The organism is Flavihumibacter petaseus NBRC 106054 (assembly GCF_000974785.1).
Taxonomy (GTDB): domain Bacteria; phylum Bacteroidota; class Bacteroidia; order Chitinophagales; family Chitinophagaceae; genus Flavihumibacter; species Flavihumibacter petaseus.
Genome location: NZ_BBWV01000004.1, coordinates 461,371 through 519,041 on the forward strand (window position 1 = coordinate 461,371; position 57,671 = coordinate 519,041).

A 57,671-nucleotide genomic window follows, 5' to 3' on the forward strand; every position below is an offset into this window, starting at 1 on the left:
ATATCCCGCACCGATCCGTAAAACACCACTCCTTTTCCGGTCTTGCCATATACCGCATTACCCAGGCTGGAGCCGATCAGCGTACCGTCTTTCACCTTGCCATACCCATCCGCTACATAAATATCATTTTTGGTCAGGATATCGATCGGCCAGATATTGATGCCACCTTTTTGTGACCGTCCTTCCTCCTTACCTATGCGGCGGACGAGGCTATCGAGATCAGGCCGGGAGGGCATGAACTGGGCGGTAACGGCACGTCCGGTCATCACTTCACCGGGTTTCAGGATGATCCAGCTGGTCTCCACCTGGTTACGGTAACCCCGACGGTCCATATATCCCCACACCTGCTCAAGGGTGCAATGCTGTAAGCGATCAAGGATGATGTCCGGTACCTTGGGTCTACCGTCCGGAAAACGTTCCCCCGTCCACCCGGAAGTCAGTTGCTTCACCACATCTGGTGGCATGCCCACATGTTGGCCATAAGACCAGTTGTTAACGGACAAAAAAATCAGGAGAAAAGCCAGTAAAAATTTCATGGTGAGTTCTTTAACGGTGTTCAGCGGGCGGTTTGCGATGCCAATAGCTGGCCAGCAGCGATCCGGTAACATTCATCAACGGACCGAATACAGCCGGTGCGAGGCCGACCGTGGCCATCTTGCCCATCTCTTTCGCGAGTCCCGAGGCGAGTCCACCATTCTGCATGCCAACCTCAATAGCAATGGTGCGGCAGTCTTTTTCGCTCATCCGGAACAAACGCCCTGCCCAATAGCCCAGCGCATAGCCGAAACAGTTATGCAGCAACACCAGCACAATGAGCAGAGGTCCGATCGTCAGCAGGCTATCGCGCCCCGCAGCGGTGATAATGACGATAATAAATGCAATGCCGAACATGGACAGTTTGGGCATCAGTGCATCCAGCCAGCCTGCTCTTCCCTGCAGGAATTTGTTGAACAGCAGTCCCGCGCCGATGGGGAGGATGACCATTTTGACGATATCCCACATCATCTTCATCGCATCGATATGAACATATGCGCCTGCCAGCCATTTCATCAGCAGCGGCGTCATCAATGGCGCCAGCAAGGTCGAAATGGCCGTGATGGTAACGGAAAGCGCGAGGTTTGCTTTCGCCAGGTAACACATTACATTGGAAGCAAAGCCCGATGGGGCACAGCCGATTAGAATAATCCCTGCGGCAATCTCCGGCGGTAGTCCGCTGACACTGGCGAGGGTAAAGCCAAGCGCCGGCATGATGATATAATGACTGACCACCCCAAGGATGACACCCCTGGGCATGCTGATCACGCCTGCAAAATCACGGGCACTCATGGAAGTGCCCATTCCGAACATGATGACCTGGATGAGGGGTATGATCAGTCCGCTCAGTTTGAAACCAAACCAGGTATTGAACCAATGCGGAACTACCATAGCCACCCCAACGGCGGCAAAGATCATGAGGGGATAGGTAAGTCTTTTGATCAGCTCCATGTACGGTCGTGTGAACGTTTTTCATCCCATTCTTTCGTGGGAGCGAAATAGGATTTATCACGCGGGTCAAGATGTTGCTTCAGCACTTCCTCATTCAGCTCTATGCCCAGGCCTGGTGCGGTCAGCGGCACATTGGCATAACCCTTGGTGATCAGCTGCCGCCCATCGGTGGTTTTCACGAGGCTTTCCCACCAGGGAAGGTCAACAGAATGATGCTCCAGCGCCAGGAAATTCTGTGTAGCGGCAGCACAGTGCACATTCGCCATAAAAGAGACAGGTGTGCCAGCCTGGTGCATAGCCATGGCGATACCGTTTTCTTCGGCGTAATCGCCAATGCGTTTGGTTTCGAGCAATCCGCCCGAGGTGGCCAGATCGGGGTGCACAATATCAACGGCATGCTGATCGATCAGCGGTTTGAAGTTTTGCAACAGGTAAATATCTTCGCCGGTCAGTGTCGGCGTTTCAAGCGCTTGTGAAATGGTCTTATGTTGCTCGGTATACTGCCAGGGCACCATATCCTCCAGCCAGGCGAGTCGGTATTTTTCCAGTTTTTTGCCCAGCCGGATCATATTATTCATGTCGAAATGACCGTAATGGTCAGTAGAAAGTGGCACCTGGTCACCAATTACGGCCCGCACGTCTGCAACCCGCTGCGCGAGAAGATCCAGCCCCTTTTCGGTCACCTGGATGCCGGTAAACGGGTGCATGGTATTGGCATAAGACATATAGTCTCCATTCCATTGTGCAAGTTCCTTGCCCCAGAAATCGCTGTTGACCAGGGTTCCCGGTACACCTTTCAGGATGCCGATCGACACATCCATTTTCAACCAGGTGTAACCCTGGTCAAACATCCTGTAGTTCACTCTCTTTTTGAATTCAGCCAGGTCACTTGATTCGGGCGTGTCGGCATAGATCCGGATCTTATCGCGGTAACGGCCGCCCAGCAACTGCCACGCGGGAACATTGTAGGCCTTGCCGCATATATCCCATAGCGCCATCTCTACCGCACAAACGCCACCTCCCTGCCTTGCCTGCCCACCGAATTGTTTGAGTGATTTGAAGACCATTTCCACGTTACAGGGGTTCATCCCCAGGATCCGGCTTTTCAGCATTAGTGCATAGCGTACATCTGAAGCATCGCGCACTTCGCCCAGGCCATAAATGCCCTGGTTGGTATCTATCCTGATGATTGCTGTTCCGCCCATTACGGCGGTGAGGCAATAGCGCATATCCGTGATCTTCAGGTCTGCCGGTGCGGAATAGCGGCTCACTTTCTGGGTGCTTTGTGCAATCAGTTCTTCGATCGGGGAAAAAATTGTGGCAGCACCAAGTGCAATACCTCCAAGCGTGGATTGTTTGAAGAAATTCCTGCGGCTGTTTTCGCCGGCAGCAGGTACGGCGGAAGGGTTTTCATTCGTTGGCAGGCAATCGGGCTCCCTGAGCCCCAGGCCTGCCAGCAATCGTTGTGCGGGCGTCATGGGCTTTTATTTTTGTCGTTTAATGCTGGAAAAGCTTAGCCGTCGCGAATAAAATCCAGAAAACAATCTAAGATTTTTTTAGAAAGGAAATCTGTTCTTCCGGAAAACAGCCTTAATACCACCCTGTTGCCACGCTTTTGGTTATCCTTTGACTATCCTTTGGTAACCCGGAAGGCACCCCGATTTTACCCGGATTCTACCTGGTTTTCATAGGGAAAACGGGTCAATTCCGGGTAAAACCCGGAGAACCAAAGGGGTTCCAAAGGATTATCAACAGGGTTTCATCGGGGATTATGTAGAATAGGATCAAACTTCACCCCTCACCTACGCTAAGCTTCAGACTTCGTTATCGCTACGTCTGGCAATGTCGGCGGACGATGCCAAACACCAAACCACTCCCCCGCGGATCCCAACAAATAAACACCTAAACAACTAAACACCTAAACACTTATTCCTCCCTCTTACTCCCTTTCAGGTCCCTCGTATTTTTTTGCACGGCGATCGCCGCAAATATGCTCAGTACAAAAGACATCGCATAAAAGCCCTTTTCGCTCCTGGTCATTTCCGCATTCCACAATCCGACAGTCATGAGCACGACACAGAGGATGATCGCAAACCATGCGATTCCGTAATACAGGTTGGTGACAGGAATCCCCTCGAGCTGGTCGCGGACGGCCTTCTGAACCGATACGGCTGAAAAAAGACCGAACATCAGCACAGTAAAATAATAACCTTTCTCATTGAGCGCCATATCGGCATTATACAGACCGATTAGAAATGAAGTGATACCAATCAGGAGGGCGCACCAGGAAGCGCCGACGAAAGCGGATGAAGGTGCCTGGTAGTTCTTTTGTTCCATAGACATTTTGTTGCAACAAATCTATCTGATGGGAATCCATCATTTTTTGACGGATGTCAAAATCGCTGAAACGAGTTGTTAAGACTTTCCCCTGATCCGGCTTAAGGTCTCCTGGCTCATGCCCAGGTAAGAAGCGACCTGGCCGAGTGATGCGCGTTCTAAAACATGCGGGGAATCGAGGAGCAGTTCTTCATAACGTTCTGCCGCTGTTTTAAACTGCGCATTTACAAATCGCTCCTCCAGCCGGATATAATAGGATTCATATGCTTTGCGGAGCAAGCGCTCCATTTCCTGGAACCGATCGAGTAATTCCATTAACTTATCTTTCTGAATTCCCCAGAGCACACTTCCTTCAAGCAACTGGATATTCTCCACCGCTGGCTGTTCGGTGATAAAACTGTGGAAAGAAGTCACGAAATCATTTTCCCAGGAAAACCAGTGGGTGATCTCCCTTCCATCCAGGTGGTAAAATCCGCGAGCTGCGCCGCTGTCAATAAAATACAGGTCACGGCACACCCTGCCTTCCCTGGCCAGGTAGTCATTCCTGTTAAAGATCAGGCGGCTGAAAGATTGCTGCAGGGCAGCTTCCATTTCAGGGGTCAGTGCATACCAACGCCGCAACTGATCGGTTAGTTTTTCCATCTCCCAAATGTATTATAATACTGTATTTTTAGGGTAATGAAGAGTCTCCTCTGCCGTATGATTTTTCTGGCGTTATTATTCATTTTCAAAACCGCCCCTGCGCAGGAATGCGTCGTGCAAAACCGTGTACTCCCAGACGGCAGCCTATTGTATTATATAGAAGACCTTCGCTTTTACTGGACAGAAGAAAAAAGCCTTTATGGCGGCATCCGTACCGATGGCAACCAATATTACCTGAACCTGCGCCCTTATCCGGTAGTTCCCAGGGAAAAAAGAAAGCTGAAAGGGCCCGTGCTGCTGGAACTGGAAAATGATACGACCTACACCCTGAAACAATTTGATACAGAATGGCTGGGCGATACTGCCGTCAGCCTGTTCTACCAGATCTCCCGCGAACAGCTGGATGCCATGTTACATCATCGCGTTCGCAAGGCTGTTATCGACATGGAAGAAGGCAAGCCTAGAGAATACGCATTTGCCTTACACCGGGAAGCCATCATGAGTCAGCTGCAGTGTTTTATTGATTCGCGCCGGAAGAAGAAATTTTAACCGGCGGTTTGTCTTTGTGCAGCTTTTTGTAAATATTCCGGAACAGGTTATTGAAGGCAACATTGAACTGCAGTGCGTGGTACACTTCATTGGTTTCCCTTGGCAGAAATTCATTTACATAGGTAAGTTCCAGCTGCACATCATCGGTAACAGAATATCCACCCCCAATTGTCAGTCTCGATCTGTCGAAGAACTGATCCCCGGTAACCTGGCTGGGCGTCTTGAATAATAACTCCATCGACCCTATACCATACGCAACCTTTGCCCTGATCCGACGCTCATTGATCGGGTAGATCAGCTTAATCTGATCCCGGAACCGGTAAACGCCTTCATTATAACCATCGGTGTTTTTGATATGGCGATCTTCCATCCGCATCCTCGACAAGAGGGTATACCGGCCTTTTTTGATGTACCAGGTTGCCTGCAGGGCCAGCCTGCTTTCCGGATACTCCCGCTGATCAATATCAGGCACATACTTATTGTAATACCCGGCAAAAAAAATGGAGAACTTCCATTTCGCATTCATGTAATAATGCCCCCAGACCCGGGCATAGATCTGCGCACTGCTGGCGAAAACGCTGTGATTGGATGGCGTACTGGTATAAGTATCTCCGAGATTGAGTTCCAGGCTCCACTTCTGCCCGATGGTACCTGTGAAAGCGAATTCGTTCCAGAACTGGTGGTAAGTATTGACCTGGGCGGTTATGGAGCAACTGACAAGAATACAGCACATGATCAAACCTGACCGAATACCCGAAATTCCCCGGCTGATCGTCATGCGCTGCTTTTATCTTAAAGATAGGCATTCTAAGAAACGGAAAACCGGCGAATACCGGCGCTTGTTATCCTTTTGCTTTCCGTCTTTTTTCCTATGTTTAACCCATGCCGGAAAATCTCATCCCCCAGCTCGAATTTTTCTTCAGTATTATTCCACTCACCTATGTGGCACTGTTCCATGTAATCAATCCTATCGGCTCTGGCGTGCTGTTTTACAATATCACCCCCGGTATCAGTGGCAAAGAACGCCGCGTGCTGGCCAAAAAAATCGCTTTTAATACAGCCATCATGCTGGTGGTTATCCTGGCCTGTGGCATCTATATCATGAAACTTTTCGGGATAACTGTCCCCATCATCAAGATCTGCGGTGGCATGGTCATCCTGGCCATGGGCTGGCGTTCGCTTCAGCAGGATGACGATACCAATGAAAGCGACAAAAAGCTACCGCTGGCAAATACCATCCGTGGACTCGAAGCCTATCGGAGCAAGATCTTTTATCCCTTTACTTTTCCCTTTACTGTAGGTCCCGGCACCATTTCTGTAGCGCTTACGATCAGCGCCGAATCGCTGGTGCATCGCGGAAGCACTCACAGCGTGTTGCAGTATGCCGGTGCGGGAACGGCCGTATTGCTGGTGGCACTGACCATTTATGTATGCTATGGTTCCACCGACATGGTATTGGGCAGAATGTCACTTCATGTGCGACAGGTGGTAATGAAGATCTTTTCTTTCATCCTGCTTTGCATTGGCGGACAAATCGTATTCGGGGGGGTGGAGGAATTTGTGCGTCAGGTCGTTAACGGCCTGAAGGATACTACTCAATAAAATCACCGGTACCTGGAGCCGATGGTGAAATAAACGAGGTCGCTGATCCTGACCAGGTCGCCGCGACTGATGCGTTCCTTCACAGCAGGATGGGTTACAGGCTGGTTCAGAAATACGAGAATATAATATTTGTTCTCAACAAAGGGATGCACCGTTTTGGCAGAGCGGAACGACAGGTAGGTTACGGTCTCCCGCTTTTCCTCCACAAAAAATGAAGTTTTTGAGATCCACAGGCATTTGGTCTTTTCCATCAGTTGCGAAATCTTCCGGAGACTGGCTGTGTCGTAATTATAACGCATAATGGTACCATACAATCGCCATTCGTCATACTCTGTATCATAGATGTAACGCACAGTATCCGTGACCACCTCCATCACATAGTATCGGTAGGATTTGTCTGTGAAGCCCGCCGAAAACGGTTGATGCCGGTAAGACTGATCATATAACCGGATCATTTCTTCGATGTCTTCCCTGTTCTCGCGGTAATAATCGGCCGACTTCCGCGTCGTAGTTGCCGCGCACCCCCAACCGCCGGAAACGGCGGCAAACAACAGCAGGTATAAGCTCCATTGCCTCATTTGGGACTGGTTATGGTGGTGACGCCAAAGATCAGTTTCCTTAAGTTTTTGCGCGATATGGTTTGTTGCGTGCGAAGCCCATAATCCCAATACTGCATCTCCATCCGGTCGCCAGACCGGTAAATATCGTACAACACGATAAAATGCGTTGGTGCCCTCAACCGCAAAAAGAAAAACTTGTGGGGATACAGGAATTTACTGTTCACATAAAGGATGACCACTCCTATCCGCAATTGTTCACTGAGGTAGGTATAATAGTCATTTTTAAATGGTCGGATAAAATCCGACCCGACAGCCTTGATCTCATCTTCCGTGAAATGCCGAAGCATCCGGTTGAACTTGCCGTAATTGGTAGACGCCCAAAGCTTGTTCTCGTCCCCCCGTTTATAACTTTGATCAAAGAAGTTCATATAACCCCGGAACTGGTCTGCGAGCGTGAGGAACCATAGCTGATCGGCATGCAAGATGTCGAGCTCCCCTTTATTCTTCAGCGTGCCGGCTGCCATTTTCACCTTTTCGGAAGGATCAAGATTTCGTTTCTCCAGTTTGGCATTGCCCCTGCGGTAAAGAGACAAAATCTCCTGCAAGTAGATTTCCGGATGGTATTTCAACAGGAGATGGGTCATCGCCGCATAGCCGCAGAAATTGGTGGATGCACCCTGGTTGATCCTTGAAGGATATAAAATATTGTTGCGCACATTGGCGAAAAACAACGTAGGTTTCACATTCGGCCACTGATCAGAAGCAGTAAGGGTATCGGTCTGCAGAAAGGCTTTCATGGCCTGATCCCGTTTTTCCGCAATATAGTCGTCCCACCGGTGGTCCAGCATCACATTCCCCTGGCCGGAAACTTTGCCCGCAAAGGCAGCGCAGCAAACCACCAGGAACAAAAATGACCGGAAGGACGACATCATATCAGAAATATACAAACAAAAAGGCCCCGCCTTAGCGGGGCCTTCAATGATCTAAGTAAATTTTAGTTCTTTTTCGTCGGCTTCACTTTACCCTTTTTGGCAGGCGCTGCTTCTTTTGCAGCCTCTTCCCGTTTCTTATCGTATTCCTGCTTCATGATCTTAAGTTCATTTTCCAAACGAATATTTCCAATCACCTGGTTCATGATGGTTGTCGGATTAAAGCTTGGTGGAATTGACCTCGGTGGCCATTCCTTGAATGTCATGGCAAAATCGACTACTTCCTGCATCACACCATAGATTGAACCCACATGATTCAACTGCCAATCCCAAAAGGTATTCGACGTGATATCTGCTCTTTCATACGGATCCTGGAACAGGTTGAAGATCTTTTGCAGGCGGAGTTCCGTAAATGGTTCAGCCCATACACCCATTGTTCCCTGCATTCTTTGTTCGGCAAATACATACTTATAGTCTCCCTTGCGATATGCCACAAGTAGCCCATCATCATTGGAATAAAAGAAATTGTCCCTGGCACTATGCACGCCATTATTGTTTCCGGCCGAACCACTGACAGTCTGGAGAAACTTGGATTGATCATAACCATCAAGATGAACCTTATAGGTATGGCCGTTTGCTGAATAGCCGGCGATAAGCTTTGCCTTGATGTCCGGTTCTCCGGCAATGGCACAGAGCGTAGGGATCCAATCGTTGTGACTCATCAGTTCATTACTTACAGTGCCGGGCTTAATGTGACCAGGCCAGCGCACCAGGCAGGGTACTCTGAAAGCGCCTTCCCAGTTGGTGTTTTTTTCAGAACGGTAAGGCGTCATTGCACCATCCGGCCAGGTATTCATATGCGGACCATTATCTGTCGAATAAACGACGATCGTATTGTCGGTAATACCCAGCTCATCCAATACCTTAAGAATAGAACCGATGGTCTCATCGTGTTCAATCATCCCGTCATTATATTCGCTGTCACCATGTTTGTAACGTCCACGGTGTTCAGTTCTTACATGCGTACGGAGGTGCATACGGGTTGAATTAAACCAACAGAAGAATGGTTTACCGGCGGCTTTCTGCCTTTTGATAAAATCGATGGCAGCGGCTGAAGTTTCATCATCAACGGTTTCCATTCTTTTTTTGGTCAGCGGACCCGTGTCTTCAATTTTCTGCCTGCCAATCTTGCCAAAACGGGGATCTTCTTTGGGATCATCAACCGTGGTTGCATAGCAATGCAATACTCCTCTCGGACCAAACTTTGCCAGGTACGCGGGGTCTTTGGGATAATCTGGCAGTTCAGGTTCTTCCTCGGCATTCAGGTGATAAAGGTTTCCGAAAAACTCATCAAACCCATTAACGGTAGGAAGGGATTCGTTACGATCGCCGACATGGTTCTTTCCAAACTGCCCGGTAACATAACCCAGACTTTGAAGCAGCCCACCAACGGAAGGGTCCAGCTGGCTCATCCCCATTGGTGCGCCGGGGAAACCAACCTTGGTGAGCCCAGAGCGAATCCCATGTTGTCCGGTCAAAAAAGCAGCCCGGCCGGCCGTACAGGATTGTTCTCCATAATAATGCTGCAATTTAAGACCCTCTTTGGCAAGCCGGTCAATGTTAGGCGTTTCATACCCCATCACACCACCACTGTAAGCGCTGACGTTCGTGGTCCCGATATCATCTCCCCATAAAACCACAATGTTAGGTTTTTGCTGTGCATGCGCCAGGGACATAATTCCCAAAGCACAAACGAGTGTGATTCCTTTATTCATTTTGTCTTATTTGATTGAATTGCCGTATAACCGGTCTAAACCCAGACAAATCAGAAAGGAGTCATCCTCCAGCGATTGGAACTTTTTTTAAAAATTTTGCCGATTAACCGTTCTCTGCTGGTTACCGGAGGGGTAACGGATCCGGAGCCAATGGCTCTTCAGGGTCATATATTGCCACAGCTACCCGTGAATCCGCACATCCATAGTAGAGGAACCACTTTTTACGGAAATACACCAGCCCTTCCATAAATACGGTACCATCGGCGTACTGCCCTGTTTTTTCAAATGACGCCATGGGGCGGAAAAATGGCTGATCCAGCCGGGCGATTGCCTTCGTTGGTTCGTTGCTGTCAAACAGCACCTGCCCGCCACTGTAGGTTCCTTTGGGAAGCAGGGTGTCCCTGCCCGCCGCTGACAGGTTTTTGCCATTATACAACAGCAGGATGCCCTTGTCTGTCAGCACTGCAGGAGGGCCGCATTCTGTCAGGTGGCTGTCGAAATACCCTTTGCGGGGTTCAATCAAAGGCAAAAGTGCCCCTTTTGCATCTACTACTGGTTCCCAATCCACCAGGTTTTCTGAAGTCGCGGCAAACACGCCGAGCTCCCCCCAATACATCCAGTATTTATTACGCACTTTCGCTATCACCAGCCGGTCATTTTTAAGGCGGGTAACAATTGATGCGGATTTATGCGGTTTGTCCACAAATTTTCCGCCATAGGCCTTCGCAAAAATAGTTCCGTGCTTTTTCCAGTTGATAAGGTCGGTTGATGTGGCAACACCCAGGCGAGGCACATCGCGGTTCCACTGCGTGTAAAAAACAACATAAGTGCCGTCTTCGGTAACCGCAACCCTGGGATCTTCGCAACCACCTGGCCACTCAAATTTTTTCTGGCCATCATTACCCGGGTACAATACAGGAATGGGCTTTCGCGTAAAATTTATCCCGTCGGTACTTTCAGCATATCCCAGCCGTGAGGTACGGAAGCCGATACCCTCACCGGATTTATCCTCGGCCCGGTACAACACAACGACTTTGTTATCCTTAAGTACCGCGCCCGGATTAAAAGTGTCATTGGACTCCCAGGCGATTGACCTTCCGGTCATCGGATCTGCAAAAACAGATGCTGCTTTTGGAGAAATAACCGGATTGGTTTCCGCCCGTTGAAATCCGCCGAACGCCCAGGCAGGCAGGCTTTTTGCCCTTGGTTGACCAATGACCAGCAAGGGAAGTACCGAAACCAGCGATATCGACACAAATTTGCAGAAAAACGACTCGTTCATCATCCTAACAAATATAAAAGTGGGGAATAATCTCATCATTTCGGCTAAGGAATACCGATATAAAAAATCGGGCCAAAGCCGCGACAAACCTGAATTCAGCAGGTTACTGAAATATACTACATTTAGCCCCTCAACAAAACTTTCATGAAACAGGACTACTTCAAGGGACTACAAAAACGCAAGAAACAAATTCTTGAAAACTGGATGAAATCGCAACTCAGCGACGAATCCCTCCGCGAAGATCTGATGACCAACGAGAATCTCCGGGAGCAATCTGAAGAACTGCTGAACGCGATCCTGGGCACCATAACGGAAAAAAATATAAGCGAAGGAATGACGGCTGAATTTGAACAGGTTCACGAAATTCTGGCCGGGATTTCCATTTCGAGAGCCAGGCAGGGTTATTCTCCGAGGGAAACCGGCGTATTCGTATTCAGCCTGAAAGATGCGTTACTGAATAGCCTGAAAGAAGACCTGTCCAACGATCCGAAGGCACTGGCAGATGTTGTGCTGAAAATGAACAAATTCATGGACAGCATGGGCATCATCACTTTTGAAACCTTTATTAAAGGACGTGAAGAAGTTATCCTGAGGCAAACGGACGAGATCACAGAAATTTCCACTCCGGTGATCCGTGTATGGGACGGAATACTGGCACTGCCCATTATCGGTACACTCGACAGTTCCCGGACGCAGGTCGTGATGGAAAATCTCCTGCAGCAGATTGTAGAAACCGGCAGCACCATCGCCATCCTTGATATTTCAGGCGTACCCGCCGTGGATTCGCTCGTTGCCCAACACCTGATCAAAACTGTAGCAGCCACCAGGCTGATGGGTGCAGAATGCATCATCAGCGGTATCCGACCGGAAATTGCCCAGACAGTAGTTCACCTGGGCATAGACCTGAGCAATATAGTAACCAAAGCATCACTGGCGCACGCTTTGAAATATGCATTTGCCATGCTAAAACTGGAGGTGCGCAAACCAATGAAAGATAAACCGTCGTTATAATTTATGGAAAGGATACCGATTCTGCGAATGGGACACTTTCTCCTCGTTACCATTCAGATTGATCTGTATGACCGGCTGGCCACCAACCTTGAGGCCGACCTCGTCCAGATGGTAAACCGCACGGGCGCAAGGGGCGTGCTCATCGACATTTCTGCCCTGAATATTGTGGATTCGTTCATGGGAAGAATCCTGGGGAATATCGGCAGCATGTCGAAAATCATGGATGCTGAAACAGTTGTAGTGGGAATGCAGCCTGCAGTCGCTATCACCCTGATCGAACTGGGACTTGAACTGAAAGGTGTGCATACCGCCCTGAATGTTGAGAAAGGCATGGAATTACTGAAACAAAAAATAGGACCGGCGGAAGCAAGCGACGAAGATGATGACGAAGATGGTACTGAATAAGGACAGCATGCGTATTGAAAGGGAACAAGATGTTGTTCCCTTCAGGAACCGCGTGCGGGAATTCGCCGTCAAGATCGGGATGGGAATCGTCAACCAGACCAAACTGATTACCGCCGCAAGTGAACTGGTGCGAAACATGCTGAAATATGCCGGTGGCGGTGCGGTATTGATTGAAGCCATCAGCCAGGGCAGAGAAACCGGCATCCGGCTTACTTTCGAAGACAAGGGGCCGGGCATCGGTGACATCGCGCTCGCCATGAAAGATGGGTACTCGTCAGGCAAAAGCCTGGGGATCGGGCTTCCGGGCACGAAGCGGCTCGTTAACGAATTCGATATCAAAAGCAAAACCGGTGAAGGCACAACTGTTTCCATCGTAAAATGGAAAAATGGGTAACCGGCATTACGTATACAAAGTTGAAGACAGGAGCTATTTCGCGATCATCAAAAAAGAAATTCATGCTTTGGCGGTCACAGCAGGTTTCGGTCAGCGCAGATTGGCAGAGGTCGATATTGTGGTGGCAGAAATTGTCAGCAACCTCGTAAAGCATGGCGGAGGCGGTGAGTTGCTGGTAAAGACGCTGGAAGATGAGGGTACAAAGGGCATAGAGTTGATCAGCATTGACAGCGGCCCCGGAATGACAGATCCCGGAAAAATGCTGGCAGACGGAGTATCCACCAGGAACACGCTGGGGCATGGCCTGGGAGCAATGAAAAGGTTATCAGATCTCTTCCAGATTTACTCTCAACCCGGCTGGGGCACCATTGTACTCTCCCGCCTTTTCGAAAAGGAACGCGGATATAAAAAACCGGCGCTGGCAGAAATCCGGTCGGTCGTTGTTCCCAAACCTGGTGAAACCGCATGCGGTGATGGCTTCTGGTACAAACAAACTACCGAGCACCTCAAGATTTTCCTGGGTGACGGTCTGGGGCATGGGGAACCGGCGGCTGCCGCGGTGGCGCAAGCCGGCAATTATTTTATGCAGAGCCACGAAACCGACCCCGTAGAGATTATCCGGGAAATGAACCAGGCTGTTCGCAAATCGCGCGGCCTCGTTGGCGCAGTGGCGATTTATTCCAGGAAAGAGCGGCAATGGAGTATTTGCGGTGTCGGCAACATCGCTACCAGGATCACCGGGCCATCTTTCGGAAAAAGCTATATGGCCTATAATGGAATTATCGGTCTCAATGTACCCAGAACCCTTAACACACAGACAATCGTCCATGAAAAAGGACAACAACTAATCCTGTGCAGTGATGGCATCCGTTCCCGGTGGGACCTTACAAAACTGACAGGGATACTGCGGTGTGACTTGTCGATTCTCACAGCCGCTATTTATAAGGATTTCGGCAGGCATTCAGACGACATGTCGGTCGCTGTCTGCAAAATCAACTGACAACCATGCAGGATATTGCGCGGATAACACTGGAGAATGAACTGGACCTGATCCTGGCCCATAAACGCTCCATGAAACTGGCTGAGCTGGCGGGACTGGGCCTTTCTGCTCAAACCACTTTTGCTACTGCTGTTTCAGAGATAGCCCGGAACATTATCGAAAGCGGAAAACAGGGCTTCCTCGATCTGAAAGTCGATGCAGGACTCAAGCAAAACTATATCGTCGCATCCCTGATTGATCAGCATGATGCCAAAACATTCCGCCAGGGCATCGCCTATGCCAGAAAACTGGTGCACAAATTCCAGGTGCTGCCCATGGGCAACCAGACGAAAATCGATCTCCATTACCGTATTCAGCCTTCCTTCCGCATTGATATTTCCAGGATCGATGAATGGCGCAATATCTTCCGCAATGAACCACCCGTTTCGCCATATGATGAGCTCAAGCGAAAAAATGAATTGCTCCAGGACCTGTCCGAACGCCTGCAGCAGAGTGAATCGCAGTATAAAACACTGACGAATACGCTGCCGATAGCCATATTTACCATGAACCGGGAAGCCAGGTTGTTGTATGCCAACCAATGGATGTACCGGCTGAGCGGGCTGGACCTCGATGAACTGAATCTAAGCCGCTGGTCACAGGTCGTTCATGAACGCGATTACCCCATGTTCCGTGAACTTATCGACCACGGGATCATCAATTCCGACCATACGATCAAAACCGCCCTGCGTATTCGTTATGCACCTGATGGCAGTTTCCTGTGGCATGAACTTTCGCTTACACCGCTGGCTGACGAACAATCAGGCGTTCAATACTGGATCGGCGCACTCGTGGACATTCATGCGCAGAAGCTGGTAGAAGCAACGCTGAAAGATAATTTTGAGCTGAAAGAAATCCAGTTGCAGCTGGAGAAGTATCAGCAGAAACAGGAAGAATTTATTTCTGAACTGAACCGAAGCAACCAGGAACTTCAGCAATTTGCATTTGTCGCGTCACATGACTTGCAGGAACCCGTCAGGAAAGTCCTTTATTACAGCGACTGGCTGCTCACACAGACAAGCGCTGAAATGTCTGGTAAGAGCCGCGAATACCTCGTCAAGATGAACCAGTCGGCTACCAGGATGCGTACCCTGATCCAGGACCTGCTGGTTTTTTCACAGATCAATAGAAACGCCATACACTGGGAAAATATCGACCTACAGCAACTGGCTTTGGAAATTGCCGGTGATTTTGACATGGTGGTCGCTGAAGCCAATGCAACACTGCAGATCATTGACTTGCCGCATCTTGAAGCCGACAAACGGATGATGTCGCAGCTGATCCGCAACATGATCAGCAACGCACTGAAGTATTCATCGCCCGACAGGCCTCCGGTTATCAGGCTTGAAGCCACTGTCGACAAAGACTTCGTCACGCTTGCTTTTATCGACAACGGTATTGGATTTGAGACGCAATATCTCCCGCAAATGCTCACCCTGTTCCAGCGCCTTCATGACCGCAGCCAATATGAAGGAACCGGACTTGGTCTTGCCATCTGCAAGAAGATCATCGATATCCACCATGGAAAAGTGAATGCAAGTTCACAGCCAGGTGTCGGGTCTACCTTTTATGTTACGCTCCCACGCACCCGGTTTAATGCTTAAATTCGACTATGGTTTTTCAGAAAATTCTGATTGTGGATGATGATATGGATGATTTCGAGATCCTGCGGGGAGCCCTGGAAAGCATTCCTGCTGCACCTACCATAGGCTATGCAGAAAACGGTGAAAAAGCCCTGGATACGCTCAACAGGTATGGTCAGTCCGATAACCTCCCTGAACTAATCGTTCTCGACCTGAATATGCCTTTAAAAAACGGCACAGAAACCCTGCGGTCATTGAAAGCCGATCCAAGGTTCCGGCACATCCCGGTAATCATTTATTCCACCTCTATCAATCCGCTGGAAGCAAACAAATGCATGCAACTGGGCGCTTTGTCATACATTACCAAGCCGATCTCACATGAGGAAAGTGTTGAGACAGCAAAGCTGTTTCAAAGTATCTGCGAAAAAAGATAATAGTTTAAAAGTTTATTGGTTTATAAGTTTAGCTGTTGTTCCCGCGCCGGTGGGATCCTGGATATTATTCCAACATCGTGACTTTCGGGTACTCAACAACTAAACTTATAAACCACTATACTTCAATACATCATTTACTACCGACTGCCTGACGCTGGCTGTTCAGTATAGCGGCAGGCACCTTCCCCTCCATGCCTTCCAGCTTAATACCTGACAGGGCCACGATGACCGGCGCCACATCCACCATATTCATTTCAGGGATAAGTACTCCGGCCTGCAGGCCCGGACCACAGGCCACAAATCCTGTCCGGATCTGCTGATGATCGGGAAAGAATCCATGGGTTCCCTTTACTTTGGGGAAAGTCACCATCAATTGTTGGGTTCCATTACCGATCGTTGTTCCATTCAACCCGGTGATTGCCAGCTGAACACCCGGATCAGCGCCTACTGCAGTCAATTTACCCTTATCCACGACGGCAAAATATTGCCTGGTGGTATCTGGCAATGCTGTCAGCAATTGCTTTACTCTTTCCAGCGTCTTCACATCTTTGGGGTCTTTCAACTGCAGAAAACCGGATCCGCCGGAACTGTGAAACTGGGCCTTCCACTGCCCTTTTTTCACGTCACCGATCAGGCCATTTAATGCCAGTACTGCATTCGGATTGAAGCTGCGGTAGATATTCTCAAATCCGTGATCTCCCAGGATCACGACCAGCGTACTATCGGCTATACCAGCCCTGCGGAGGCCTTCCAGCATGGTCTTGATGGCGCGATCAGCACCGCTGACTGCGGCTTTTACGATATAGGCATCGCGCCCCTCTTCGTGTTCATAGTGATCCGTTGCCGCCAGGTGAACGGCCATGAAATTGGGTTTATACCTGCGGAGAATATAGCCGGCGATCCTGCCCATATTTTCATCTGCGATCAGCTCTTCATGATCCGAAGCGATGTCTTCCGCTCTCAGATAGCCTGTTGCACTGTCCTGTACTTCTTTCCACAAGGCAAGTGGCCAGGTGGCAGCCGCCGTTGCACCCCGGGAATCCTGCATATTTTTCGGATCCCAGTATTCCGGAATGCGGTAATCGATCGGCGCCTCATAGGTTACCGGCCACCGCACACAGGCAGTAGTCTTTCCCGCATCATGCATCGCCGACCAGATCGTGGGCGTCCGGATCAGCTTATAATCCCAGTACCATTGCCCCGTTGATCCAGCCGGCTCAAAAAAAGTATTGTAATAAATACCATGTTTTGCAGGCGTAACGCCCGTCACCATGGTGGTATGATCCGGATAAGTAACTGAAGGGAAAACAGGGTTTACACCTTCAGCCGCAACACCATGTTTCATCAGCTCCCGCACTGTCGGCATGCCATAAGCGCTGTCCAGGTAAAACTCCGGACGAAACCCATCCACTGTAACCAGCAGCACATAACGTGCAGGTGCAGTCACCTGGGCCCGGAGGGCCACAGGTAAACACACACTGAGAAGGAGAAAAACGATTAAAACTTTGTTCCGCATATTCAATTTTTTGAACAGTTAGAATCCATAACGAACACCTAGCTGCAACTGGTAAGGATTGCCGCTCAGGCTGCTTACACCGGCATTGGTATTCACGCTGTACTTGTACTGGTTTACTGCGGGATCAAATCCTTTAATGGTATACAGGGTGGTAGCTCCCAGGTTGTGGTTAACGCCCCAGTCGCGCTTCAGCATATTTGCCACGTTGAACAATTCACCGGAGACTTCAATATACTGGCGTTTGAAAGTGCGGAATTTCTTCGACAGCCGCAGATCAAATACACCATAGAACGGATTCACTCCGCCATTTCTTTCAGCGATTTTCCCAAAGCTCTTCCTGATGTATTCTTTCGCGCTTTTCTCCACGTTAGGGTTATCAAGAATTGCATTGATGCCGTCTTTCAGGTACTGCGGTGTTGCCGCATCGTTGGGATCATACACGTAAGCCAGGTCATTACTGGCCACAAAGTCGCCGTTCACGTTACCGTTTACCACCATTGAATACCGGGTTCCGCCGATACCACTGAAACGAAGCCCTATACTAACACCCCAGAAGGTGGGTGCCGTTCCGTAAACGACCAGCTTGTCACGGAACTGGTTATCCGAGTAGGATGTTCTGCTCAGGTCACGGGGATCGTTGCCTGTATACTGCACCAGGGTAGCGGTATTTGCCACGTTTCCATTATAGGAAGTATTGTCTTTGGTCTGATTGCGGGTATAGGAAAATGCAATCTCTCCGTCTTTAAAATATCGGTAGGCACCATCAATCACTGCAGCAAACTGGCTTGATTTCCCCGTGCTGATCAGCTCCAGTACACGTCCTACTTCAGTTGTCTTGCGGCCCTTGGTCCAGTCAGCATTACCATTACTGGTATTGATGGTGACTGCCGGTACGTATACGCCACGGTTCGCTTCTGCAGCGATGGTAAAATAGGGCTGGTCAACCATGTTGCGGTCAACATAAGTGTAATTGTTACGTGCCTGCGAATAGTAGCCGCTGAGGCTCACCCGGAAACGCTCCGTAAAGAAATGGGTATAGGAAAAATTCGCTTTGTATACGGTAGGCACTTTGGCGTCCTTCCCGTTCATGTTAATAGTAGCCATCTTAGGAATGGCAGGATCCTGCAAAAGATCCCGTCCAGGGGCTGTTGCCGGGTTGTTCCGGTAAGCCGGGAAATTTGGTGTGGGCACCAGGTCGCCGGAAAGGTCAACGCTCATAATATGCGATCCGTCAAACAGCATATTATTGATCATGGAGTACGGATTCAACGCCGATCCCATTATACCACCGCCCAGGCGGATGATATCCCTTCCACGTTCGCCGATATTCCAGGATGCCTGGATGCGTGGCTGTACCTGGAGGGTTGCCAACTTGTTGGAAGTATTCAGACCGAGTGTATTGTAAACGGTCTGATCAAAATTCGCCTGGTCAAGATAGTCTGTGTAATCAACCCTTACACCAGCGGTTACATCAAAACCGGGAAACAGGGTTGTCTGCGCCTGTGCATATAAGTTAGGGGACAAGATATTGAACTTGATATTCTGGTCATCGGAGAGATATATTTCCCGCGCATAACGGTAAGCCTTCAGCGCATCGAAGTTGTCGAGGCCGGTGATATAAAAGCGTCCGTTGATCTCACTGCCATAAATGGAATTCTGACGAATAAAGCTCAGGCCACCACCAAAAGTAAATTTGAACTTGTCGGTATTCCAATAAAGATTGTCCACCAGCTGGATGCGGGTGTTATTGAAATAGTCGCCGCCATAACGCTGTCCACCGAGCTGGATAGCTGTAGTATAGGTTACCCCTTCACCAGCAGGACTCTGGATATTCTGCACAATGGCCCGCGGAATATTTTCCGCCGGCAACTGGTCGTTTGCAATGAGTACATTGTATTCCCAGTAATGCTGCAATTTCAATTCATTGGTAACATGATCATTGAGTGTTGAACGCAATGACGCCATCAGGCTGTTGTTCATACTCTTCCGGCTGCTGTATACTTCATAGAGGTTGATGGCAGTATTGTCACCATCAGACTGATAGTCCATATCATAGATAAAGTTGTTCCGGATGGTCAGAAGGTTCCGCTGGTTCAGCTGCCAGTCGATACGGCCAAACAATGCATGGGTGCTTTTGCGCTTGTCAAACTGCCCGAACTGCGGCGAATTGGCCACACCATATTTTTCGCGGGCGATCCCGAGATAACGGTCCAGTGTTGCCTGTGTAACGTTCAGCCGCTTTTCGTCTGCGGGAGACTGAATGTTGGCGATGGACAATGGCCGTGCGTCCTGCTGACGATCATAAGCGATAAAGAAATGCGCCTTGTCTTTGATGATAGGTCCACCCAGTGAGAACCCATACTGGTAGGTGGAAAATGGCTGGTTGCGCTTCTGTCCGTTCAGTCCATAGGGACTTGACAACCAGTCGGTACGCATGAAGGCAAACGCACTGCCACCAAATGTATTGGAACCGGACTTGGTCACTGTACTGATGGTACCACCACCGGCATTGCCATAGGTAACATCATACTGATTGGTTACCACCTGGAATTCCCTAACGGCTTCCATGGTAATGGCATACGCGCCTGAAGGAAGACCGCCTGAAATAGTACCACGCCCCGACATGCCATCAATGGTATAGTTGGTAGAAGAAGCGAGCTGGCCTGACAGGCTGCCGCCGGTACTCAGGGGAGATAAATCGATCAGGGAGGTAAAGTTGCGTCCGTTCACCGGGAGCCGGGCGATATCCTTTGCAGTTACCGCAGTGGAGGCACCGATATTTTCAATCTTGTGACGGATCGATCCCGCTGTAACCACTACGGCAGCCAGATCATCCGTTTTTGTTTCCAGCTGAAAAGCTACCTGGATGAGATCACCCTGGTTGAGCGCATAACCGGTTTGCTTCTGCGTGGTCATTCCGGCGTGTTCCACGGTAATGGAATACGGCGACCCCAGGGGTAGCTCTTTAAAAAAGAATTCACCCTTATCATTGGAAAGAGTGCGGTAGCTAAATCCTGTAGATTCGTTTTTCACCGTAACAGTCGCGCGGGAAAGCTGCGAGCTGTCCGGGCCGTTGATCTTACCGTTGATACCGGCAAGGTTCGTTTGTGCATAGCTGATAGTCATGGCGAAGATCAGGAGCAATAAAAGCCCGATCCGCCGTTGTAGCGGTAACATGTGAATCGTTTTGGTTTTGGGAGATTTTTTGGCGATGCGAAGATGTAGAGGAAGTGTTACCGGAATGTGAAGGGAAGTTTAAGGAAAGTTTAGTTGTTTATCTGTTTATAAGTTTAGCAGTTGGATCCCGTCAGCGGGAAGTTCCGGAAAGAACAGGATTAAAGGTATATACAATGCCCATGGCTAAATAAAAGCAATGGCAACTACTAAACTTATAAACAGATAAACTACTAAACAATAAAAAGGTCATCAGTGCAGGTTTGCATCCGCACGACGACCTTGTTGATATGGACGATATATGGAGACGGGTTATGGCAGCAATACACGATCAATCACATGGATCACACCATTCGTAGCCACCCAATTCACTTTGGTGATATTTGACTTGTTGCCGGTATTACCTGTGCCGGTGATGGTTGGACCACCATTAATACCATCCGACAGGTTAACGGTGGTGGTACCGCCCGCATACATTGTCAGGGCTCCATTGGACAGGTCCGAAGAAAATGAACGGCCCGGTACAACATGATACCCCAGTACACCCAATAAGTTGGCAACCGGAATGTCATTGATGTCAGTTACACCCAACCCTGTCAGGAGTTCAGTAAAGGCAGCATTACTGGGTGCAAAAACCGTAAATACAGACGCTTTCAATGTATTAATCAGGTCAGGATTTCCGCCAGGTGCATCATTGGCCCGCTGTAATGCCTTGGCAAGGGAGTCAAGTCCATTATCTGGAGTTTGAACGACTTCTACCATATCTCCTGATGGCGGCACCAGCGCGTAGCCGATCCTGTGCAGTAATCCATTGGTTGCAGCAATATCTGCTTCTTCAACCAGTGATCCGTTTACATAGGTTCCATTGGCATTCCTGGTGACCCAAAGGGAATCACCCTGCGCAGTAAGCACTTTTGCATTGGGACCTGCGGGTAATGATGCAGCATCGATCCTGGACCCCAGCAAATGGTATTGCAACATATTTTCGACTTCATCTACAGACATTGCCGTTAATACTGTGGTGGTTATACCAGCAGCATCAAAGGCTGCATTGTCAGGAGCGAACAATGTCATGGGACCCGCACCGCTCAAAGTAGCGGTCATGTCACCCTTCACCATGGCGGCTTCCAGTGTACTGAAATCATCGCGGTCAGTAATGACCTGCGCTATGTTTTTATCCTGTGGTGGGGTTGGATCATCATCATCGTCGCTGCATCGGGTGAGTGCCAGGGCAGCAAACGCAGCAGCCAGGAGCAGGGGTCGCGCAAAAGGAATTCTGTTTGGCATGGCAATAAATTTTAATTAGGAAAAAATCCTTCGGGTACAGAAATCTTTTACGCTACCAACAGTAACTATTCGGGAGAGGGTGTTGCCGTTGTATTGTTTAAAGCGCTGGCGCGGGAAGTGAACGTTGATTAAACAATAGGCAACGGCTGTGGCAAGGGTAGTACCGCAATTATCGTTCCGTTATTCCGGCTAGGTCGCCTTAAGGGATAAAAATCAGGCAGGATGAATCGCTGACGGTAAGTGATCGCTGACGAAGATCAGAAAACAGCTTGCCCGTGGTCATATGCCACCCGTGTCAGTACCGGTAATTTCACCTTATGTTTCAGACTGTTAATACCGCAACGCCCATTTCGCTCGCAGTTAAATATAACCTGCCCGTTCCGCGATACACCAGCTATCCGGCTGTGCCGGACTGGAACAGCAGTATAGACGCTTCCGGCTGGTCAGATCATTTCCGGGAAGCCTTCAGCAAGCAACATCCCCGGAATGGCCTGTCCCTTTACCTCCACCTCCCATTTTGCGAATCGCTTTGCACATATTGTGGCTGCAACAAAAAGATCACCACCAATCACGACGTGGAAGATCCCTATATCAAAGCTTTACTTGAGGAATGGAAGATCTACCGGGACCTGATGTCAGAAGTACCGGTCATCCGGGAATGTCACCTGGGTGGCGGTACGCCTACTTTCTTCTCGCCCGCCCACCTGGAACACCTGCTGCATGCCATTTTCAATCTTGCCGTGGTACCCAAACACCATGAGTTCAGTTTTGAAGGGCATCCCAACAATACTACCAGCGACCATCTTGCCGTATTGAAAGCTGCCGGATTCCGGCGGGTAAGTTATGGTATCCAGGATCTTGACCCTGTGGTACAACGTACTATCAACCGCATTCAGCCCTTCGAAAATGTGGTAAGGGTTACTGAAGAAGCCCGCAGGCAGGGCTACCGGTCAATCAATTTTGACCTGATTTATGGCCTCCCGCGGCAAACTGAAAAGAGTCTTAAAAAGACACTGAAGACCGCGCTTTCGCTCAGACCTGACCGTATTGCTTTTTACAGTTATGCGCATGTACCATGGACCAGCCGTGCACAACGTCTCTTTGATGAACACGACCTTCCCGATCCGGAAACCAAACTCCGGCTTTATGAAACCGGAAAACAGATCTTCCTGAAACATGGCTACCAGGAGATCGGTATGGATCATTTTGCACTTCCTGGCGACGACCTCTCCCTCGCCAGGCAGGAAGGCAGACTTCATCGCAATTTCATGGGATATACTCCCCTCCCTTCAGCACTGCTGTTGGGACTGGGCGTATCGTCCATCAGCGACACGGGTTTTGGTTATGCCCAGAATGCAAAATCCTTACTGGAATATTATGCAGCCGTTGCTACAGGCAAACCTGCGGTCGTAAAAGGATACTATTCGCAGCAGGAAGAACAAACCATCCGTAAACATATTCAGCAGATCATCTGCCATGGTCATACAAGCCTTGACCGGCAGGCGTTATCAGCTATTCACCCGAACTGGCTGGAAAGGCTCAGCCCCCTGGAAGCCGATGGCCTGGTAAATTCCGAGGGGAACAACATTACAGTAACTGCAGCCGGATTCTCCTTCCTGAGAAATATCTGTGCGGCAATCGATCCCCGGTTCGAACCCAATAACAAACCGGTTTACAGTAAAGCTGTCTGACACATGCTGATAGAGAATAAACAACAACTGATGGACGAAAGTCAGACGTGGAAGCAGGACATCAATGCAATCCTGGATCAGAATATCCAGTTAAAAAACCAGCTTTCACTGTGGCTGCAGCACAGCTGCGAACCGGTGGAAATGGAAAAAGCAGAATATTTCCAGAATGGTTTCGTAAAAACAGATGTGTTTGCAGGCGTTCTCCGCGATGAAGTAGTGGCCTGGGAAAATGCTGTCGCTCCTGAAACCCGCGACCAAAAACGTGCAGCAATCAGATACAACCTTCACCTCCTGCATCAGCATTTCGAAAATCTGTCCGCTGAATTTGAGCAATTCCTGGTAAAATAAAGATCAGTTGAGCAGATCCTGTAACTTCTTTTCCTGCAACAGGAGAATCTTGCCGCCTTTGATATCGATCAGGCCCTCGCTTTTGAAATCACTGAGCGTCCGTATCAGTGATTCCGTAGCCGTGCCGGCAATGCTGGCCAGGTTTTCCCGGCTGATATCCATTTCAAATGAGGTGTTGCCAGTGGTCTTGTATTTATTGCGCAACTGCATCAGTGCATCAGCAACTTTCCGGCGAAGAGAGTTGTAGGCAAGTGCCACGAGCTGCTGTTCCTTTTCATTGATATTGCTGGCCAGTAATCGCAGGAACTTCCGGCTCATTTCAGGATTACCATTCAGCAGCGTCTCAAAGGTATCGCGGGGCACCAGGGCAATTCTGCAATCGTCCAGAGCAATTGCCGTATCCTTATAGGTCGTGCCTTCAAGCAATGCGATATGCCCGATAAAGTCACCAACACCAAATAGTCCGGTTACGAGCTCCTTGCCATCCTCGTGGGTACGATAGGTTTTGACTTTCCCCTCCAGGATATAGAACAGTCGGCCGGGGTGATTCCCTTCCGCATAGATCACCTGCTTTTTCTTGTATATGTTGCTGTTCTGCGCTTCTGCAACGGCATGAAGATCTTTCGGCATCGCCTCCCGCTGCAATTCATCCACAGCTTCCAATCCCCCGCCGAGGTCTTTTTGCATCAGATCCCATTTACGCAGGCGGCTGTCCACTGCATTTAATAATTCGCTGCCGGAAAAGGGTTTGGTGATATAGTCATCCGCACCGGATTCCATACCCTTCCTAAAATCACCTTTCTCACTCTTGGCAGTCAGAAAAATAAATGGCGTATGCTTGATCGCTGCGTTGCGGTTGATGGCATGCAGCACACCATAACCATCCAGCACCGGCATCATGATATCGCAAATAATCAGGTCCGGACGATGCTCCATTGCCTTTTCAACACCAATTTTTCCATTTTCCGCAACAATCACCTCATAGTTCGACAGTTCCAGAATCTCCGCTGTATTGCTGCGAACATCGTCATTGTCTTCAATGAGTAATATTTTTTTCCGCTTCATAATGTTTCACCTTGTCGAACCGGATAAAGAATGTGGTACCTTCTTCCAACACACTTTCACAGGCAATTTCCCCATCCATCAGTTCAACATATTTTGAAATGATATGCAATCCCAACCCCGTTCCCTGGATATTTAATGCATTTGCTCCCCTGAAAAACCTTTCCATCAGGTGTTGCTGGTCTTCCGCCGAAATTCCCATTCCCCGGTCCTGCACTGCAATCTCCAGTCCATCAGTTCCCATTTGGCTGGTAACCGAAATGATGCTGCCCGGCGGAGAGAACTTGCTCGCGTTGGAAAGTAAATTAAGCATTATATGCTTAAGCAGGGAAGGGTCCAGCCAGACCTCTTCCTCCGCACCCGAATGTTCAAACTGAATTTGCTGCCCCGGTTTCAGGTTATTGCCCATTTCCGCCAGTACCTCCTGCACAAAATGAGCAATCCGGAAGGTCGTTTTTCGCACCAGGATCTTTCCTTCTTCGATTTTTCCGACACTGAGGAAATCATTCAGGATATCAGTGAGCATCGTAATGGAAGAATAAATGCGCTGAAGATGCTTTTCCCTTTTCGGCTGATCGTCAGTGCTCGTATATTTTCCGATCAGGTAAGCGGAGGATTGTACTGTGCTGAGCGGCGTCCTGAATTCATGGGAAGCCATGGTAACGAAACGGGATTTCAGCTCATTCAGTTCCTTTTCTTTCTCCAGGCTCAGTTCAAGTTGCTGCAGGGTATCTTTTAAAACCCTCGTCCGCTGCTCAACGGTCTCTTCCAGATCATTGTTCAGCTTTTCAATCTCTGCTTCGGCTCTTTTCCTGACCGTAATATCACTGATGAATGCAATCACCTGTTGCTCGTCGTCATGGCTAAAATTACCGAGACTCACTTCAACGGGAAATTCACGACCATCTTTCGTCACGGCGTACAGGTCCATCCCCACGCCCATTGGCCTGCTTTTGGGATTTTCCACGTAGGCCTCGCGGTGCCCGATGTGCCGGGCGGCATACCGGGAGGGGATCAATATTTCGATCGGTTTGCCGGCAAGCTCATCAGCAGCATAGCCGAACAGCTTTTCAGCAAAAGGATTTGCACGTATGATGGCTCCGCGGCTGTTCACTACGACAATGCCCATGCTGGCATGCCTGAATAAAGCCTCATTGCTGTCTGCTTCCTGTCGCATAATAATATTCCGTGGTATAAAAATATCAAAGAACCCTCAATGCGCACAACCTATTGCCTCATGAGAAAATAACTGTAGCCAGTAGGTGCCCTGGGCCCCACCCAATTGCAGCCCGCGGGTAATCAGCAGCACTGCGGCTATCGCCATAAATGCAGGACTTATCCAGGCCGCTTTTTTGCGAAGGTCAACTGAAATCAGTGTGGTGCCCCAGCCGGTCAGCAGCATCGCCGGCAATGTGCCTATTCCAAACAGGGCCATGAATCCGGTAACGCCCGACACCTGCTGTTGCGTCAACGCCCCCAGCAGGGCGAAATACACCATGCCGCAGGGGAGGAAACCATTCAACACGCCCATCAGCACAGCACTCACCCTTTCGCCCAACCGGCTTTTCATCCTCTCCACAGTTTGCCACAAAGCAATAACTACCCGCGACGACCCTAATTTCCGGGTGAATTTTGAGGGAAAATACCGCATCAATGCACCTGCCAGCAGCACAACACCTGCCACCAGGGAAAACATTGCCTGCCACTGCGGATTCAGCAACATGCTTCCCGCCGCACCCGCAACAGCACCCAGCGAAACATAAGCTAGTATACGACCTGACTGCTGCAACAAAACGTTCAGGAAAAAAGAAGATCTCCCGCCTTCACGGCCAGGCAACGCCATCAACAGCGGACCACACATGCCCACGCAATGCACACTTCCCGAAAAGCCAAGTGCCAGTGCTGCTATGATGGCTGCAGTTGTCATGGCGCCAGGTAAAGTGTTTTTTCAACAACATAAGTTTCTTCCTCCTGTTGCCAGCGCAATTTCGCGGTAAACCGGATACCTGCAGGAATACCCGAAAAAACCTGGCGGCCTTCGCTGTCTGGGTTAAGCGGAAATTTTTTATCCAGCCTGGCGTCTTGGGCACAATAAAACCAGATCTCACCGGAAACCGGTTTACCTGCAGGCAGCTGCAACACGACCTGTTTTCCTTCGGCAGACAACTGCACGCTGTCTGCGATGGCAGCAGCTCTCCGCGACCCGTCAATCACTTCCTGGTAACGGAGTTCATTGCGGTAATAGTCCGGCTCTACCAGGTCAAAGCGCGTACGGAATGACTGAAATACGAGATAACCGATCATCGCCGCAAAAGCGACAAATCCCAGCATTACTTTATTACCCCAATGCATAAGCGCTGTTTTTACTGTTTATTGAACGGGCCCATGAAATTCGTTTTGAGCTCTACGATTTTTTCTTTTCCGGAATACACACCAACTTTCACAGGAACCTTGCGATCATGAACATAGGTGTTCGGCAATACAACGAAAAACGAAGCCTGGCCCTGACCTTCCTTTGGAACAAGAACCTGTTCCCCTGCTGCATTCACGATGTTTCCCGGCGCATCCTCCAGGCGAAGGGTAACAGGTATATCAGCAAGTGTCTTGTTCACCATCTTCACTGTATACAGGTTGGAAAGGCTGTCGGCTCCCCGCTCCTGGTAAAGCAATCCCGGTGCACGTACAATTGTACCATCAACGTTTTTACGGCTGACCAGCAGAAAGGAAAGCAACCCGGTCAACACCACCAGCAGTACAGAATAAAGTTTCATCCTTCCCGAAAACCGCAGCGGACGATCTTCAGCAATTCCATTTTCCGATGCATAACGGATCAGGTCCGGCATACGGCCGACGGCATGCATCATGGCATTGCAGGCATCAATACACGCCGTACAACCAACACATTCCATCTGGGTGCCATTCCGGATATCAATGCCTGTGGGACAAACCTTCACACACTGAAAACAATCGATACAATCGCCCGTTTCCGGCAAAGGATCTTTCCGGAATTTGGCCCGCTTCTCCCCTCTTTTATAATCATAGGCGACAATCATGGAGTTCCTGTCAAGCAGTACACCCTGAAGGCGGCCGTAGGGACAAATAACGGTACAAATCTGCTCCCTGAAATACGCATACACCGCATAAAAAATTCCGGAGAACGCCAGTATTGCCATCAGCCCGCCAACATGCATCGACACAGGTTCCCGGATGATGGCAAACAAGGCATCCGTTCCGATCACATAAGAAAGAAACACGTTGGCTATCAGGAATGAAACCAGGAAGAAAACCAGGTGCTTAGTCAGTTTCTTACGCACCCATTTTGAACTCCAGCGCTCACGGGCCAATACTTTCTGCGCGGCCGCATCTCCCTCTACAAGGTATTCCAGCCGGCGGAACAACATTTCCATGAACAGGGTCTGGGGACAAACCCAACCGCAGAAAATCCTGCCGAAAGCTGCTGTAAAGAGAATGATGAACACGATAAACGTGAGCATCGTTACACCAAAAATAAAAAAGTCCTGCGGCCAGAACACCTTTCCAAAAAGTATAAACGTAGCGTTCGGAATATTAAAGAGCAATACAGGTCTTCCACTGATCCTCAGGAAAGGCAGTACCAGGAAAAGTATAAAACAGGCAGTACTGACGATCGTACGGATATTGTAAAATCGTCCTTTGGGCTGCTGCGCAAAAATCCATTGGCGCTTGCCCTGACTGTCTACCGTTGCCAGACTGTCACGAAAATTACTGGTTGGCAGTTGATCCTGCGTTTGATTCGTTTTCATCAGCTTCCTTTTCACCCTGCGGTTCTTTACCACCCGGGGGGTTGGTTCCTTTCAGCGATTTTACATAACTGGCCACCTGCGCGATCTGCTTATTGGAATAACTGTTCTGCCATGCCGGCATCGCATTGATCCCATATCGGATCGTTTTGAATACACTTTTCACATTGCCACCATGAATCCAGAATTCATCGGTAAGGTTTGGCCCCACACTGCCGCCACCGTCGGCCTTGTGACAGGCCACACAGGATTTGATGAAGATGTCTTTCCCTGCTGATATGTCACCCGGTGTCGTCAATACAGTTACCGAATTCTCATCAACTGCCTCACCCTTTTTAGCGAGATAAGCTTTCACTTCCGCTTCTGCTACGGCAACCGAATGCACATATTCTTCTTCACTGGAAGGTGCCGAATGACTAACGTGGAAACGCCAGAGATAGATCACGGAAACAATCACGGTCAGGTAGAAGCCATACAACCACCAGGGCGGCAGCCGGTTGTCCAATTCGCGGATACCATCATACTCATGGCCCATATCAATATCCTTTTCTTCCTCGATCGGACGGAAGCTGTTGGCTTTCTCGAAGAACTTCTTAAAGGAGAATACCTTTCGGGGTGCCGCCTCATGCGCTGGCACAGACCGTTTCAGCAGCAACCTCACCTGGATCAGCAGCGCAAGAATAACGATCAGCTCCAGGAAAATCACACTGACCAGTGTTGTAAATGCAAAAGTAGACAACCCGGCCACTGTCCATAAAACACGGGGTTGGGCCGATTCCTTTTCCTCGTCATTCGCTTTTACCTGGGCCAGCCGAAGCAACAGGTTGGCGAGGAGCACGATCACCAGCAGCAGGATCGCTGCAAGAATGAGCAGGATAATGGCAGTGGGGCTGGACATCAGTTCGTCGGCCTCATTAACCGGTGGTTGGGCAGATACAGTCAGGAAGGGAAATACTCCGGCCAGCAATAAACAGGACAGTGATTTATAGTTTCGGGATAGTATAGATAACATACCTTTTCATTTAGGGGTTAGTCCAGCGGAATATGTGCCTGTTCATCAAGGCGCTCTTTTTTGGTACGGTACACCCAAACCAGCATCGCGGTAAAAAAAAGTACGAATACGAGCAGGGAGGTGATCCCGTAGCGGTCAACGCCACTGATCTTTTCTATATAGTGAATGAATTTCATCGTAATTATTTTTGAGCAGTTTTGGGGACTTCGGTTTTGATATCTTTTCCGATTCGTTGCAGGTAAGCGATCAGGGCTACGATCTCCGCATGCGGATTGGTTTTTATCTTATCTCCGCGGAGGTTCAGGGCTATTCCTTTGGCCTGCAGGTCAAGGTCTTTATTGGCTTGCTGATCATAGTCTTCAGGATAAGGAACACCAAGTCGCTGCATCGCCCTGATCTTTGCTGCGGTTGACGCGGTATCAATGATATTGTCAAGCAACCAGGGATATGGCGGCATGATGGATCCCGGTGACATTGATCGCGGATCATACATATGGTTGTAATGCCAGCTGTCGGGATATTTGCCACCTTCGCGGGCGAGATCCGGTCCCGTCCTTTTGCTCCCCCACTGAAATGGGTGATCATACACAAATTCACCGGCTTTGGAATACTCCCCGTATCGTGCTACTTCATCACGGAAAGGGCGTACCATCTGCGAGTGACAGGTATAACAACCTTCGCGAACATAAATATCGCGGCCCTGCAATTCGAGCGGCGTATAGGGCTTAACGCTTGCGATGGTAGGAATATTGGACTTCACCAGGAAGGTGGGAATCATTTCAATCATGCCGCCGGCAGCAACCACGATCAGGCTGAGTACCAGCAGGGTAACGGGTTTTCTTTCGATCACACGATGCCAGTACTCCCCTTTGTGTTCCTGCAACACCGGCAACGGCGCAGCTTCAGCCGCTTCATTTGCAATGAAACTTCCCTTGCGTATAGTCTTGTAAAGGTTGTAGGTCATAATCACAGCACCGGTGAGATAGAGCGCACCGCCGATGCTCCGCAGCACATACAGGGGCTTGATGCTGGTAACTGTTTCCAGGAACTGGAACTTGAGCTGTCCTTCCGGCGTAAAGGTTTTCCACATGATGCTCTGTTCGAAACCGGCCCAGTACATGGGTACTGCGTAAATGATGATCCCGATGGTTCCCAGCCAGAAGTGATTGGTGGCCATTTTGCGGGAATACAAAGTAGTGTCCCACATTTTCGGAACCAGGTAATAGAGAATGGCAAAAGCCATAAAACCGTTCCAGCCAAGTCCGCCGATATGCACGTGGGCGATTGTCCAGTCAGTAAAGTGAGAGATAGCGTTTACATTTTTGAGGCTCAGCATGGGGCCTTCAAAAGTTGCCATTCCATAACAGGTAATGGCTACCACCATGAATTTCAGCACAGGATCTTCCCGCACTTTATCCCATGCACCGCGAAGGGTGAATAAACCGTTCAGCATACCGCCCCAGCTGGGTGCGATCAGCATTACGGAAAATACCACACCGAGTGACTGGGCCCAGTCGGGCAATGCTGTGTACAGCAGGTGGTGCGGTCCGGCCCAGATATAGATAAAAATTAGGGCCCAGAAGTGAATGATGGAAAGGCGATAGGAATACACCGGCCGGTTGGCGGCTTTCGGAAGGAAATAATACATCAGTCCGAGTACCGGCGTGGTCAGAAAAAACGCAACGGCGTTGTGGCCATACCACCACTGCACGAGTGCATCCTGCACGCCGGCATACCAGCTATAGCTTTTAAAGAGTGATACCGGGATCTCAAAAGAATTGACAATATGCAGCATCGCAACGGTTAGCCATGTAGCGATATAAAACCAGATCGCTACATACAGGTGCCGTTCGCGGCGCTTCAGGATAGTACCAAACATATTTATCCCGAAAATGACCCATACCACGGTGATGGCTATGTCAATGGGCCATTCCAGTTCTGCATATTCCTTGCCGGTGGTTTTACCCCACAGCAGGGTGATTGCAGCAGCAGCGATGATCGCCTGCCATCCCCAGAAATGGATCCAGCTCAACCTGTCGCTGTAAAGCCTTGCCTTACAAAGCCGCTGCAGGGAATAGTAAATACCGGCAAAGGAAGCATTGCCGACGAATGCGAAAATAATGGCGTTGGTGTGCACCGGGCGCATCCGTCCGAATGTAGTTGCTGCCAGCCCCAGGCCGATTTCCGGATAGTAAATCTGGATCGCGGCCCAAAGACCTGCCAGCATACCAACGATACCGAATACAACGGTAGCATATCCGAAGGCCCTGACGATGCTGTTGTCGTAATAAAATTTGTCTTGCTGCATAAGAATTACTCTTGGGAATTTGGCTTTTGATTGTCGTCAAACAGAATACGTGAGGCAGGTGAAATATCATCCTCAAACTGCCCGTCTTTCATCGCCCAGATAAAGGCAATCAGAAAAACTGCTGCAACGGAAATACTGGCAGCAAGCAGTAAAAGGATAACAGCCATAACTGTATTTATTTGGTAAAGCTATTCTGTATCGGACGGGCCGGTGATGGTAGACATCAGGTACGCGGGTGATTTTCATCAGCATTTCGCCTGCTCACGGTCAGACCGAGTCGCTTAGAAGCATAACGGCTGGCGCCAAAGGTCACCAGGAAGATGCTGAGGGTGGATGCGGGCATCAGAATTGCCGCTACCATAGGGGAAAGGACGCCGCGTACGGCAAAGAATAGTCCGGCAATATTATATACCAGGGATAATATGAAGCTGGCCATTACAATCCGCTTGTTGACCATGCCCAACTTCAGGATTGCCGGCAACAAAGGTAAGGAACGGGCTTGCATGATACCGTCACTGGCCGGTGTGAAATTATTGTGGTCCTCGCTTACGGCAATACCGGCATCGGCAGCTTCCAGCGCGGCAGCATCATTCAACCCGTCGCCAATCATCAGCACCTTTTCACCCCTGTCCTGCAAAAACCTGATATAGTCGCGTTTGTCTTCAGGCTTCTGGTCGAAATAAAGGGTGCAGCCCCTCCCTAAAAGACTGTTTAGCGCATGTCGCTCAGCGGCATTGTCACCGGAAAGTACGGACAGCTTATATTTCCCTTTAAGCTTGTTCAACCATTGTTCAATCCCGTCGCGATACCTGTTCTGCGCCGTAAAATACCCGGGAGAAATGCCGTCAAAGCTCAGGTAAATGCACTGTTTCAGGCCTGCTATGGGTCTCGCCCCCGTAAAGGCAGCATTGCCGATCCTGACGATTTCGTCTCCTGCATAGCCCTCAATTCCTTTCCCTGCAAATTCTTTTACGCCCCTCAGGGTAATGCCTTCCAGCGGCCTGTTCAGGTGGCGGGCAAGCGCCAGGCTCAACGGGTGGCCGGAACCGGAGGCAAGCGCCGCAATAGTATCCAGTTGTTTTTCCGGCAATGGAGCCCCGGTATATTTGAGGGAAGTATCAGAAGCCCGGGTCAGCGTTCCGGTTTTATCAAATACAATATGAGTGACACCTGACAGCGATTCAATCACACCGGCATTCCGCAGGTAACAGTCGTTCCGGGAAAGAATGCCAAGAATGTTGCCATTGGTAAAGCTATTGGCCAGTAACAACGCACAGGGACAGGCCACAATAAATACCGCCGTTACTGCCTGCCACAACCTTGACACATCATGCATTTCCCAGTAGGCAGCAGTAAGCATGGCTATAGCAAGCACTATCCAGGTAAAGTATTTACTCAACGCATGAACGAATGACAGGTTTGTGTCCTTTTTCGCAGTACCTGTTTTGTTCCAGAGGCTGGCGAGATAACTTTGTACCACCTCCTTCATGATCAACATCTCGATTTTGCCGCCACTTTGCCTCCCACCTGCATATAACAACTCTCCCATCTGCCGGTGTACCGGCATCGACTCACCAGTCACAAATGCATAATCGATAAATCCTTCACCACTGGTCAGAATTCCATCAGCAGGAATGATCTCTCCTGCACGGATCACCACAGTATCCCCAGGCTTCAGGTCTGGTAGCGCAACCGCATCTTCAGTCTCGCCTTTTTTTACATTAACCGCTATCGGAAAATAGGAAGTGTAGTCTCTTTCAAAAGAAAGCTGCCGGAAGCTTTTGTCCTGCAATACCCGGCCCAACAGCATAAAGAAAACAATGCCCGAAAGGGAATCAAAATAACCGGCCCCGGTATGTGAGAATACTTCATAGACACTACGGGTAAAGGTGATCACGATGGCCAGCGCAATGGGCGCATCGATATGGAGGAAGCCTGCCCGAAGGCTTTTGACCGTGCTCCGATAGAACGGAATAGCGGAATAAAAGACTACAGGAATTGCCAGCACCAGGTTGAACCATCGGAAAAACAACTGGAGGGTCTGCTCCATGGAATCAATTCCGAAATATTCCGGAAAACTCATCAGCATAATATTGCTGAAACAAAACCCGGCGACACCGAGCTGCATGCGGAGGGATTTGTCAACGCCCGGCCTTTTGTTTGTCAGGTCACTCAATGATATATATGGCTCATAACCAATATGCGTAAGCAATTCTGCCACCCTGCGGACCTGCCCCTTACGGCGCTTACAAACTATCGACACTTCCTTACGGGTAAAATGTACGGTGCAGGACAATACTGAGTCGTCCAGCTGCGGTAACTTTTCCAGCAGGTAAAGGCAGGAATTGCAGTGCATCTGGGGCAGATAAAACTCAAGATGGAGGGTGTCTTCCGATTCGAACCGGATAAAACGGGCTGCAATTTCCGGCTGATCCAGGAAGCCGAAGCGCCCTGGAAACTCAGGCTTGTCCTGACGCAATCCCGGCTGCTGGTTAAGGTCATAATACCTGCAAAGGCCATTCCCTTTCAGAATTGTATACACGGTCTTACATCCCTCGCAGCAAAAAAACTTGTCCTCCAGTACCGGCGCGGCGGCTGGACAAATGGTTCCACAATGATAACAGGTGCCGGTTTCCTTCCGGACGCCGGCTGAACTGGGCTGTTTATCCATGGTGCCAAATTAGGCGGTGAATGATCAGCCGGATATGACGAACATCAGTCTGTACCCTGATTACGGTAGGTATTCGTTATTCAGATGTTAACCGAAATTGAAGTGATCTTTCTGGTCGGATATTGGTTATACTTTGTAAAATCTCGCGACGATGCAACTGATATCGCTATTGATACTGAATATCATGCTGGGCGGTCCGCACTGGCAGCCGGATTTTGAAACGGCGAAAAATGTGGCGCAAAAGGAGCACCGGCTGATCCTGGTGAATTTTTCGGGGTCGGACTGGTGCAGCCCCTGCATCCGCATGCATAAAGATATATTTGAATCTGTTGAATTCAATCAGTTCGCAGACATTTCCCTCGCGATGGTAAATGCTGATTTCCCCCGGTTGAAAGCGCACCAGTTACCACCGGACCAGCAGAAAAAAAATGAGCAACTGGCTGACGCCTACAATCCGCAGGGGAAGTTCCCGTTCACAGTTCTGCTGGATGAATCGGGAAAGTCTCTGAAAAGCTGGGAAGGTTATCCGGCAGAAGGATTATCCGGATTTGTGGAAACAATCAAAAGTATTTACAGTCAGAAAAAGCCCTGAACGTGTTGCAGGAATTCAGAAGAGGACAAAAGCTGATGGGCAACCATTTCGAACTGACTGTAGTGGATGACGATGCTCAGCAGGCGGAAGCCGGCATCGATGCAGCAATCGCCGAGATCTCCCGGATAGAACAACTCCTTACTACCTACAATGACAATAGTCAGACCAACCAGGTAAATGCCATGGCCGGGATCAGGCCCGTTAAAGTTGATCCTGAAATGTTTGCGCTGATCCGTCGTGCCCAGCGTATCGCGACAGTCACTGATGGCGCCTTTGATATCACCTATGGATCCGTCGACAGAAGTCTCTGGAATTTCGACAGGAATATGAAGGCGTTGCCGGACAAGGCAACCGCTAAAAAAAGTGTCCACCTGATCAATTACAGAAACGTACTGCTAAACGAACTGGAGGGAACTGTATTTCTCAGAGAGCGCGGCATGCGGATCGGGTTCGGCGGGATCGGGAAAGGCTATGCCGCTGAACAGGCCAAACAGGTGCTTATCAGCCTCGGCGTGAAAAGTGGTATAGTGAATGCGTCAGGCGACCTCTGTGCCTGGGGAACACAGGCCGACGGCAAGCCCTGGACAGTTGGTATCGCTCACCCTGATCTCGCCGGTGCGCCCTTTTCAGCAATGGAGATATCCGGACTGGCTGTGGCGACATCCGGCAACTATGAAAAGTATGTGGTTATCGATGGAAAAAGATATTCGCACACGATTCACCCCAAAACAGGTCTGCCCGTCAGTGGCATCAAAAGTGTAACGATCATCTGCAATAATGCCGAACTGGCAGATGCAATGACAACACCCGTAATGGTAATGGGAGTTGAGGCCGGACTCGCCCTCATCAACCAGATTCCCGGTTTGTCTTGCCTGATCATCAGTGATGACAACCAGCTATTCGTTTCAAAAAATATTAAACTGCATTACGCATGAAGTATATATTATGTGCTGCCTGCACAGGGCTTCTGGTTGCCTCCTGTGTGAATGTCAAAGAATACCAGAAGCAAAAGCTCAATGACTCAGAAATGGTATTGGGTAACAGAAAGATTCAGAAAACCGAAACAAGTTTCCAGGTGTACCGTGAAGGCGCTTCCGGCGCGAATGGCGGAAAGACCGGTGGAGGATGTGGCTGTAATTAACCCGTAAAATGAAAAAAGTATTTCTTTCAGCCTGTACGCTACTGTCGCTGATGAAGCTCCAGGCACAGCAAAAAGACTCAGCATTCGTTCCCAGGAAACTGCATATCGACGAGATCAATCTTGTATCCAGCTATTATCACCAGGATGGCAACAATTCAGCAGTTACAGGAGGCATCGGTACTGAAAAACTGACCGATATCGCCAACGTGCTCGATATCAAACTCTTCCGCTATGACCGGAAAGGGAGGAAAAACAACTTCGGGCTGGAAATGGGAATTGATCACTATACGTCGGCTTCTTCAGACAAAATTGACCTGAAGGCAAACTCATCAGCATCCTCTGCAGACACCCGGTTTTACCCGTCTGTCAACTGGAGCAGGGAAAATGAAACAAAGGGGTCGACTTTTGGTGGCGGGTTATCCTTCTCGAACGAATTCGATTATCAGTCCATCGGCGTCAACGTGCTGTACGCGCAAAAAACCAGGAACCGGAATGGCGAGTTTACGGCCAGGCTGCAAGCTTACCTGGATAAAGTAAAGATGATCGCTCCTTACGAACTTCGTTCACCATCGAATGAAGACGTTGAAGACGAAGGCTGGAAGAACCGGAACAGCTATTCAGGCTCATTTTCGTGGACCCAGGTAATAAACCGGAATCTCCAGGTCGCGGTACTGGCAGATGTCGTTCAGCAAAACGGCTATCTTGGGCTTCCTTTTCACCGGGTCTATTTTACTGATGGGTCAGTACACCAGGAAAATTTGCCGGACAGCCGGTTTAAAATACCAGTAGGCCTGCGTGCCAATTACTTTTTGGGAGACCGGTTCATTTTCCGGGCTTATTACCGATACTATTCGGATAACTGGGGACTATCCGCACATACAGCGGATCTCGAAGTACCCGTAAAAATCAGTCCCTTTCTTTCCATAAGCCCCTTTTACCGGTTTTACAGCCAGCATGCAGTCAAATATTTTGCCCCTTATGGCGGTCACACGGGAAAGGACGAGTACTACACAAGCAATTATGACCTGTCCACTTTTAACAGCAATTTCCTGGGAGCTGGTATCCGCTGGGCCCCGGTTAATGGTGTATTCGGATGGCAGCATTTCCACATGATCGAGTTGCGGTATGGGCATTATGATCGTACAAACGGGCTGAATTCCAATATTGTATCACTCCACTTACAGTACAAATAGCGATGGGATCAGGCACTTTACCTCAAACGATTGCACGAAAGACTACAGCTGATATTCGTTAGCTTGGACAAATGCTTAATGTTCGTTTATCTATTGGAATCAGCAAGATCCTCCTTTCCGCCTACTGCGTGCTGGGAGCAGCGTATACATATGCCCAGTCGCAACGGGTAGTGGTCACAGGCTTCACAGGCACCAGTAGCCGGGTTCCGCAGGAAGTCGATGCAGCCGGTAGTGAACCGGTAAATGCGCTTCCGTCATGGGAGGCAAAAGCCTGGAAAGGCGAAACCATCCACAACCAGGTGTTATTGCAGGGCGGAACGCAACAACAGCAGGTAAGTGTTACTGCCGGTGATCTCGCAGACGGAAAAGGCAATCGCATTCCACAACAGGATCTTTCCATTGGCTGGGTGAAGTATGTATGGACTGATGAATTCAGAGATGGCTGTGGTTACAGAAAATCCGTGGATTTTGATTCCTCCCTTGTAGCAGACAGAATCCAGACAGGAACCAATACCATGCTGATTGCAGCGGGTAAAGCACAACCCGTCTGGGTCAGTGTCAGGGTAAACGCCAATGCGGTTCCCGGCGACTATACAGGAAGCATAATAGTAGATAATGGCAAGAAAATAACCCTGCCCGTAAAAGTCACCGTGCTCGACCGCGTACTGCCACCACCATCGCAATGGCATTATGCACTGGATCTCTGGCAACACCCTGCAGCTATTGCCCGCGTGCACCAGCTTCCCGTGTGGAGTGAAGCACATTACAAAGTGATGAGACCTTACTACGAGATGCTTGCGCGAGCCGGACAAAAAACGATCACCGCCAGCATTACGGATGAACCCTGGGGACATCAGACCTACGATAACTACCCCAGCCTCATTAAATGGACTAAAAAGAAAAACGGCAAGTGGTCATTCGACTACAGCCTTTTTGACAAATACATTGCCTTTGTGATGGATTGCGGCATCAACCAGCGGATCAACTGCTATAGTATGGTGCCCTGGAAGATTGCCTTTCGTTATCATGACGAAAAGCTGCAGCGCGACACCGTATTTACAGGCGCCATCGGAACGCCGGCTTACAATGAATTCTGGTCGGTAATGCTCCGCGATTTTACGCGTCACCTGAAAAAGAAAAACTGGTTTGACCGCACCGCCATCGCAATGGATGAGCGGCCGATGGAAGCCATGCAGTCAGTCATCGCGCTGTTGAAAACGATTGACCCTGCCTGGAAGATTTCCCTCGCTGGTGCCTGGCATCCGCAAATTGAAAAGGACATCACTGATTATTGTATTGCTTCCGAAGCACGCTTTCCAGATTCCGTACTCATAAGAAGAAAAGCAGAAGGAAAAAACAGCACCTGGTATACCTGCTGTTCTGAAAAATTCCCGAATGGGTTTACCTTCTCTCCCCCCGACGAACATGTTTGGATGGGCTGGTACACGGCAGCTACCGGCATGGATGGCTACCTGCGCTGGGCATTCAACAGCTGGACCGCCAGGCCGGACGAAGACAGCCGTTTTGTTACCTGGCCTGCCGGTGATACCTACCAGGTTTATCCCGGACCCAATACTTCCATCCGGTTTGAAAAGATGATAGAAGGCATCCAGGATTATGAAAAGATTGAAACTTTGCGAAAAACGTATAAAGCAACCGGCGACCAGGTAGCACTGAACAAACTGGAAGCCGCGCTGAACAACATCCGCATCAGCAATTTCAACCAGCAATCCGCAACGGAACAGCTGGCACCCTATCGCTCATTGCTGAATGACTGATGGTAAGCGGATCGCATAAACATTGCCGTCAGCGCTTCCGGTGACAAGGTGTGAGCCGGCCACAAGGGGCTTACCCGTTATGGCACCCAGTGACATGATCTTTGCTTCCGCTGCTGCGTTATCTGGTCCGTATAGCTGGAAATCCTGCCGGAAGTGCCCGTCTTCGCCGTACACTTCTTTACTGTTTAAGCGGCTGCCTTCTGTTTCGAAATCGAACCGGATCTCGCCGGTTCGCTGATCCATTCCCACCAGGTGGCCATTGAAACAACCTGCAAAAATGGTGGAATCAACAGCGACGGCCTCGCCATATAAACGCATATTAAATGGCCGGCTCCAGATGACCTCTCCGTTTGCCGCATCAAACGCTACAAACCGGTGAGAATCGGATGTACCGGTAAACACTTTTCCGGCATGCAACAACGGCGTTGCGATGAACCAGCTGTCTTTTTCACGGAAGTTCCACACACCATGACCGGCTTTGGCATCAACAGCATAAAAATTATAGTCGCGGCTGCCGATATACAATACATCTCCGGCTATGGCCGGCGTCTGTTGAAAGGCTCCTTCCTTAAAATACTGGTTGCCTATTGCTTTGAAGGTCCACTTTGTTTTTCCTGTTGCGGGATCCATGGCAAATAACCTGCCGCCGAAATTCCCAACATAAAAAGTACCTCCTTTCAGTAAGCCTTTCATGTGGATCGGAGCGCCTGTTGGCATTGCCCAGCGCTGTTGTCCGTTGCGTTTGTTTAACGCGTATACTTTTCCGTTACCACAACCGATCAGCAGGTTATTGCCCCATACCACTGGTGAGGAGCGGTAATAGTCCCATGTATCGATTTCTTTCTCATTGCAAAGGCTGACTTTCCATTCACCGGATCCATCAGTCCTGATGCGGTGCAACACACCATCCGAGCTGTAAACAAAAAAAGCATTATCAGTGGCGAGCGGCTCAGATTGTATGGATGTACCGGCATTGTATTTCCAGAAAAGGCTTCCGGAGGCTGCGGACAATGCATAAAGGTAGCCGTCCGTTGATCCCACCAGCACCGTATCGCCTGTGCTGCTGATATTGCCGAGAATTTTTCCTCCGGTGGAAAAGGTCCATATGGCAGTGAGAGGGCGCGGATCGCCGGGGCAATTCGCAACTGAACCTCCATCCCTGGAAACAATTTTATCCAGTGAAGCAGTTGCGGTTCGGGGAATCGTTGCTGTCGAAACAGCGGTTAAACAGGCGCATAGCAATAGAGCAAACATTGTTTACGGTTTGGATCGGATGAATATCCGTAAAAAATGGAAATGGGAGTTACGCTTATCCAGCGCTCCTCCCATTTTTCCATGACCGGTTGAGTGAATGGTTTAGCGTTCCGCTGTTTGCGGACTGATAATAGTGGTTACCTCGGTAATTTTGTTGACCGGAAATCCACCTCTTTTGCCGTGCTCTCTGATCAGGTCTTCATTTTCTGCGCGGTAGATACAGAACATTTTGTCACCGGTCACATAGCTCTGAACCCATTCAATGTTGGATCCCATTGTTCTGAGTGCATCACAGGATTTCCGGGAAGCTGCTTTCAGTTCTTCCGGCGTCATTTTTCCTAACCCTGGTATTTCCCGTTCGATCAGGTACATTTTCATGGCTGGTACTGATGCTTTCGCGTAAAGCGAAGCAAAGGATAAGGTTGATTTCTGTGCGTTGGCAAACATTGTTGCGAACAGCAGGACTCCCAGCAGGAGTGTCAGTGGTTGGGCGAAACTTTTCATGGTAAAATTTTTTGGTTTTTGTATGACTCAAAATTACCACCAGGTACCCCCCTGAGGCTGTAACAATTCAGTCAATGCATGGAAAAAGCGATGCGAGAAATAGTTCAAAAAGTGGTAAAATCAGGTCAGGGGAATAGGAGTTTAGCTGTTTAGTTGTTTAGAAGTTTAGTTGTTGGGACCCCGGGTGAAGAAGGTTTGGTGTTTGAAGTCTGTAGTTTGGAGTTAAGTCCAGGTCGGGCATCCCCCATTGTCATGACTGCTGAAGCTTTACCTTAAGCAGAAGCTTCAGCGTAGGAGAGTGTGACATCGCTTTCACAACTACTAAACAATTAAACTAATAAACTTTTAAACTACTGTATTAACCCTACATAGGTCATGGGCAATATCCCGAATTTCTCCTTGAAGCATTTGGTGAAATACGAGGGACTGGTAAAGCCGGCTTCGAAGGCGATTTCCGCAACGGAAAAACTGCGTTTCCGGAGGAGATCCTTGGCACGGTTCAGCCGATATGCTTTCAACAGCTGGTTGGGAGAACTGCCGGTCAGGGCAAGCGCTGTGCGGTACAGCTGGGATTTACTCATTGCCATGGTCTGACAATACTGGTCAATATCAAATTCCGCATTCTGCCAGTTTTCTTCCAGAATATCAAACAAGCTGTTCAGCTGACTTTCTTCCCGCTGGCTAAGGCTGACAAAGGCGAAAGCTTTTGATCCGGCACGGTCGTGCGATAACAGTTCACTGATGCCATGGGAAAGCGCAATCTGTTTCTGGCGCGCCACCTCGCATAGATTTTCTGCGAGTCGTACCGCATCGCCAAAGAGGTCTTCGCTTTTGCCTACCGGTTCACCACCGGAAATGGACATCCGCCACTCCATCAGGTCACCATGCATTCCGCTGAGCTCTTCCTGAACTGCCCGGGCGCAACGGGCAGCATGCTCTGCCGACGCAAAGGAGAAAAGCAGCTTTCCCGGACCACCCGGCACCTCCTTCCCTCCAGCCGCCGATACCTGCCGGCGGATCATGGAATATTGCTTATGCAGGAGTTCTGCTGCATCCAGGGTACCGAATTTTTGCTGCAGGAGCAACGGATCATTGCCGGACACCATCAACAGTATCCGGAAAGAAGGGTCATGGAAGACCGTAAGGCCATTTTCTGTTTTGATAGTTGCTTCCGGGTCATAGATCCGGCCCAGGAAAGATTCCACCAGGTCACTGCGTACCTCGATGATCTTGCTGGGCAACATGCCGTGCGCCTTGGAATGAAGCGTCACTACTGCTTCTTTATTGGGTGCATCGATCAGGCAGAAAACTGTTTCCCGCATCTCATCCACCCAATAGGTCATGCATTTGCAGCCATAATCGTGCTGGAGGCTTAGATCCAACTGGTGGGCTTCTGCGACCCCAAGCGCTGATACGCCGGGGGCTACATGTATGTCCATATAAATCGGCATACGGTGAGGTAGCCCAAGTTAAACAATTATTGGATGGCCGTGACTGCGTATTTCCACAGGCATCCCGCAAAAGTCGCAGCTGGAGTCAGACCGCAATTTTGGTTGATAAGCAACCGGTACAAAAGTTTGATTTTGCAGGCCAACTACAGCCACGTTTCGCCGGATTTCCCTGGTTTTTCCAGGGATCTGAGATAACCTTTCGTCAGGCTTATCGTTTTTGGCCGTGTCAGGCGTCTTCTCAATGGTTACTGAAAGCGTTCCCTCATTGTTGGGAATGTCCATCGCATAGGCGGTCACTTTAGTCCCCGCCAGGCTCCGATGCGTTTCCTTTGCGGTATAGGTCCATACCAGGCCGTTGGGCTGCACCACGGCATCGCCGCGTTCCACCAGTACCCCGCCGGCTGACCAGATGTCCACCTGCACGTAGGCGACATGGAAGTCATCGTGGGCCCGGATCTCAATGGTATCACCGGGCTGGCCACTATAGCCCTGCACGTTGATTTCCGTTACTTCCGGCGCTGTCAGAAAGTCCTGCAACGCACGGCTGCAAACGTTTTGCCGGGGCGCCCGTTTCCGGTAATACGCCTCTTTCATATCGGCGTCCTGGTTCATCCTGACGCCGTATGCCATGCCATGTCTGAATTTGTCGTTCTGCACTGCCATGGCGCGGGTCGGCCTGGTCGTCCGCTTCCCCGGTGCTTTTTGTACGATCATTTTTCCTTCCCATTCGCGGAACACGAGCTCGTGACCGATCATTCCCCTGAGCATACTGGCAAGAAGTCCTGTAGCTGTTGCCATAGGATATTGATTTTAAACTTTTATTCCTGCAATAGCGCAGGTATTGGTATGGCAACAAACAGGATACCGGATTTCCGAAATTTTCAGTGAACCCTCATGGGCTTCTCTGGAAAATCTCATGGGCTTCTCTAAAAAATCTCATGAAAGCCGTTTTTACCGGAATGATACTGGAATGAAACTTCAATGGAATTGCAATGCCCTGGGAATACCTGTCCGGAATCCGCGAACGAATAGACCAGGAATCCCGGTTGCAGTAAGGTTGAATTAAAGTTGAACAGAGGTTGAACAGAGGCTTAACAGGCCGGGCAGAGGGGCAAATGAAGCCTGGCCAAGGGTATCGAGTTTCACCCGGACTACATTTTGCTATTCTATCTCATATGGCCAACCACCCCGACAAACAAAAAAGTCAATCACAGCTGATTGACTTTCAAGTAAATATTGTTTTAACTGGTGGCCTCGCCAGGAATCGAACCTGGATCTGGAGCTTCGGAAACTCTTATACTATCCATTGTACTACGAGGCCGGAAACAACGCACCGGGGTACCCTACCTCCGGGGTGGAGCGCGAAATTAAGGCAATTTGGTGTTCGGAGCCTCATATAGGTGCAAAAGCCGGAAAAATTCATCGGCTGTATACTCCCGGACCTCACCAGGAGGCAAATCGCCTAATTCAAGGTCTTCAATGGCTACCCGAACCAGTCGCTGGCAGCGATGGCCGATCGATGCTACCATTTTCCGCACCTGCCGGTACTTCCCTTCCACCAGGTTCAGTCTTAGCCAGGTATGTGGAAATTGAGGCTCCTGGCCGGGAATCGGGAGCAATGCTGCCGGCTCCCCCACAATTTCAGCTGTACAGGGAAGGGTCTGAAAGTCCCCATTTCCTTTTCCGGTAAGTATTATCCCGGATCGCAGAAGATCCAGCGATTCTTCCTTGACCGTTCCTTTTACGCGCACCAGGTAGGTGCGTTGATGGGGAACCTCAGATTTAAACAGCAGCCTGGTGACCCGGCCGTCGGTAGTGAGCAGTAGCAACCCCTCAGAATCCGCATCCAACCGACCGATGGCATGGATGCCGGGTGGAAAATCAAATTCGATCTCCCCGAGCAGGCGGACGGGATCAGGACTCACAAACTGCGAAACCATCCCCCTGGGCTTGTGAAGGGCAAAATAGCGGTAGGTGTTCATGGTTATTTGATCAGGCCGGCAGCATTGGTAGCGAAAATCTTGACGGCAATGGCCAGCAGTACCACTCCGAAAAATTTGCGGATGGCCAGCAATCCATTGGGACCGATCCAGCCGGCGATGCGGTCGAGCGACTTTAATACAAAATAAACCACGATCAGGTTGAGACCGATCGCCATCGCCACGACAGTATTGGGATAGTTGGCTTTCAGGGAAATGATCGTAGTCAGTGTTCCGGAGCCTGCAATCAGCGGAAATGCAATAGGCACCACGGTGCCGGATTTCGCATCGCCTTCGCTCTTAAAAAACTCCACACCCAGCACCATTTCCAGTCCGAGTATAAAGATCACAATAGAACCGCCTACTGCAAAAGACCGCACATCCACGCCTAAAATATTCAGAAACTTCTCTCCCCCCAGCAGGAACAGGATCATTAGCGCACCGGAGATCAACGTTGCTTTGGCTTCCTGGATTTCACCCAGTTTAGATTTGAAAGAGATCAGCAGTGGAATTGAACCCAGTATATCGATCACCGCAAAAAGTGTGAACGTAACGGTGAGCAGCTCATCAATATTTATTCCGTTCATGGCGATGAATTCAGGTGGATGGCCTGTGTTGCTCCGGAGTGCCTGGGATATTCGACAGCATCCTGATGATGTTGCCTTCCAGCTGCACACTGGCAACGGCTCCATAAAATAAGGGAAAAACCCGGAATGAATCAGCAAGTGACGTGCCGCTGATATGCGACAGAATGCTTCGGATGACACCTCCATGTGCTACGATAGCTGCCGGCTTGCCGGTTTGCAGCACCGTTGCCTTTACTGTTTCGTAACGCTGAACGGTACGCGCAAAAAGGTCACGGTAACTTTCACCTCCCGGCACACGCACTTCAGTAAAGTCAGCCATCCACGGTTCCAGCTCGTGTTTGGGAATGGCATCCCAGTGCTGCATTTCCCATTGACCGCAATTCAGTTCCATCAGGTCATCGGACAGGTTAAGCGGCTTCTCCGGAAACAGCCATTCTGCCAGCAACCGGCAACGCTGCAGTGGACTCGAATACACAGCGCCGATATGCTGTGGAAGGCTATCCCGCACGATCCCGGCTTCGGATTCAAAACTATCCGCCAGTGCAAGATCTGTTTGTCCGTAACAGATTCCTGTTGCCACCAGGGGACGGGTATGTCTGATGAGAAAAATTTCCATGTTAACCTTTTCTGCCGTTACTGAATATAGCGCCAAACGATCAGCGCAGCGAGATAAAATACTATTTCCGTTACCTGCTGTACGGTACCGAGACAGTCCCCGGTATACCCACCAATCCAGTGTTTGAAATAATTGGCCAAAGCCCGGGTCGCCCAGATCATGGGAAGCAGGGTGAGCCACATCCATGGTGAGAGCAGGGCAATTGGCCACGCTGCAAGGATCAGGGCAAACAACAGCGTTGCTATCGGGGGTTTCGCAACAGCCAGGGGTTTACTCTTGCTGAGGTCGCCGCCGGCGTAATCGTAAAAACGAATCACGAGCAGTCCCATGAACCTGCTGCAGCCATGTGCGGCCAGCATGAGCAGTATAAAAGTCTGATAATTGCGGATCGGATTAAGTGATGGTCGAAGGCCTTGCGGGCTGAATGCCGGCAGTTCTTTAAGCACCAGGAACTTCACAGTAAGAATCGCAATCAGGCCGACCGTGCCATAGGTACCAAGCCTGCTGTCTTTCATGATGGTGAGGATGCGTTCCTTATCATAACCGCCACCAAATGCATCACAGCAATCCGCCCATCCATCTTCATGAAAAGCACCGGTGAGCCAAATAGTAGTAACCATATAAGCTGCGAGTCCAAGATCTTCACTAAGATATTTTGAAACCACCAGGTAAGGAATCAGTGCAATTGCTGCCACGATTTGTCCGGCAAGCGGAAAATACCTTGGGCAATGTTGAAGGTATTCCGCCTGGAAAACATAACTGGCGGGAAGCTGGATCCTTGTAAGGAATTGAATAGCTGTCAGAAAATAATGATACTCGCGGCGCAGGAATGCGATCATGCCGCTAAGATAAGCCTAGCAGCGAAGCCATCATCTGCAGGTCTTCGGTAAGCGTGGTTTGTTTGTCGAGAAAACGAAAAACACGTTGAACCGGGTTTCTCCGGAAAATCCTGGTTAAATGGGCAGCGCCGGACGGATGCTTGTGTCGTAATGCTTCGTTCATCATTTTATCATAGAACCGAAAGCGATGAGGGTGACTGCATGCCTTGCCGATGTCTTCATTTGAAAGGAATGCCCGAAGCACGGCGTCACTTTCCTCCTGGATCAGTCCGAATGAATGTCTGCCCCCGATATGTACGATATTCCTATCGGTTGACTGGCGGCTTTCACTGTTCATCAGTGTCGATCGCTTTTCAATGTCTACTACGTGGTAGGCGGACAGGCACAGATTATTCCGGAGGTAGCCGGAAAGTCTTTCATCATCTGCTTTTTCAGCAGGAGATTTACCTGAAATCAAGTTGCTGGCTATAAAAACCCTGTTTTCCGCCAGTGGCATGGTACACATGAAATTTACCCCATCCTGCTGCGGCATCCTTAAATCCATCATCGTATTGGCAGAAACATCAAATTGAGGGGATGGTGTTTCGATTACCCACCCACTGGAATGGCGCAGCAGTATCCTGCGGTCAGCTGGTGTTGGTTGAAGCTGAAAAGACTGGAACAGTTTAATCGCTGCCTCATACCTTTCACCATTTTCGAGATGGAGTACGCCCCTGTTGTTATGCTGCCGGATCGATCTGACCGGTTCAAACAGGAGGCGCACATTATCCCGGGTTTTAATATAGTCCAGGCAATACCGGTAGAAATCATTTTTACGAATCATTTTGTATTCATAGGGCGCAATCGGGATACAATCTGAATAGCCCGGCCCATGGATCCAGGTTTTTTGCCACCGGTGTGCAACCAGGGATTCGAAATACCCCCGTCCTCTTTCCCAAAAGCACCAGTGGGTGTTATCAGACGCTTTACGGTCACGGTCTACCAACAGGAAGCTGAAACCGTTAAACAACCCGGATTGCAGCATCCGCACCAACAGACTTAATCCTGCGACGCCTGCACCGGCAAATACAAAATCATAGGAATAACTATAGTTATATGGCTTATACTGGTACAGGGATGAATGCTGCATGTGGCCTCCTTTGCGAAACAAATTAGAAGTTTTCGTTCGCTGGAAAATCCGTGTTTTCACGGTAGTTGCAAGGCTGCTACGCGGTCAAACGCCAGCCGGAACCAGGCCGTGTAGCGGGAAGGATACTGCTGTAAATCCTGGCGGATCTCCTCTGCAGAACACCACCGTACTGCAGCTACCTCGTCCGGGTTCGGCAATACTGCATTGTTGTACCTGCCCATGAACACGTGATCATATTCATGTTCTGTCAGGCCGTTGCCAAATTCAGCCTTGTAGATAAAACTGAAGGCCGGCTGCAGGGATGTCTGAAAACCAAGTTCCTCTTCCAGGCGGCGGACCGCAGCGGCTGCAACCGGTTCACCCGGACGGGGGTGGCTGCAACAGGCGTTGGTCCACAGACCGGCGCTGTGGTATTTGTCTGCCGCACGTTGCTGCAGCAGCCATTCCCCCTGGTCATTAAATATAAAAACACTGAATGCCCGGTGTAACAATGCTTTTTGATGGGCTTCCATTTTTTCCATCGTGCCGATCGGGTTATCGTGTATGTCTACAAGGACAATATCGCTCATGGTGGAAAGGTAGGACAAAGGAGAATGGTTTGGGTTTGAGGTTTGGGGTTTGGGGTTGTGGTTCGGGCTTTCCTATACAAAAAAGCTTTTCCCGGGTCATCCGGGAAAAGCTTTTTGTAAACCTGATAATATTTAACTCAATAGCGGGAGATCTGGGCTTTCAGCAGTTTTCTGGCGAAATGGATCCGGCTTTTGATGGTTCCCAGCGGTTCTTTCAGCATATCTGCTATCTCGTGGTATTTGTATCCATCGAAATAAAGCAGGAAGGGGTTACGGAAAATCTCCGGCAGTTTGTGAATGGCTTCCTGGATCTCTTTCAGTTTCAGGGTACCTTCCGCAGCATTGGCGGTGGTTACCTGGTTGTAGTTGAGCAGAAAATCATTGGAACTGCGGTCAAAAATGGTGTTCTGTTTGGCTTTGCGGCGATAATTATTGATAAAAATATTCCGCATGATCGTGTAGAGCCAGGCTTTGATATTGGTCCCTACATTATATTTTTCCCGGTTAGCGATGGCCCTGTACATGGTTTCCTGGAATAGATCCTGGGCAGCCTCATTGTCACGGGTGAGGGTGATGGCGAAGGGTCTGAGGAATTCCGCGTTACTGACCAACATCTCATTGAAGTCTACATTCGACATGGCCTGATGTTTAATTATTGTATATACAAATTTAACAAATATCGTGCGCCATTCAGCCAAACTTCCATGTGGCGCTTCCAGCTGCCAGGCTGGCAGAAAGGACTCAACGCAGGCTGCTGATGAACTCCGAAACTTCTGCCAGAGAGTGCTTGAATGACACGTTTTCCGGCAGTTTCTTCTTAAACAGCCGGGTTAACCTACCAGAGATAACCAGGGGATGGCCACCGCATCTAACCGAGTAATTGCCCAAAAATTTATCCACGTTAAAATTTGGGGCCACCGTCGTAAGGTGGGTGTACAGGCAATCGGGTTTTTTAAGGTTGGCGACGAATTCAACATCTTTCAGGGGAACATTGGCTCCGAGGTAAAGGATGGAAACACCGTGGCTTTTAAGGAGGTAACTCGTATACAGGAGTCCGATCTCATGTTGTTCGCCTTCGGGGAGGAAGAGCAGAACGGTCCTGGGAATGCTGATATGCGAAAAAGCTCCTTCGATTCCCACGATCAGTTTCTGGCGGATTACATTGGTCACAAGGTGCTCCTGCGCAGGGTTGATATGGTTCGTCTGCCACAATATTCCGATTTTATCGAGAAAGGGAAAGATGAGGTGTGTTATAGTTTTGTCAATTCCCCGGTGGGCAATATGGCCGTCCAGCAACTCCTCAAAGGCCTCCATATTCAGGTCAATCATCTGGGCGATCAGGTCGTTGACCATCCGTTCTTCAAGCGCCTCACCGTTTCCCAGCGCAACAATCCTTTCCCCGATTTCTGCAGGCTCCATCCTGTCGATATGGGAAATCTTATATCCGTACCGGTTGAGCAGTGAAATGTTCAGCAACGTTTTCAGCTCCTCACTATTGTAATACCGGATATTGGAGTGGGTGCGTTTGGGCTTCAGAAAATTATACCGCTGTTCCCAGATCCTGATGGTATGGGCCCTGATTCCGGACAGGTTTTCCAGATCGCGGATGGTAAAGGCGTTCATGGTACTGAAGAAGCTGTTTAACCCAGCGCACACTCAAGTTAAACAAAAATCAGGGAATCGCCAAAGCTGGTATTACTGAATGGCAACGCTTCAGGCAGACTTTGCTGCCGGTTCAAGGTCGCGCAGTACCTGCTGCAACACCTCTTCCACTTTAATATACCCTTCCAGCTCAGGGTGATAACTGTTGGAATAAAAAAAGTCGTTCATGCGGGGATGCACAAACTTCGTCATGGTATCGTAGTCGTGGATCTCCGTCGCACTGGTGACCACAAAAATGGCAATGGAAGGAATTTTGTATGCCAATGCAATGTGCATGGCGAGAGTATCACCCGAGATCACGTAACTGCAACCTGCGATCATTTCCAGGTAATCGCGGATATCTGCTTTCTGCTCAAACACCACAATCTCATAACCAAGGTCTTTCAGGCGTTGCTGCAGTTCGGGATATCCTTCCCAAACCTTATTCGGCCAGCGTGCCCCGGCCCGGTCTTCAATGCCGATTACTCCCTTTACAGAAGCGGTCCGGGGTTGGTAAATGGAATATGCCTGGCCGGAGAACGGCCTGCCCATCATGCCAAAAAGGTATTCCTGGAAGGTTTTTGTATTAACCATTTTAAGTGCATTGGCCTTTTCCTTGCTGCCCAATTTCGACACGAGGCTCATGTCAAACCAGCCGGCGCCTTCGTTCTCGTCATAAGTCACTTTGCCGTCCTCCCATTTCATGCCGATCAGTTGTTTGGATTTAACTGAAGTCGCCATGCGGGCAAGCGTTTCTGTTTCCTCCAGCGAGAAAACCATATCATAACTTTCATCAGTAACTATGGCCGGAATATTCTTATAGTCGATTACGCGAAGATTGGGGAGATCAGGCAGCAATCCGGCTACTACAGGATCAGTGATCCAGGTAATTTCATAGTCCGGAAATGCAGTCAGAATTACAGTTGAACGAACCACATCACCGGCAGCGCCGGTTTTCACCACTAAAATTTTTCCCTTCATAACACACACATTTTTTTTCCAGTTGCAAGGATAATAGGAAAACGTGTAAAATCAAAGGATAGTATTATAAAATACTATAACACAATTGAAGCGTTGAGGATTTTACCCGAATCAAGCAGGTGCTGTACAGCGTCATTCAAATGCGGAGCATCCCGAAGCGCATGGACGTGACGATCATGATGACAATCAGTGCCGAGATAGGAAATCAGTTGCTGCTTTATCAAAACAGTTGCAAGCGAAAGAGCGGATTTCCCGTAATACCCTGTCAATGAGTTAAGATTGAGCTGCAACAAAATGCCCATTTCCACCATCTCGCGGAATAACCCGGTCTGGCCGGAGAGGAAAGCATATCGTTCCGGATGGGCCAGCACAGGCTGGTAACCGTTCATCTGCATATCAAAAAACAGCTGCTTCCAGTTATAGGGAATTGCCACAAAAGAGAATTCCACCAGCACGTGATTCCCATTAAATGCACGCAATTTCTTCTTTTGTTCCACCAACTGTGAAAAGTGGTCGTCCATCATATATTCTGCAGCTGCCTGTAACGGTACCGCACCAGAAGGTTGTGCGTTGAGCACTGAATTAAGCTGATCAAGGGCAGTGGAAATACTTTGATCATCATTCCGGTACAGGTCCCAAAGTATATGCGGAGTAGCTACAAAACTGCTTAATCCAAGATCCTGCAATGCAGTGATCAGTTGCAGTGATGTGCCAGGATCTGACGCGCCGTCGTCGATACCCGGCAGTATGTGAGAATGCATGTCTGTAACCAGTGGCGATAAATCAACAGATATCTTTTTTGATCGGGTAAAAAAGGAGAACATAAGATCACAAATCTACCTATTCAAAACGGACAATCACCTGCTAATATTGTTCAATCATATCGCGCTATCTGCGCCTGAGCCATTGTTTCAAAACGGCATTTAGTTGTTCCGCCGTCCAGTTTTTTACCTGAATTCGACTGAGCTGAAACAGGTCAGATTTAGCTGTTACCGGATTCTCGTGCGTCACAAATGCCATAGTGATACCCAGGTTTTCAAGCGCTCCCGGTAAAGCATGGTCATAATCGCCATAGGGATAGGCAAGTACTGATGGTGTAAGTCCTGTTATTTCCTGCAAGCGGATAGCATTCTCCCTGATCTCCCACTCCTGCACCGCTTTGGAATGGGCAGAGAGCGCCGGATGGGTATGCGTGTGCAGGCCGATTGTACAAACGGGTGACATGCTGAGTTCATGCAATTGTGCAGTCGTCATCGCCTTCGCCGGGCCAGGGCCGACAGGTTTGTATGCCAGTTCCCGTTCAAGATAAGCCAGTACGTCGTTGATCTCTGGCAGGGGCAATGGCCGCAATTTTTCCCAAATGGTCAGATAGGCATGGACCCTGTTGTCTGGTGGCGGTTCGGGCCACCTCCAGGCCAGGTATGCCTTTCCGGCATCAGGCACACTATTTTCATTTCCAAGGTCAAATTCAAACACTTCTCCCCTGATGGTAACCGTTAGATTCCTTTGAGGCAGCGGTTCTGTCAACAACATGTCGGAGAGCCGATCCCACCAAAACATTTCCTGTTGCTGTACATAGTAAGTGGGAATAAAAAAAGTGGCTGGTAATGCATACTGTTCCAGCAGTTTCCTGGCAACCACAAAATTATCTGCATAACCATCATCAAAACTGAGACAGATACAATCGTGTGGTATTTTGCCGGCCTTGATATACAGCGCCAACTGAGGGATTGACACCACCCTGTATTTTTCTCTCAGCAGGATGAGCTGCTGTTCGAAATGCAAAGTACTTACCACCAGATCCCAGGGATCGGCAATCGGTTCAGCTATACGATGGTACATCAACACCAGCGCCCGACCGCCGCCAGTTCCTGCAAGCCGCTTCATTTTGTTCACTAACCGCTGAAGCATGTTCTATTTTTTGAAAGCTGTTGCTGCGATAATTACCTGAAAATGCTTGTCGTGATAGTTCATCTGCTCTTTGGTAAGTTCGGGAAGTCCTGCTCCATAAAGAAACGCGGATGCCACCAGCACATTTCCGAAGGTCTCCAGCTTCACTTGTTTTTCACCGAAAATATCGGTCAGCAACCGGTTCAGCGAATTATTGGTGAATGACCATTGCCAGTATTTTCCCCATTGATCCTGGCCAATGTGGCTGATCCCCGGAACGGTAACCAGCAGCACTCCGCCAGGCTTAAGCACGCGATAACAGGTTTCAACAGCTTTTTTATAATCGTAGATCAGGTGGAGTGTTTGCGTTAACACAATACAATCAAAGGCATTGCCGGGCACCTGCGGTGCATCAGTAAGGTCACCTACAAAAGTGGCATCCTGGTTGGATGCGTCGACGTGCAGAATATCGCTGATGTCAACTTTCCCTCCACCAAACCTTAAGGTGTAGTCATTGTCGCCGATTTCAAGCACCCTTCCCCTGATCAATCCACTGTGCCGCTGCAAAAAGTCCTCAATATAGTACCGGTCAACCGGCCCACCACGGTCGTAACCAAAATCAGTGCTTAACGGCACAACCCCCAGGTCGGTAAGCCGGGTTGGTTTCCGTTTCAGCTTCTCGACGATAACTACCGGCAACAGGCGTTTAACCAACATGCGGATGCCTTTCCGGGCTCTTTTCTCAATACTTCGCTCATCCCTGGTAAGCTTTGCAAACAACTCCGGACTATTTTCCTTCAGGGTTTCGCGGTCACGGTCAATCGCTTCTGCACTCAGGTGTTTCCTGACACTCTGTAAACGAAGAAGAATTTCTTTTGAATAAAAATGCTTCCAGGATTCTATTCCTGCCAGATAACTTTCTCTTTCTTCTTCAGTACGTAGGTCCTTCTCGTGCTTTTTCATCACATGCAATGCTCCCCTGAGCATACGCGGATAATCTTTTGACATATTTCCCAGGTGATAACGATAGACCGCAATCACCTGCTGGTGCCGCAACACAGGAAACTTCCTGGCAATGTTCAGGTAGATATCATAATCCTCACAGTTACTCAGGCTGGTATCATAACGAAAAGAATCGAAAACCCATCGGGCATACATCACTGTTGCATGCATTCCGATGAAATTCCCTCTCAGCAAACTGAGGTAGGCATCAGGTCCGTATTCATTATTTACATTCTGGTACTGATCCCTGTCTTCATAATAGAGCTGGTATGCGCCAGACACGAAAGCTGCCCGCTGATCACCCCTCATCAGGCTGAGATTAATGGCCAGTGCCTGCGGTAACAGCCAGTCGTCAGCATCCAGGAACACAAGGTATTTTCCCTTTGCATGGTCTATGCCGGTATTGCGCGCTGCAGAAAGGCCCTGATTCTCCTGGTAGACATATCTGACATCCGGATACATTTCAGCAACAATCCGTGTGTTATCTGTAGAACCGTCGTCGATCAAAATGATCTCGGACTCCTTGAGTGATTGAGAATAGACGCTCTCAATAGAAGTGGTAAGGTAACGACCCTGGTTATAGCAGGTTATAATAACAGTAACCAATGGCTGGTTCGGGTTTAAAGACATAGGTGAAAAGGCAATTTAATACTAAGCAACATCTATTAATCTGTCCGTCATCTTATTAAAAAACAAGATGCCCATGGTAACCAAAAGTACCATAATCCCCACGCTATAGATCAATTCCCACCCCATTATCTGCCCTTTCCCGATAAAGGCATACCGGAACAATTCAAACTGGGCTGTAAGTGGATTCAGAAACACAAAAAGTTTCAATTTTTCAGGAACACTGGAAGCTGTGTAAAAGATCGGACAAAGAAACATGAGTAACCGCAGAAAAAGGGAAACAAATCCGTTAAGGTCCCGGTATTTAGTAGTCAGAATGGAAAATATGAGACCAGCCCCGAAAGCAATTCCGGCCACCACAATTACTGCCGGAAGCGCTAAAAAAAGGCGAAACAGATTAAAGTCAATACCACCTGTTATTTTATAGTATACCGTTACCAGCAGGAGGAAAATAAAATGGATGGTGAAGCGCAGAAAATTGTAAAGAATACCGGAAAGCGGGGCGATCAGCCTCGGGAAATAAACTTTACTGAAGACCTCAAGATTACCTGCAATAACTGATGAGGAGCTGGAGAAAATATCCGAAAACAGGGTCCATAATGTAGAGCCAATCAGGTAATACAGGAATGCCGGAACGCCGTTAGTGGAAACGCCGATAATTCTGTCAAAGACCAGAACATAAACCCACACCGCGAGCAGCGGCTGCAACAGTATCCAAAGCGGTCCCAGCAGCGTTTGCTGATAAGAGTTGAGAAAGTCTTTCCGCACAAATCCCCACAACAGGTCTCTGTGGTCGATAAGGTCCTTTACAGAGACACCCAGCCAACTGGTATCCGCCGTGATTTTCCAATCCCAGTTTTCTTTCTGACTCATTGCGATTCAGGTATTTGAGGGTTGTGTAACAATATGCTGCAATATTATTATTTTAGCTAATTGCCTATTAAGGTAGAAGTAAAAAAGCATGGCCGGAACGGTTTTACAAATTGACCATCTGTCAAAAATATATCATAGGGGGAAGATCGGAACAGGCTCTTTCCGCCAGGATTTGCAGCGGTGGTGGTCCGGGTCCGTTATGCGGTCAAAAAACAGCTTTTTTAATACGCATAATCCGGGTTTGTCGAACAGCAACGCCTTTTATGCGCTGAACGATATCAGCCTGAATGTCAACGAAGGTGAGGTTTGGGGAATAGTCGGGCCAAACGGGGCAGGGAAATCCACGCTGCTTAAAATAGTTTCCCGAATCATTAAACCCTCTTCGGGTCAGGTATTGGGTAAAGGAAAGGTCAGCAGTCTCCTTGAAATCGGGACAGGTTTTCACGATGAACTCACGGGCCGGGAAAACATCTTCCTGAGCGGCTATGTACTGGGTATGAAAAAGAGTGAGATCATCCGCAATTTTGATGATATCGTTGAATTTTCAGGAATCGGTGAATTTGTTGATACGCCCGTAAAGCGCTATTCTTCAGGCATGTATGTACGGTTGGCGTTCGCAGTGGCAGCATTTCTCGAGCCTGACATCCTGATTATTGATGAAGTGCTGGCTGTCGGGGATGCAGAATTCCAGAAAAAATGCCTGGGGAAGATGCAGGAAGTAACCACCCAAAAGGGCCGGACAATCCTGTTCGTGAGTCATAATATGCAGGCAGTTAACCAGCTTTGCAGCAAAGCTGTCTATTTGAATGGAGGCAGGGCAGTTGCGATAGGTGATGTACACACCGTCGTGAATACCTATCTCACCGGAATGCAGAAAACCAATCTACATGCGTTTTGGCAGGAGCCGGAGTTGGCGCCGGGAGTACCATCCTTAAAGGTTAACAGTGTTTCGCTGATTCCGCAACAATCTTCACCGGGTACACCACTTGACATCAGGACACCTTTTACCTGTACTATCCGATTCTGGAATTATGAAGATGGCGCGGATCTCAGCGTGGGTCTCCACCTTTTCACCCTTACCGGAGAATGCATTTTCGATGTTGCCTCCCCTTCTATTGTTTGTCATGAAGGATTGGTTGAAGCTGAATGCCGGATTCCGGGAAATTTCCTGAATAATGGTTCCTATTATCTATCTATCATCTTTATGAAGGACACGTCGGTTCAGGTATTTTACCTGGAGGAGTGTATTCATTTTGAGGTTGAGGATTTCAGGGAAAATATGAACTGGTATGGGCAATGGATGGGTGCTGTCCGCCCGAAATTCCCATTCACTATCAGACAAGCATGACTATGCCAGATCAGCCTGAAATCAAGATAACCGTTGTCACCTGTTTTCTCAATGAAGAAAGATTTCTGGAAGAAGCCATTGCAAGCGTAATTGGTCAAACCTATTCCAACTGGGAACTGATCCTCATCGATGACGGCTCTTCTGATAATAGCCGGCAGATCGCTGAGGCATATGTGCTCGCCCACCCCGGAAAAATCTTCTATTATGATCACCCGGGTCATGCCAATAAAGGCCTCAGTGCAAGTCGTAACAGCGGCATCCGGAAAGCAACCGGTGAATGGATTGCCCTGCTTGATGCTGACGATGTATGGTATGCAGACAAACTGGAAAACCAGGTTGGCATTATTCAACGGTATCCCGGGATATCTATGTTATGCGAAGCGTCCAACTACTGGAACTCCTGGAATGATGCCCCGCATGCTGATCATATTATTGAAGTGGGGGATGGACTGGAGGGATTGATGCAACCGCCCGACCTGTTGAGTTTGCTCTATCCGCTTGGAGCAGGAAGTGCTCCGTGTCCTTCTGCTATTCTGATTAAGCAATCTGCCTGGGAGAAAGTAAACGGCTTCCAGGAAAATTTTGATGGAATTTACCAGATGTACGAGGACCAGGCATTTCTATGTAAAATCTATCTCACAGAAACAGTTTATATCTCCCGGTCATGTCATAATAATTATCGTCAGCGGATTGGATCGCTGGTTCAGGATGTTACTGCAACGGGAAAATACGATACTGTCCGGTTGTTTTTCCTATCCTGGTTTCAAGGGTGGCTTCTTGAACAGCGAAATGAAAATAAAAA

57 protein-coding genes and 1 tRNA gene (2 of these 58 only partly in view) are annotated in these 57,671 nt (G+C 49.2%); 17 read left to right on the plus strand and 41 right to left on the minus strand.

Going from position 1 to position 57,671, the window contains the following annotated elements:
• The 5 genes from FPE01S_RS21390 to FPE01S_RS21410 all read right to left on the minus strand — a co-directional run.
• Positions 1–536: the 5' portion of an RraA family protein gene (locus tag FPE01S_RS21390; RefSeq protein WP_046371297.1), read on the minus strand. It extends 397 nt beyond the left edge of the window; the window shows 536 of its 933 coding nt (coding positions 1–536); it begins with the start codon at positions 534–536; its stop codon lies off the left edge, out of view.
• Between the two features lie 10 nt (positions 537–546).
• Complete coding sequence (locus FPE01S_RS21395) at positions 547–1,485, minus strand: bile acid:sodium symporter family protein (RefSeq protein WP_083990386.1); 939 nt, start codon at positions 1,483–1,485, stop codon at positions 547–549.
• Positions 1,476–2,963, minus strand: coding sequence for a mandelate racemase/muconate lactonizing enzyme family protein (locus FPE01S_RS21400; RefSeq protein WP_083990388.1), 1,488 nt, complete (start codon positions 2,961–2,963; stop codon positions 1,476–1,478). Before FPE01S_RS21400 ends, FPE01S_RS21395 begins: the two co-directional genes overlap by 10 nt.
• Before the next feature lie 448 nt (positions 2,964–3,411).
• A complete protein-coding gene (gene yiaA / locus FPE01S_RS21405; protein ID WP_046371110.1) occupies positions 3,412–3,822 on the minus strand; it encodes an inner membrane protein YiaA in 411 nt (136 codons plus the stop codon).
• Positions 3,823–3,900: 78 nt separating this feature from the next.
• The gene (locus FPE01S_RS21410) at positions 3,901–4,464 is read right to left on the minus strand and encodes a Crp/Fnr family transcriptional regulator (RefSeq protein ID WP_046371111.1); all 564 of its coding nucleotides are present in this window, start codon (positions 4,462–4,464) and stop codon (positions 3,901–3,903) included.
• A gap of 36 nt (positions 4,465–4,500) precedes the next feature.
• Between FPE01S_RS21410 and FPE01S_RS21415 the strand changes: the two genes are divergently transcribed.
• Complete coding sequence (locus tag FPE01S_RS21415; protein WP_157474122.1) at positions 4,501–5,013, plus strand: hypothetical protein; 513 nt, start codon at positions 4,501–4,503, stop codon at positions 5,011–5,013.
• Here FPE01S_RS21415 and FPE01S_RS21420 read toward each other — a convergent pair.
• Positions 4,982–5,791, minus strand: coding sequence for a DUF2490 domain-containing protein (locus FPE01S_RS21420; RefSeq protein ID WP_046371113.1), 810 nt, complete (start codon positions 5,789–5,791; stop codon positions 4,982–4,984). The two genes, FPE01S_RS21415 and FPE01S_RS21420, sit on opposite strands and share 32 nt — an antisense overlap.
• Before the next feature lie 104 nt (positions 5,792–5,895).
• Here FPE01S_RS21420 and FPE01S_RS21425 point away from each other — a divergent pair, with 104 nt between their 5' ends.
• Positions 5,896–6,615 carry a MarC family protein gene (locus FPE01S_RS21425; protein WP_046371114.1) on the plus strand — a complete coding sequence of 240 codons (720 nt, stop codon included), beginning with the start codon at positions 5,896–5,898 and terminating at the stop codon, positions 6,613–6,615.
• A gap of 2 nt (positions 6,616–6,617) precedes the next feature.
• Here the strand turns inward: FPE01S_RS21425 and FPE01S_RS21430 are convergent, their stop codons facing one another.
• From FPE01S_RS21430 to FPE01S_RS21445, 4 genes are all read right to left on the minus strand, one after another.
• The gene (locus FPE01S_RS21430) at positions 6,618–7,193 is read right to left on the minus strand and encodes a hypothetical protein (protein WP_046371115.1); all 576 of its coding nucleotides are present in this window, start codon (positions 7,191–7,193) and stop codon (positions 6,618–6,620) included.
• Complete coding sequence (locus FPE01S_RS21435) at positions 7,190–8,107, minus strand: hypothetical protein (protein ID WP_052956079.1); 918 nt, start codon at positions 8,105–8,107, stop codon at positions 7,190–7,192. Before FPE01S_RS21435 ends, FPE01S_RS21430 begins: the two co-directional genes overlap by 4 nt.
• A gap of 62 nt (positions 8,108–8,169) precedes the next feature.
• A complete protein-coding gene (locus FPE01S_RS21440) occupies positions 8,170–9,879 on the minus strand; it encodes an arylsulfatase (protein ID WP_046371116.1) in 1,710 nt (569 codons plus the stop codon).
• Positions 9,880–10,000: 121 nt separating this feature from the next.
• Positions 10,001–11,164, minus strand: a complete 1,164-nt coding sequence (locus tag FPE01S_RS21445; RefSeq protein WP_169749203.1) for a beta-1,2-mannosidase — start codon at positions 11,162–11,164, stop codon at positions 10,001–10,003.
• Between the two features lie 141 nt (positions 11,165–11,305).
• Between FPE01S_RS21445 and FPE01S_RS21450 the strand changes: the two genes are divergently transcribed.
• From FPE01S_RS21450 to FPE01S_RS21475, 6 genes are read left to right on the plus strand one after another with little or no spacing between them, the layout of a single operon-like run.
• Positions 11,306–12,172, plus strand: a complete 867-nt coding sequence (locus tag FPE01S_RS21450; RefSeq protein WP_046371117.1) for an STAS domain-containing protein — start codon at positions 11,306–11,308, stop codon at positions 12,170–12,172.
• Between the two features lie 3 nt (positions 12,173–12,175).
• Entirely contained in the window at positions 12,176–12,577 is a 402-nt protein-coding gene (locus FPE01S_RS21455) for an STAS domain-containing protein (protein ID WP_046371118.1), read from the plus strand.
• The gene (locus FPE01S_RS21460) at positions 12,552–12,971 is read left to right on the plus strand and encodes an anti-sigma regulatory factor (protein ID WP_174446986.1); all 420 of its coding nucleotides are present in this window, start codon (positions 12,552–12,554) and stop codon (positions 12,969–12,971) included. The genes FPE01S_RS21455 and FPE01S_RS21460 overlap by 26 nt, the downstream gene beginning before the upstream one ends.
• Entirely contained in the window at positions 12,964–13,971 is a 1,008-nt protein-coding gene (locus FPE01S_RS21465; RefSeq protein WP_046371119.1) for an ATP-binding SpoIIE family protein phosphatase, read from the plus strand. Before FPE01S_RS21460 ends, FPE01S_RS21465 begins: the two co-directional genes overlap by 8 nt.
• Before the next feature lie 5 nt (positions 13,972–13,976).
• Positions 13,977–15,614 (plus strand): ATP-binding protein, encoded by a 1,638-nt coding sequence (locus FPE01S_RS21470; RefSeq protein ID WP_046371120.1) that lies wholly within the window; start codon positions 13,977–13,979, stop codon positions 15,612–15,614.
• Between the two features lie 8 nt (positions 15,615–15,622).
• A complete protein-coding gene (locus FPE01S_RS21475; RefSeq protein ID WP_046371121.1) occupies positions 15,623–16,027 on the plus strand; it encodes a response regulator in 405 nt (134 codons plus the stop codon).
• A 130-nt stretch (positions 16,028–16,157) separates the two neighbouring features.
• Here FPE01S_RS21475 and FPE01S_RS21480 read toward each other — a convergent pair whose 3' ends face one another.
• The 3 genes from FPE01S_RS21480 to FPE01S_RS21490 all read right to left on the minus strand — a co-directional run bounded on the left by FPE01S_RS21480 (position 16,158) and on the right by FPE01S_RS21490 (position 22,004).
• A complete protein-coding gene (locus FPE01S_RS21480) occupies positions 16,158–17,543 on the minus strand; it encodes an alkaline phosphatase family protein (protein WP_046371122.1) in 1,386 nt (461 codons plus the stop codon).
• A gap of 18 nt (positions 17,544–17,561) precedes the next feature.
• Positions 17,562–20,720 carry a TonB-dependent receptor gene (locus tag FPE01S_RS21485; RefSeq protein ID WP_046371123.1) on the minus strand — a complete coding sequence of 1,053 codons (3,159 nt, stop codon included), beginning with the start codon at positions 20,718–20,720 and terminating at the stop codon, positions 17,562–17,564.
• Between the two features lie 309 nt (positions 20,721–21,029).
• A complete protein-coding gene (locus FPE01S_RS21490; protein ID WP_046371124.1) occupies positions 21,030–22,004 on the minus strand; it encodes a fasciclin domain-containing protein in 975 nt (324 codons plus the stop codon).
• A gap of 317 nt (positions 22,005–22,321) precedes the next feature.
• Between FPE01S_RS21490 and hemN the strand changes: the two genes are divergently transcribed.
• Together hemN and FPE01S_RS21500 are read left to right on the plus strand one after the other, a co-directional pair.
• Positions 22,322–23,695, plus strand: coding sequence for an oxygen-independent coproporphyrinogen III oxidase (gene hemN, locus FPE01S_RS21495; RefSeq protein ID WP_046371125.1), 1,374 nt, complete (start codon positions 22,322–22,324; stop codon positions 23,693–23,695).
• Positions 23,696–23,698: 3 nt separating this feature from the next.
• Entirely contained in the window at positions 23,699–24,043 is a 345-nt protein-coding gene (locus tag FPE01S_RS21500) for a hypothetical protein (RefSeq protein WP_046371126.1), read from the plus strand.
• A gap of 3 nt (positions 24,044–24,046) precedes the next feature.
• Here FPE01S_RS21500 and FPE01S_RS21505 read toward each other — a convergent pair whose 3' ends face one another.
• Genes FPE01S_RS21505 through FPE01S_RS21545 form a run of 10 tightly spaced genes read right to left on the minus strand, consistent with a single transcriptional unit; the run spans position 24,047 to position 34,875 of the window.
• Positions 24,047–25,108, minus strand: coding sequence for a response regulator (locus FPE01S_RS21505; protein ID WP_046371127.1), 1,062 nt, complete (start codon positions 25,106–25,108; stop codon positions 24,047–24,049).
• A complete protein-coding gene (locus FPE01S_RS21510) occupies positions 25,080–26,282 on the minus strand; it encodes a PAS domain-containing sensor histidine kinase (RefSeq protein WP_046371128.1) in 1,203 nt (400 codons plus the stop codon). The genes FPE01S_RS21505 and FPE01S_RS21510 overlap by 29 nt, the downstream gene beginning before the upstream one ends.
• Before the next feature lie 36 nt (positions 26,283–26,318).
• Positions 26,319–27,032 (minus strand): sulfite exporter TauE/SafE family protein, encoded by a 714-nt coding sequence (locus FPE01S_RS21515; RefSeq protein ID WP_052956080.1) that lies wholly within the window; start codon positions 27,030–27,032, stop codon positions 26,319–26,321.
• The gene (locus FPE01S_RS25190; protein ID WP_083990390.1) at positions 27,029–27,457 is read right to left on the minus strand and encodes a FixH family protein; all 429 of its coding nucleotides are present in this window, start codon (positions 27,455–27,457) and stop codon (positions 27,029–27,031) included. The genes FPE01S_RS21515 and FPE01S_RS25190 overlap by 4 nt, the downstream gene beginning before the upstream one ends.
• An 11-nt stretch (positions 27,458–27,468) precedes the next feature.
• Positions 27,469–28,887 (minus strand): cytochrome c oxidase accessory protein CcoG, encoded by a 1,419-nt coding sequence (gene ccoG, locus FPE01S_RS21525; protein ID WP_046371129.1) that lies wholly within the window; start codon positions 28,885–28,887, stop codon positions 27,469–27,471.
• Positions 28,847–29,896, minus strand: coding sequence for a cbb3-type cytochrome c oxidase N-terminal domain-containing protein (locus tag FPE01S_RS21530; protein ID WP_083990392.1), 1,050 nt, complete (start codon positions 29,894–29,896; stop codon positions 28,847–28,849). The genes ccoG and FPE01S_RS21530 overlap by 41 nt, the downstream gene beginning before the upstream one ends.
• A 17-nt stretch (positions 29,897–29,913) precedes the next feature.
• Complete coding sequence (locus FPE01S_RS25585; protein ID WP_072054031.1) at positions 29,914–30,072, minus strand: cbb3-type cytochrome oxidase subunit 3; 159 nt, start codon at positions 30,070–30,072, stop codon at positions 29,914–29,916.
• A 5-nt stretch (positions 30,073–30,077) separates the two neighbouring features.
• Positions 30,078–32,204: a cytochrome-c oxidase, cbb3-type subunit I gene (ccoN, locus tag FPE01S_RS21535; protein WP_046371130.1), complete on the minus strand. Its 2,127-nt coding sequence runs from the start codon at positions 32,202–32,204 to the stop codon at positions 30,078–30,080.
• 5 nt (positions 32,205–32,209) lie between these two features.
• Complete coding sequence (gene ccoS / locus FPE01S_RS21540; protein WP_046371131.1) at positions 32,210–32,371, minus strand: cbb3-type cytochrome oxidase assembly protein CcoS; 162 nt, start codon at positions 32,369–32,371, stop codon at positions 32,210–32,212.
• Between the two features lie 56 nt (positions 32,372–32,427).
• The gene (locus FPE01S_RS21545) at positions 32,428–34,875 is read right to left on the minus strand and encodes a heavy metal translocating P-type ATPase (protein WP_046371132.1); all 2,448 of its coding nucleotides are present in this window, start codon (positions 34,873–34,875) and stop codon (positions 32,428–32,430) included.
• A 151-nt stretch (positions 34,876–35,026) separates the two neighbouring features.
• Between FPE01S_RS21545 and FPE01S_RS21550 the strand changes: the two genes are divergently transcribed.
• From FPE01S_RS21550 to FPE01S_RS21570, 5 genes are all read left to right on the plus strand, one after another.
• Positions 35,027–35,467, plus strand: a complete 441-nt coding sequence (locus FPE01S_RS21550) for a thioredoxin family protein (RefSeq protein ID WP_046371133.1) — start codon at positions 35,027–35,029, stop codon at positions 35,465–35,467.
• Between the two features lie 2 nt (positions 35,468–35,469).
• Positions 35,470–36,402: an FAD:protein FMN transferase gene (locus FPE01S_RS21555; protein WP_245624044.1), complete on the plus strand. Its 933-nt coding sequence runs from the start codon at positions 35,470–35,472 to the stop codon at positions 36,400–36,402.
• Positions 36,399–36,608, plus strand: a complete 210-nt coding sequence (locus tag FPE01S_RS21560) for a DUF4266 domain-containing protein (protein ID WP_046371134.1) — start codon at positions 36,399–36,401, stop codon at positions 36,606–36,608. The genes FPE01S_RS21555 and FPE01S_RS21560 overlap by 4 nt, the downstream gene beginning before the upstream one ends.
• Before the next feature lie 8 nt (positions 36,609–36,616).
• Positions 36,617–37,801, plus strand: a complete 1,185-nt coding sequence (locus FPE01S_RS21565) for a DUF3570 domain-containing protein (protein WP_046371135.1) — start codon at positions 36,617–36,619, stop codon at positions 37,799–37,801.
• Between the two features lie 71 nt (positions 37,802–37,872).
• Complete coding sequence (locus FPE01S_RS21570; RefSeq protein ID WP_083990394.1) at positions 37,873–39,579, plus strand: DUF4091 domain-containing protein; 1,707 nt, start codon at positions 37,873–37,875, stop codon at positions 39,577–39,579.
• On the opposite strand, the gene FPE01S_RS21575 is transcribed toward FPE01S_RS21570, so the two are convergent.
• The 18 genes from FPE01S_RS21575 to FPE01S_RS21660 all read right to left on the minus strand — a co-directional run bounded on the left by FPE01S_RS21575 (position 39,562) and on the right by FPE01S_RS21660 (position 55,521).
• A complete protein-coding gene (locus FPE01S_RS21575) occupies positions 39,562–40,833 on the minus strand; it encodes an outer membrane protein assembly factor BamB family protein (protein ID WP_046371136.1) in 1,272 nt (423 codons plus the stop codon). The genes FPE01S_RS21570 and FPE01S_RS21575 overlap by 18 nt on opposite strands.
• A 102-nt stretch (positions 40,834–40,935) precedes the next feature.
• Positions 40,936–41,337 carry a DUF4242 domain-containing protein gene (locus FPE01S_RS21580; RefSeq protein WP_245624045.1) on the minus strand — a complete coding sequence of 134 codons (402 nt, stop codon included), beginning with the start codon at positions 41,335–41,337 and terminating at the stop codon, positions 40,936–40,938.
• A 350-nt stretch (positions 41,338–41,687) separates the two neighbouring features.
• A complete protein-coding gene (locus FPE01S_RS21585) occupies positions 41,688–42,776 on the minus strand; it encodes a nickel-binding protein (protein ID WP_169749204.1) in 1,089 nt (362 codons plus the stop codon).
• Between the two features lie 30 nt (positions 42,777–42,806).
• Positions 42,807–43,586, minus strand: a complete 780-nt coding sequence (locus FPE01S_RS25195; RefSeq protein WP_052956083.1) for a hypothetical protein — start codon at positions 43,584–43,586, stop codon at positions 42,807–42,809.
• 448 nt (positions 43,587–44,034) lie between these two features.
• Positions 44,035–44,109, minus strand: a tRNA-Arg gene (locus FPE01S_RS21595).
• A gap of 46 nt (positions 44,110–44,155) precedes the next feature.
• Entirely contained in the window at positions 44,156–44,770 is a 615-nt protein-coding gene (locus FPE01S_RS21600) for a pseudouridine synthase (protein ID WP_046371138.1), read from the minus strand.
• Positions 44,771–44,772: 2 nt separating this feature from the next.
• Complete coding sequence (locus FPE01S_RS21605) at positions 44,773–45,354, minus strand: MarC family protein (protein ID WP_046371139.1); 582 nt, start codon at positions 45,352–45,354, stop codon at positions 44,773–44,775.
• Between the two features lie 10 nt (positions 45,355–45,364).
• The gene (gene cobC, locus FPE01S_RS21610) at positions 45,365–45,970 is read right to left on the minus strand and encodes an alpha-ribazole phosphatase family protein (protein WP_046371140.1); all 606 of its coding nucleotides are present in this window, start codon (positions 45,968–45,970) and stop codon (positions 45,365–45,367) included.
• Between the two features lie 17 nt (positions 45,971–45,987).
• Complete coding sequence (locus tag FPE01S_RS21615) at positions 45,988–46,809, minus strand: adenosylcobinamide-GDP ribazoletransferase (protein WP_046371141.1); 822 nt, start codon at positions 46,807–46,809, stop codon at positions 45,988–45,990.
• A 4-nt stretch (positions 46,810–46,813) separates the two neighbouring features.
• On the minus strand, positions 46,814–47,938 hold the full coding sequence (locus tag FPE01S_RS21620) for a lycopene cyclase family protein (RefSeq protein WP_046371142.1): 1,125 nt from the start codon (positions 47,936–47,938) through the stop codon (positions 46,814–46,816).
• A 56-nt stretch (positions 47,939–47,994) separates the two neighbouring features.
• Positions 47,995–48,507, minus strand: a complete 513-nt coding sequence (gene idi, locus FPE01S_RS21625) for an isopentenyl-diphosphate Delta-isomerase (RefSeq protein WP_046371143.1) — start codon at positions 48,505–48,507, stop codon at positions 47,995–47,997.
• Between the two features lie 137 nt (positions 48,508–48,644).
• Complete coding sequence (locus FPE01S_RS21630) at positions 48,645–49,145, minus strand: RNA polymerase sigma factor (protein WP_046371144.1); 501 nt, start codon at positions 49,143–49,145, stop codon at positions 48,645–48,647.
• Between the two features lie 103 nt (positions 49,146–49,248).
• Complete coding sequence (locus FPE01S_RS21635) at positions 49,249–50,130, minus strand: MerR family transcriptional regulator (RefSeq protein ID WP_046371145.1); 882 nt, start codon at positions 50,128–50,130, stop codon at positions 49,249–49,251.
• Positions 50,131–50,220: 90 nt separating this feature from the next.
• Entirely contained in the window at positions 50,221–51,129 is a 909-nt protein-coding gene (locus FPE01S_RS21640) for a glycosyltransferase family 9 protein (RefSeq protein WP_046371146.1), read from the minus strand.
• Between the two features lie 74 nt (positions 51,130–51,203).
• The gene (locus FPE01S_RS21645; protein WP_052956084.1) at positions 51,204–51,890 is read right to left on the minus strand and encodes a tyrosine-protein phosphatase; all 687 of its coding nucleotides are present in this window, start codon (positions 51,888–51,890) and stop codon (positions 51,204–51,206) included.
• Between the two features lie 127 nt (positions 51,891–52,017).
• The gene (locus FPE01S_RS21650) at positions 52,018–53,040 is read right to left on the minus strand and encodes a polysaccharide deacetylase family protein (protein WP_046371148.1); all 1,023 of its coding nucleotides are present in this window, start codon (positions 53,038–53,040) and stop codon (positions 52,018–52,020) included.
• Between the two features lie 3 nt (positions 53,041–53,043).
• Entirely contained in the window at positions 53,044–54,651 is a 1,608-nt protein-coding gene (locus FPE01S_RS21655; RefSeq protein ID WP_046371149.1) for a glycosyltransferase, read from the minus strand.
• 21 nt (positions 54,652–54,672) lie between these two features.
• The gene (locus FPE01S_RS21660; RefSeq protein ID WP_046371150.1) at positions 54,673–55,521 is read right to left on the minus strand and encodes an ABC transporter permease; all 849 of its coding nucleotides are present in this window, start codon (positions 55,519–55,521) and stop codon (positions 54,673–54,675) included.
• 241 nt (positions 55,522–55,762) lie between these two features.
• Here FPE01S_RS21660 and FPE01S_RS21665 point away from each other — a divergent pair, with 241 nt between their 5' ends.
• Both FPE01S_RS21665 and FPE01S_RS21670 read left to right on the plus strand, forming a co-directional pair.
• Positions 55,763–56,869, plus strand: a complete 1,107-nt coding sequence (locus FPE01S_RS21665) for an ABC transporter ATP-binding protein (protein WP_245624046.1) — start codon at positions 55,763–55,765, stop codon at positions 56,867–56,869.
• A 2-nt stretch (positions 56,870–56,871) separates the two neighbouring features.
• Positions 56,872–57,671 carry the 5' portion of a glycosyltransferase family 2 protein gene (locus tag FPE01S_RS21670; RefSeq protein ID WP_046371152.1) on the plus strand. It continues 106 nt past the right edge of the window, so only the first 800 of its 906 coding nucleotides appear in the window; its start codon is at positions 56,872–56,874; its stop codon lies off the right edge, out of view.

Excerpts from the sequence above, each read along its gene's own strand:
- FPE01S_RS21395 (WP_083990386.1), bottom strand. The coding sequence starts at position 1,485 with ATGGAGCTGATCAAAAGACTTACCTATCCCCTCATGATCTTTGCCGCC.
- FPE01S_RS21400 (WP_083990388.1), bottom strand. The coding sequence starts at position 2,963 with ATGACGCCCGCACAACGATTGCTGGCAGGCCTGGGGCTCAGGGAGCCC.
- yiaA (WP_046371110.1), bottom strand. The coding sequence starts at position 3,822 with ATGGAACAAAAGAACTACCAGGCACCTTCATCCGCTTTCGTCGGCGCT.
- FPE01S_RS21410 (WP_046371111.1), bottom strand. The coding sequence starts at position 4,464 with ATGGAAAAACTAACCGATCAGTTGCGGCGTTGGTATGCACTGACCCCT.
- FPE01S_RS21415 (WP_157474122.1), top strand. The coding sequence starts at position 4,501 with ATGAAGAGTCTCCTCTGCCGTATGATTTTTCTGGCGTTATTATTCATT.
- FPE01S_RS21420 (WP_046371113.1), bottom strand. The coding sequence starts at position 5,791 with ATGACGATCAGCCGGGGAATTTCGGGTATTCGGTCAGGTTTGATCATG.
- FPE01S_RS21425 (WP_046371114.1), top strand. The coding sequence starts at position 5,896 with ATGCCGGAAAATCTCATCCCCCAGCTCGAATTTTTCTTCAGTATTATT.
- FPE01S_RS21430 (WP_046371115.1), bottom strand. The coding sequence starts at position 7,193 with ATGAGGCAATGGAGCTTATACCTGCTGTTGTTTGCCGCCGTTTCCGGC.
- FPE01S_RS21435 (WP_052956079.1), bottom strand. The coding sequence starts at position 8,107 with ATGATGTCGTCCTTCCGGTCATTTTTGTTCCTGGTGGTTTGCTGCGCT.
- FPE01S_RS21440 (WP_046371116.1), bottom strand. The coding sequence starts at position 9,879 with ATGAATAAAGGAATCACACTCGTTTGTGCTTTGGGAATTATGTCCCTG.
- FPE01S_RS21445 (WP_169749203.1), bottom strand. The coding sequence starts at position 11,164 with ATGATGAACGAGTCGTTTTTCTGCAAATTTGTGTCGATATCGCTGGTT.
- FPE01S_RS21450 (WP_046371117.1), top strand. The coding sequence starts at position 11,306 with ATGAAACAGGACTACTTCAAGGGACTACAAAAACGCAAGAAACAAATT.
- FPE01S_RS21455 (WP_046371118.1), top strand. The coding sequence starts at position 12,176 with ATGGAAAGGATACCGATTCTGCGAATGGGACACTTTCTCCTCGTTACC.
- FPE01S_RS21460 (WP_174446986.1), top strand. The coding sequence starts at position 12,552 with ATGATGACGAAGATGGTACTGAATAAGGACAGCATGCGTATTGAAAGG.
- FPE01S_RS21465 (WP_046371119.1), top strand. The coding sequence starts at position 12,964 with ATGGGTAACCGGCATTACGTATACAAAGTTGAAGACAGGAGCTATTTC.
- FPE01S_RS21470 (WP_046371120.1), top strand. The coding sequence starts at position 13,977 with ATGCAGGATATTGCGCGGATAACACTGGAGAATGAACTGGACCTGATC.
- FPE01S_RS21475 (WP_046371121.1), top strand. The coding sequence starts at position 15,623 with ATGGTTTTTCAGAAAATTCTGATTGTGGATGATGATATGGATGATTTC.
- FPE01S_RS21480 (WP_046371122.1), bottom strand. The coding sequence starts at position 17,543 with ATGCGGAACAAAGTTTTAATCGTTTTTCTCCTTCTCAGTGTGTGTTTA.
- FPE01S_RS21485 (WP_046371123.1), bottom strand. The coding sequence starts at position 20,720 with ATGTTACCGCTACAACGGCGGATCGGGCTTTTATTGCTCCTGATCTTC.
- FPE01S_RS21490 (WP_046371124.1), bottom strand. The coding sequence starts at position 22,004 with ATGCCAAACAGAATTCCTTTTGCGCGACCCCTGCTCCTGGCTGCTGCG.
- hemN (WP_046371125.1), top strand. The coding sequence starts at position 22,322 with ATGTTTCAGACTGTTAATACCGCAACGCCCATTTCGCTCGCAGTTAAA.
- FPE01S_RS21500 (WP_046371126.1), top strand. The coding sequence starts at position 23,699 with ATGCTGATAGAGAATAAACAACAACTGATGGACGAAAGTCAGACGTGG.
- FPE01S_RS21505 (WP_046371127.1), bottom strand. The coding sequence starts at position 25,108 with ATGAAGCGGAAAAAAATATTACTCATTGAAGACAATGACGATGTTCGC.
- FPE01S_RS21510 (WP_046371128.1), bottom strand. The coding sequence starts at position 26,282 with ATGCGACAGGAAGCAGACAGCAATGAGGCTTTATTCAGGCATGCCAGC.
- FPE01S_RS21515 (WP_052956080.1), bottom strand. The coding sequence starts at position 27,032 with ATGACAACTGCAGCCATCATAGCAGCACTGGCACTTGGCTTTTCGGGA.
- FPE01S_RS25190 (WP_083990390.1), bottom strand. The coding sequence starts at position 27,457 with ATGCATTGGGGTAATAAAGTAATGCTGGGATTTGTCGCTTTTGCGGCG.
- ccoG (WP_046371129.1), bottom strand. The coding sequence starts at position 28,887 with ATGAAAACGAATCAAACGCAGGATCAACTGCCAACCAGTAATTTTCGT.
- FPE01S_RS21530 (WP_083990392.1), bottom strand. The coding sequence starts at position 29,896 with ATGTTATCTATACTATCCCGAAACTATAAATCACTGTCCTGTTTATTG.
- FPE01S_RS25585 (WP_072054031.1), bottom strand. The coding sequence starts at position 30,072 with ATGAAATTCATTCACTATATAGAAAAGATCAGTGGCGTTGACCGCTAC.
- ccoN (WP_046371130.1), bottom strand. The coding sequence starts at position 32,204 with ATGCAGCAAGACAAATTTTATTACGACAACAGCATCGTCAGGGCCTTC.
- ccoS (WP_046371131.1), bottom strand. The coding sequence starts at position 32,371 with ATGGCTGTTATCCTTTTACTGCTTGCTGCCAGTATTTCCGTTGCAGCA.
- FPE01S_RS21545 (WP_046371132.1), bottom strand. The coding sequence starts at position 34,875 with ATGGATAAACAGCCCAGTTCAGCCGGCGTCCGGAAGGAAACCGGCACC.
- FPE01S_RS21550 (WP_046371133.1), top strand. The coding sequence starts at position 35,027 with ATGCAACTGATATCGCTATTGATACTGAATATCATGCTGGGCGGTCCG.
- FPE01S_RS21560 (WP_046371134.1), top strand. The coding sequence starts at position 36,399 with ATGAAGTATATATTATGTGCTGCCTGCACAGGGCTTCTGGTTGCCTCC.
- FPE01S_RS21565 (WP_046371135.1), top strand. The coding sequence starts at position 36,617 with ATGAAAAAAGTATTTCTTTCAGCCTGTACGCTACTGTCGCTGATGAAG.
- FPE01S_RS21570 (WP_083990394.1), top strand. The coding sequence starts at position 37,873 with ATGCTTAATGTTCGTTTATCTATTGGAATCAGCAAGATCCTCCTTTCC.
- FPE01S_RS21575 (WP_046371136.1), bottom strand. The coding sequence starts at position 40,833 with ATGTTTGCTCTATTGCTATGCGCCTGTTTAACCGCTGTTTCGACAGCA.
- FPE01S_RS21580 (WP_245624045.1), bottom strand. The coding sequence starts at position 41,337 with ATGAAAAGTTTCGCCCAACCACTGACACTCCTGCTGGGAGTCCTGCTG.
- FPE01S_RS21585 (WP_169749204.1), bottom strand. The coding sequence starts at position 42,776 with ATGGACATACATGTAGCCCCCGGCGTATCAGCGCTTGGGGTCGCAGAA.
- FPE01S_RS25195 (WP_052956083.1), bottom strand. The coding sequence starts at position 43,586 with ATGGCAACAGCTACAGGACTTCTTGCCAGTATGCTCAGGGGAATGATC.
- FPE01S_RS21600 (WP_046371138.1), bottom strand. The coding sequence starts at position 44,770 with ATGAACACCTACCGCTATTTTGCCCTTCACAAGCCCAGGGGGATGGTT.
- FPE01S_RS21605 (WP_046371139.1), bottom strand. The coding sequence starts at position 45,354 with ATGAACGGAATAAATATTGATGAGCTGCTCACCGTTACGTTCACACTT.
- cobC (WP_046371140.1), bottom strand. The coding sequence starts at position 45,970 with ATGGAAATTTTTCTCATCAGACATACCCGTCCCCTGGTGGCAACAGGA.
- FPE01S_RS21615 (WP_046371141.1), bottom strand. The coding sequence starts at position 46,809 with ATGATCGCATTCCTGCGCCGCGAGTATCATTATTTTCTGACAGCTATT.
- FPE01S_RS21620 (WP_046371142.1), bottom strand. The coding sequence starts at position 47,938 with ATGCAGCATTCATCCCTGTACCAGTATAAGCCATATAACTATAGTTAT.
- idi (WP_046371143.1), bottom strand. The coding sequence starts at position 48,507 with ATGAGCGATATTGTCCTTGTAGACATACACGATAACCCGATCGGCACG.
- FPE01S_RS21630 (WP_046371144.1), bottom strand. The coding sequence starts at position 49,145 with ATGTCGAATGTAGACTTCAATGAGATGTTGGTCAGTAACGCGGAATTC.
- FPE01S_RS21635 (WP_046371145.1), bottom strand. The coding sequence starts at position 50,130 with ATGAACGCCTTTACCATCCGCGATCTGGAAAACCTGTCCGGAATCAGG.
- FPE01S_RS21640 (WP_046371146.1), bottom strand. The coding sequence starts at position 51,129 with ATGAAGGGAAAAATTTTAGTGGTGAAAACCGGCGCTGCCGGTGATGTG.
- FPE01S_RS21645 (WP_052956084.1), bottom strand. The coding sequence starts at position 51,890 with ATGCATTCTCACATACTGCCGGGTATCGACGACGGCGCGTCAGATCCT.
- FPE01S_RS21650 (WP_046371148.1), bottom strand. The coding sequence starts at position 53,040 with ATGCTTCAGCGGTTAGTGAACAAAATGAAGCGGCTTGCAGGAACTGGC.
- FPE01S_RS21655 (WP_046371149.1), bottom strand. The coding sequence starts at position 54,651 with ATGTCTTTAAACCCGAACCAGCCATTGGTTACTGTTATTATAACCTGC.
- FPE01S_RS21660 (WP_046371150.1), bottom strand. The coding sequence starts at position 55,521 with ATGAGTCAGAAAGAAAACTGGGATTGGAAAATCACGGCGGATACCAGT.